This is a genomic window from Nocardia sp. PLKS1-43 (genome assembly GCF_059510335.1).
The window spans coordinates 1-57,671 of record NZ_JCAJZQ010000001.1; the positions used below are offsets into that span (position 1 = coordinate 1).

48 protein-coding genes and 2 pseudogenes (1 of these 50 running past the window's edge) are annotated in these 57,671 nt (G+C 62.7%); 24 read left to right on the top strand and 26 right to left on the bottom strand.

Annotation, left to right across the window (positions count from 1 at the left end; genetic code table 11):
- The first annotated feature begins 60 nt into the window (after nt 1-60).
- A protein-coding gene (locus AC5WS7_RS00005) for an IS5 family transposase (RefSeq protein WP_495952225.1) occupies nt 61-860 on the top strand; the annotation gives its coding sequence in 2 pieces (ribosomal slippage) (nt 61-391 and nt 391-860; 801 coding nt in all).
- A gap of 5 nt (nt 861-865) precedes the next feature.
- On the opposite strand, the gene AC5WS7_RS00010 is transcribed toward AC5WS7_RS00005, so the two are convergent.
- The 4 genes from AC5WS7_RS00010 to AC5WS7_RS00025 form a co-directional block, all read right to left on the bottom strand.
- Nucleotides 866-2,491, bottom strand: a complete 1,626-nt coding sequence (locus AC5WS7_RS00010; protein WP_495952226.1) for a benzoate-CoA ligase family protein — start codon at nt 2,489-2,491, stop codon at nt 866-868.
- Between the two features lie 75 nt (nt 2,492-2,566).
- Nucleotides 2,567-2,980 carry an ester cyclase gene (locus AC5WS7_RS00015; protein WP_495952227.1) on the bottom strand — a complete coding sequence of 138 codons (414 nt, stop codon included), beginning with the start codon at nt 2,978-2,980 and terminating at the stop codon, nt 2,567-2,569.
- Between the two features lie 30 nt (nt 2,981-3,010).
- A complete protein-coding gene (locus AC5WS7_RS00020; protein WP_495952228.1) occupies nt 3,011-3,358 on the bottom strand; it encodes an EthD family reductase in 348 nt (115 codons plus the stop codon).
- 147 nt (nt 3,359-3,505) lie between these two features.
- The gene (locus tag AC5WS7_RS00025) at nt 3,506-6,037 is read right to left on the bottom strand and encodes a flavin-containing monooxygenase (protein ID WP_495952229.1); all 2,532 of its coding nucleotides are present in this window, start codon (nt 6,035-6,037) and stop codon (nt 3,506-3,508) included.
- Nucleotides 6,038-6,087: 50 nt separating this feature from the next.
- Here AC5WS7_RS00025 and AC5WS7_RS00030 point away from each other — a divergent pair, with 50 nt between their 5' ends.
- Nucleotides 6,088-7,401 carry a PucR family transcriptional regulator gene (locus AC5WS7_RS00030; RefSeq protein WP_495952230.1) on the top strand — a complete coding sequence of 438 codons (1,314 nt, stop codon included), beginning with the start codon at nt 6,088-6,090 and terminating at the stop codon, nt 7,399-7,401.
- Between the two features lie 855 nt (nt 7,402-8,256).
- Here the strand turns inward: AC5WS7_RS00030 and AC5WS7_RS00035 are convergent.
- Complete coding sequence (locus AC5WS7_RS00035; RefSeq protein ID WP_495953691.1) at nt 8,257-9,120, bottom strand: PaaX family transcriptional regulator; 864 nt, start codon at nt 9,118-9,120, stop codon at nt 8,257-8,259.
- Nucleotides 9,121-9,334: 214 nt separating this feature from the next.
- On the opposite strand from AC5WS7_RS00035, the gene AC5WS7_RS00040 reads away from it, so the two are divergent.
- The 10 genes from AC5WS7_RS00040 (at nt 9,335) to fdxA (ending at nt 19,892) form a co-directional block, all read left to right on the top strand.
- The gene (locus tag AC5WS7_RS00040; RefSeq protein WP_495952231.1) at nt 9,335-10,195 is read left to right on the top strand and encodes an amidohydrolase family protein; all 861 of its coding nucleotides are present in this window, start codon (nt 9,335-9,337) and stop codon (nt 10,193-10,195) included.
- A 7-nt stretch (nt 10,196-10,202) separates the two neighbouring features.
- The gene (locus AC5WS7_RS00045) at nt 10,203-11,060 is read left to right on the top strand and encodes a 3-hydroxyacyl-CoA dehydrogenase family protein (RefSeq protein WP_495953692.1); all 858 of its coding nucleotides are present in this window, start codon (nt 10,203-10,205) and stop codon (nt 11,058-11,060) included.
- A complete protein-coding gene (locus AC5WS7_RS00050) occupies nt 11,057-11,821 on the top strand; it encodes an enoyl-CoA hydratase/isomerase family protein (RefSeq protein WP_495952232.1) in 765 nt (254 codons plus the stop codon). Before AC5WS7_RS00045 ends, AC5WS7_RS00050 begins: the two co-directional genes overlap by 4 nt.
- On the top strand, nt 11,818-13,380 hold the full coding sequence (gene paaZ, locus AC5WS7_RS00055; RefSeq protein WP_495952233.1) for a phenylacetic acid degradation bifunctional protein PaaZ: 1,563 nt from the start codon (nt 11,818-11,820) through the stop codon (nt 13,378-13,380). Before AC5WS7_RS00050 ends, paaZ begins: the two co-directional genes overlap by 4 nt.
- Nucleotides 13,377-14,105: an SDR family NAD(P)-dependent oxidoreductase gene (locus tag AC5WS7_RS00060; RefSeq protein WP_495952234.1), complete on the top strand. Its 729-nt coding sequence runs from the start codon at nt 13,377-13,379 to the stop codon at nt 14,103-14,105. The genes paaZ and AC5WS7_RS00060 overlap by 4 nt, the downstream gene beginning before the upstream one ends.
- Nucleotides 14,106-14,208: 103 nt before the next feature.
- Nucleotides 14,209-15,690, top strand: coding sequence for a benzoyl-CoA 2,3-epoxidase subunit BoxB (boxB, locus tag AC5WS7_RS00065; protein ID WP_495952235.1), 1,482 nt, complete (start codon nt 14,209-14,211; stop codon nt 15,688-15,690).
- Nucleotides 15,691-15,696: 6 nt separating this feature from the next.
- On the top strand, nt 15,697-16,632 hold the full coding sequence (locus AC5WS7_RS00070; RefSeq protein ID WP_495952236.1) for an LLM class flavin-dependent oxidoreductase: 936 nt from the start codon (nt 15,697-15,699) through the stop codon (nt 16,630-16,632).
- Between the two features lie 81 nt (nt 16,633-16,713).
- On the top strand, nt 16,714-18,417 hold the full coding sequence (boxC, locus tag AC5WS7_RS00075) for a 2,3-epoxybenzoyl-CoA dihydrolase (RefSeq protein WP_495952237.1): 1,704 nt from the start codon (nt 16,714-16,716) through the stop codon (nt 18,415-18,417).
- Between the two features lie 102 nt (nt 18,418-18,519).
- On the top strand, nt 18,520-19,527 hold the full coding sequence (locus tag AC5WS7_RS00080; RefSeq protein WP_495952238.1) for an NAD(P)/FAD-dependent oxidoreductase: 1,008 nt from the start codon (nt 18,520-18,522) through the stop codon (nt 19,525-19,527).
- A gap of 35 nt (nt 19,528-19,562) precedes the next feature.
- On the top strand, nt 19,563-19,892 hold the full coding sequence (gene fdxA, locus AC5WS7_RS00085; protein WP_495952239.1) for a ferredoxin: 330 nt from the start codon (nt 19,563-19,565) through the stop codon (nt 19,890-19,892).
- 191 nt (nt 19,893-20,083) lie between these two features.
- Here the strand turns inward: fdxA and AC5WS7_RS00090 are convergent.
- The 3 genes and pseudogenes from AC5WS7_RS00090 to AC5WS7_RS00100 form a co-directional block, all read right to left on the bottom strand.
- A pseudogene (locus tag AC5WS7_RS00090) lies at nt 20,084-20,212 on the bottom strand (riboflavin kinase); the annotation flags it as partial.
- A gap of 297 nt (nt 20,213-20,509) precedes the next feature.
- Nucleotides 20,510-21,622: an LLM class flavin-dependent oxidoreductase gene (locus AC5WS7_RS00095; RefSeq protein ID WP_495952240.1), complete on the bottom strand. Its 1,113-nt coding sequence runs from the start codon at nt 21,620-21,622 to the stop codon at nt 20,510-20,512.
- A 65-nt stretch (nt 21,623-21,687) separates the two neighbouring features.
- A complete protein-coding gene (locus tag AC5WS7_RS00100; RefSeq protein ID WP_495952241.1) occupies nt 21,688-22,242 on the bottom strand; it encodes a nuclear transport factor 2 family protein in 555 nt (184 codons plus the stop codon).
- Nucleotides 22,243-22,481: 239 nt separating this feature from the next.
- Between AC5WS7_RS00100 and AC5WS7_RS00105 the strand changes: the two genes are divergently transcribed.
- Nucleotides 22,482-25,100 (top strand): LuxR C-terminal-related transcriptional regulator, encoded by a 2,619-nt coding sequence (locus AC5WS7_RS00105; RefSeq protein ID WP_495952242.1) that lies wholly within the window; start codon nt 22,482-22,484, stop codon nt 25,098-25,100.
- A 111-nt stretch (nt 25,101-25,211) separates the two neighbouring features.
- Here AC5WS7_RS00105 and AC5WS7_RS00110 read toward each other — a convergent pair whose 3' ends face one another.
- From AC5WS7_RS00110 to AC5WS7_RS00130, 5 genes are all read right to left on the bottom strand, one after another.
- On the bottom strand, nt 25,212-25,427 hold the full coding sequence (locus tag AC5WS7_RS00110; RefSeq protein WP_495953693.1) for an SDR family oxidoreductase: 216 nt from the start codon (nt 25,425-25,427) through the stop codon (nt 25,212-25,214).
- 6 nt (nt 25,428-25,433) lie between these two features.
- Nucleotides 25,434-26,596 (bottom strand): IS3 family transposase gene (locus tag AC5WS7_RS00115; RefSeq protein WP_495952243.1). Its coding sequence is split into 2 segments (ribosomal slippage): nt 25,434-26,309 and nt 26,312-26,596, totalling 1,161 coding nucleotides; the frame shifts between segments, so codons are not numbered across the junction.
- Between the two features lie 48 nt (nt 26,597-26,644).
- Entirely contained in the window at nt 26,645-27,223 is a 579-nt protein-coding gene (locus AC5WS7_RS00120; RefSeq protein ID WP_495952244.1) for an SDR family NAD(P)-dependent oxidoreductase, read from the bottom strand.
- Between the two features lie 77 nt (nt 27,224-27,300).
- Nucleotides 27,301-28,455 (bottom strand): LLM class flavin-dependent oxidoreductase, encoded by a 1,155-nt coding sequence (locus tag AC5WS7_RS00125; protein WP_495952245.1) that lies wholly within the window; start codon nt 28,453-28,455, stop codon nt 27,301-27,303.
- Nucleotides 28,456-28,530: 75 nt separating this feature from the next.
- A complete protein-coding gene (locus AC5WS7_RS00130; protein ID WP_495952246.1) occupies nt 28,531-29,028 on the bottom strand; it encodes a flavin reductase family protein in 498 nt (165 codons plus the stop codon).
- Nucleotides 29,029-29,538: 510 nt separating this feature from the next.
- Here AC5WS7_RS00130 and AC5WS7_RS00135 point away from each other — a divergent pair.
- Nucleotides 29,539-30,338 (top strand): IS5 family transposase gene (locus AC5WS7_RS00135; RefSeq protein WP_495952247.1). Its coding sequence is split into 2 segments (ribosomal slippage): nt 29,539-29,869 and nt 29,869-30,338, totalling 801 coding nucleotides; the frame shifts between segments, so codons are not numbered across the junction.
- Here the strand turns inward: AC5WS7_RS00135 and AC5WS7_RS00140 are convergent.
- Both AC5WS7_RS00140 and AC5WS7_RS00145 read right to left on the bottom strand, forming a co-directional pair.
- Nucleotides 30,335-31,027, bottom strand: coding sequence for a TetR/AcrR family transcriptional regulator (locus AC5WS7_RS00140; RefSeq protein ID WP_495952248.1), 693 nt, complete (start codon nt 31,025-31,027; stop codon nt 30,335-30,337). The genes AC5WS7_RS00135 and AC5WS7_RS00140 overlap by 4 nt on opposite strands.
- 104 nt (nt 31,028-31,131) lie before the next feature.
- Nucleotides 31,132-32,217 carry a zinc-binding dehydrogenase gene (locus tag AC5WS7_RS00145; protein WP_495952249.1) on the bottom strand — a complete coding sequence of 362 codons (1,086 nt, stop codon included), beginning with the start codon at nt 32,215-32,217 and terminating at the stop codon, nt 31,132-31,134.
- Between the two features lie 177 nt (nt 32,218-32,394).
- Between AC5WS7_RS00145 and AC5WS7_RS00150 the strand changes: the two genes are divergently transcribed.
- Nucleotides 32,395-32,700, top strand: coding sequence for a hypothetical protein (locus tag AC5WS7_RS00150; protein ID WP_495952250.1), 306 nt, complete (start codon nt 32,395-32,397; stop codon nt 32,698-32,700).
- Nucleotides 32,701-32,761: 61 nt separating this feature from the next.
- Complete coding sequence (locus AC5WS7_RS00155) at nt 32,762-33,928, top strand: LLM class flavin-dependent oxidoreductase (RefSeq protein WP_495952251.1); 1,167 nt, start codon at nt 32,762-32,764, stop codon at nt 33,926-33,928.
- A gap of 197 nt (nt 33,929-34,125) precedes the next feature.
- On the opposite strand, the gene AC5WS7_RS00160 is transcribed toward AC5WS7_RS00155, so the two are convergent.
- Together AC5WS7_RS00160 and AC5WS7_RS00165 are read right to left on the bottom strand one after the other, a co-directional pair.
- Entirely contained in the window at nt 34,126-34,800 is a 675-nt protein-coding gene (locus AC5WS7_RS00160; RefSeq protein WP_495952252.1) for a carboxymuconolactone decarboxylase family protein, read from the bottom strand.
- On the bottom strand, nt 34,797-36,356 hold the full coding sequence (locus tag AC5WS7_RS00165) for a class I adenylate-forming enzyme family protein (RefSeq protein WP_495952253.1): 1,560 nt from the start codon (nt 36,354-36,356) through the stop codon (nt 34,797-34,799). The genes AC5WS7_RS00160 and AC5WS7_RS00165 overlap by 4 nt, the downstream gene beginning before the upstream one ends.
- Here AC5WS7_RS00165 and AC5WS7_RS00170 point away from each other — a divergent pair.
- A complete protein-coding gene (locus AC5WS7_RS00170) occupies nt 36,348-36,503 on the top strand; it encodes a hypothetical protein (RefSeq protein ID WP_495952254.1) in 156 nt (51 codons plus the stop codon). The two genes, AC5WS7_RS00165 and AC5WS7_RS00170, sit on opposite strands and share 9 nt — an antisense overlap.
- A gap of 174 nt (nt 36,504-36,677) precedes the next feature.
- Here the strand turns inward: AC5WS7_RS00170 and AC5WS7_RS00175 are convergent, their stop codons facing one another.
- From AC5WS7_RS00175 to AC5WS7_RS00190, 4 genes are all read right to left on the bottom strand, one after another.
- The gene (locus tag AC5WS7_RS00175; protein ID WP_495952255.1) at nt 36,678-37,454 is read right to left on the bottom strand and encodes an enoyl-CoA hydratase-related protein; all 777 of its coding nucleotides are present in this window, start codon (nt 37,452-37,454) and stop codon (nt 36,678-36,680) included.
- Nucleotides 37,451-38,305 carry an enoyl-CoA hydratase-related protein gene (locus AC5WS7_RS00180; RefSeq protein ID WP_495952256.1) on the bottom strand — a complete coding sequence of 285 codons (855 nt, stop codon included), beginning with the start codon at nt 38,303-38,305 and terminating at the stop codon, nt 37,451-37,453. Before AC5WS7_RS00180 ends, AC5WS7_RS00175 begins: the two co-directional genes overlap by 4 nt.
- Before the next feature lie 5 nt (nt 38,306-38,310).
- Complete coding sequence (locus tag AC5WS7_RS00185; protein ID WP_495952257.1) at nt 38,311-38,793, bottom strand: nuclear transport factor 2 family protein; 483 nt, start codon at nt 38,791-38,793, stop codon at nt 38,311-38,313.
- A 169-nt stretch (nt 38,794-38,962) separates the two neighbouring features.
- Nucleotides 38,963-39,472 carry a nuclear transport factor 2 family protein gene (locus AC5WS7_RS00190; RefSeq protein WP_495952258.1) on the bottom strand — a complete coding sequence of 170 codons (510 nt, stop codon included), beginning with the start codon at nt 39,470-39,472 and terminating at the stop codon, nt 38,963-38,965.
- Between the two features lie 374 nt (nt 39,473-39,846).
- Here AC5WS7_RS00190 and AC5WS7_RS00195 point away from each other — a divergent pair, with 374 nt between their 5' ends.
- The gene (locus tag AC5WS7_RS00195; protein ID WP_495952259.1) at nt 39,847-40,671 is read left to right on the top strand and encodes a mycofactocin-coupled SDR family oxidoreductase; all 825 of its coding nucleotides are present in this window, start codon (nt 39,847-39,849) and stop codon (nt 40,669-40,671) included.
- A gap of 61 nt (nt 40,672-40,732) precedes the next feature.
- The gene (locus AC5WS7_RS00200; protein WP_495952260.1) at nt 40,733-43,915 is read left to right on the top strand and encodes a carboxyl transferase domain-containing protein; all 3,183 of its coding nucleotides are present in this window, start codon (nt 40,733-40,735) and stop codon (nt 43,913-43,915) included.
- 68 nt (nt 43,916-43,983) lie between these two features.
- Here AC5WS7_RS00200 and AC5WS7_RS00205 read toward each other — a convergent pair whose 3' ends face one another.
- Entirely contained in the window at nt 43,984-45,819 is a 1,836-nt protein-coding gene (locus AC5WS7_RS00205) for a flavin-containing monooxygenase (protein ID WP_495952261.1), read from the bottom strand.
- Between the two features lie 436 nt (nt 45,820-46,255).
- On the opposite strand from AC5WS7_RS00205, the gene AC5WS7_RS00210 reads away from it, so the two are divergent.
- The 3 genes and pseudogenes from AC5WS7_RS00210 (at nt 46,256) to AC5WS7_RS00220 (ending at nt 52,078) form a co-directional block, all read left to right on the top strand.
- A complete protein-coding gene (locus tag AC5WS7_RS00210; protein ID WP_222972466.1) occupies nt 46,256-47,032 on the top strand; it encodes an SDR family NAD(P)-dependent oxidoreductase in 777 nt (258 codons plus the stop codon).
- A gap of 121 nt (nt 47,033-47,153) precedes the next feature.
- The gene (locus AC5WS7_RS00215) at nt 47,154-48,650 is read left to right on the top strand and encodes a 3,4-dihydroxy-2-butanone-4-phosphate synthase (protein ID WP_495952262.1); all 1,497 of its coding nucleotides are present in this window, start codon (nt 47,154-47,156) and stop codon (nt 48,648-48,650) included.
- Between the two features lie 137 nt (nt 48,651-48,787).
- Nucleotides 48,788-52,078, top strand: a pseudogene (locus AC5WS7_RS00220) (protein kinase domain-containing protein).
- Nucleotides 52,079-52,083: 5 nt separating this feature from the next.
- Here AC5WS7_RS00220 and AC5WS7_RS00225 read toward each other — a convergent pair.
- Nucleotides 52,084-52,908 (bottom strand): SGNH/GDSL hydrolase family protein, encoded by an 825-nt coding sequence (locus tag AC5WS7_RS00225; RefSeq protein WP_495952263.1) that lies wholly within the window; start codon nt 52,906-52,908, stop codon nt 52,084-52,086.
- A 149-nt stretch (nt 52,909-53,057) separates the two neighbouring features.
- Nucleotides 53,058-53,702, bottom strand: a complete 645-nt coding sequence (locus tag AC5WS7_RS00230) for a TetR/AcrR family transcriptional regulator (protein WP_495952264.1) — start codon at nt 53,700-53,702, stop codon at nt 53,058-53,060.
- A gap of 258 nt (nt 53,703-53,960) precedes the next feature.
- On the opposite strand from AC5WS7_RS00230, the gene AC5WS7_RS00235 reads away from it, so the two are divergent.
- Nucleotides 53,961-54,362: a transposase gene (locus tag AC5WS7_RS00235; protein WP_495952265.1), complete on the top strand. Its 402-nt coding sequence runs from the start codon at nt 53,961-53,963 to the stop codon at nt 54,360-54,362.
- Here AC5WS7_RS00235 and AC5WS7_RS00240 read toward each other — a convergent pair.
- Nucleotides 54,259-55,446 carry a phosphotransferase gene (locus AC5WS7_RS00240; RefSeq protein WP_495952266.1) on the bottom strand — a complete coding sequence of 396 codons (1,188 nt, stop codon included), beginning with the start codon at nt 55,444-55,446 and terminating at the stop codon, nt 54,259-54,261. The genes AC5WS7_RS00235 and AC5WS7_RS00240 overlap by 104 nt on opposite strands.
- A gap of 291 nt (nt 55,447-55,737) precedes the next feature.
- On the bottom strand, nt 55,738-56,718 hold the full coding sequence (locus AC5WS7_RS00245; RefSeq protein WP_495953694.1) for an AraC family transcriptional regulator ligand-binding domain-containing protein: 981 nt from the start codon (nt 56,716-56,718) through the stop codon (nt 55,738-55,740).
- A 396-nt stretch (nt 56,719-57,114) separates the two neighbouring features.
- Between AC5WS7_RS00245 and AC5WS7_RS00250 the strand changes: the two genes are divergently transcribed.
- Nucleotides 57,115-57,671, top strand: partial view of a cytochrome P450 family protein gene (locus tag AC5WS7_RS00250; protein ID WP_495952267.1) — the beginning only. The gene runs 631 nt beyond the window's last position; the window shows 557 of its 1,188 coding nt (coding positions 1-557); it begins with the start codon at nt 57,115-57,117; the stop codon falls past the right edge of the window.

Below are 57,671 nucleotides of genomic sequence, written 5' to 3' on the forward strand. Positions count from 1 at the left end.
AGCTCCTAACGGGTTCAGTGGGGTGGCGGTGAGATACACTGTCGTGCAGGATATTTCGTCGTGGCAGCGCCCTGGGTTGTGGATGATGAGTTGTGGGCGGTTATCGAACCGCTACTACCGGTGAAACCGGCTGGAACGCCGGGCCCGACTCAGCACGACCCGCGGCTGGTGTTCCAGGGGATCTTGTTCGTGTTGTTCACCGGGATCGGGTGGGAGGACTTGCCCCAGGAACTCGGGTTCGGGTCTGGGATGACGTGTTGGCGCAGGTTGCGGGACTGGCAAGCCGCCGGAGTGTTCGAGGCGATGCACCAAGCGGTTCTGGACTGCAGCAACGCCGCCGGGTTGATCGACTTCGACCGGGTCATGATCGACGGCTCGCATGTGCGGGCCGAAAGGGGGGCGCCGCGACCGGACCGAGCCCGGTCGACCGTGCCAAAACCGGGTCCAAACACCACTTGCTGACCTGCGGCAGCGGGTTCCCGCTCGTTGTCGAGCTCTCCGCGGCCAACGTCAATGACCACCTGATGGTTGCGCCCGTGCTCGATCGGGTTCGTCCCCTGCGTGGACGGCCAGGGCCACCGCGCCGCCGGATCAAGAATCTGATCGGCGACAAGGGCTACGACTACCCCAGCGTGTACACCGAGCTGCGGCAACGGGGGATCACCGGCTACATCCCGCGCCGCGGAACTCGGGACAAGGTCACCGCCGGCCGCTGGATCGTGGAGCAGACCTTCGCCCTGCTCCACCAGTACCGGCGCCTGGCCATCCGATGGGAACGCCGCATCGACATCCACTACGGATTCCTGAATCTCGGTGCCGCACTGATCTGTTGGCGACGACTCAGCAACCGAACCCGATAGGGGCTCTAAACAACGTTGCCTGACGCGGCACTATTAGGCGCTGATTTCGGCGAGGTCAATGCATGAGCAACCTGCTCACGGAGCACATTTCGTCTGATCTTTCCGGTAGGTGTCTTCGGTAGTTCCTCCATTCGCAGAACGGCTCGAGGGCGTTTAAATGCCGCGAGGCCGTTTCGGCACCATGTTATTAGTGAGTCGGGGTCGATTTGACTGTCGAGCTTGGTAACGATGCACGCGACGGGCTTGTCGAGCCCGGACTCGTCCGGCGCACCCACAACCGCAGCCTCCACCACCTCTGGATGTTCCAGCAGACGCTCCTCAACCTCTGCCGGTGAGACCCAGATACCGCCTGCTTTGAGCATGTCGCCGGAACGGCCGAGACAGCTGTAGGTCCCGTCGTGGTTACGCACGTATGCATCGCCTGTGGACAGCCACTCGCCTTGGAATACTTGCCGCGTCGTGTCGGCACGACACCAGTACCCAGAAGCGAGGGAGGATCCCTTGATGTAGAGGGTTCCCGGTTCCCCGGCGGTTTCGATCAATTCCCCGGCATCGGTGCGCAACTGGATCTCGTATCCAGGTACGGGCACACCCGAGGAACCCGGCCGTACGTGTTCAGAACGATTGGACAGGAAGATGTGAAGAGCCTCGGTTGAGCCGATACCGTCGAGCACCTCGACCTCAAACCTGTCTCGGAACCGCTCGAACAGTACAGGCGGCAGTCCCTCCCCGGCGGAAATTCCCTGTCGCACACTTATGAAAGTGTCCTTCGGCAGGCTGCTGGCCAAAAGTGAGGCGTAGAAGGTCGGGACTCCGAAGAACAATGTGGGCATATGAGCCTGAACCCGCTCTTCAATAGCGTCGGGAGTTGGGCGGTCCCGCATTAGGATTGAGGTAGCTCCGACCGAGAATGGCAGGAAACATGAGTTACCTATACCATAGGCGAAGAACAGTTTGGCGACCGACAGGCACCGGTCTTCTGACGAAATCCCCAGTACTCCTTGCCCATAATTCGTGCCGATGTCTCTAATACTGCCATGACGGTGCATCGCCGCCTTCGGCATGCCTGTTGTTCCGGACGTGTACAGCCACAATGCCGGCGAATCGGGCCATGTGGCATAGCACTTCGATACTGGATTCGACGTGTTTAGGTAACTCCATTTCCGCACGGTTACCCCGGCCGGCGGCAACACATCGACATGTTTGTCGAACACGAGATCCGTAACTTCCTCCGCGTCGGCGGCTGCCCCGACCACAGCCGCTGCGAACTCGAAGGATGCACACAGAAGGCGAGCGCGAGAATCAACGAGGAGCTTGCCGAGTTCGGGTCCAGTAAGCATGGTAGAGACCGGGACCGGGACCGCGCCCATGTACATCGCTGCGAGAATCCCCGTTAGGAGTTCGACATCGTCTGCCATGCAGAATATGACACGTTCCTCCGGTCGAACCCCGAGGCGGAGCAGTCCGCCCGCAACTCGATGCACCTCGTCGGCGAGGTCGAGGTATGTCAAGGACCGTTCGGAAGCAACGACCGCTGTCAGATTGCCGCGCCCTTCCCTGACATGCCGATCTACTAAATAGTCGGTAGCGTTGAAAAGCTCGATCGGCGCAACCGCTGTGGCGGGATACACGATATTATTCCTCTTCTTACGAGTATTTACATAGTCGAAGGTATGATGTTGACATCAGGCAACGGATTACCCCTTCTAGACGTTGCTAATTTGCTGAATGAGAGCGTAGAAATCCGCAATAGACCAGCGCTCTACGATTTTTCCGGTGGCGTCGAAACGGTTTATATCCATCACTTCAAATTCGACGTTCCGGTAGCTCGGTTCAATGTCTAGAAACCGTCCGATGTGCTTTCCGTAAACTGTCATGTGTCGAACGGCCTTGTCGCCTTCAACGATCTCGTTCTCGTGAGACACGTGTATGTCTGCAAACGCTGATCGGAAGTAGGAAATAAAGTCCTTGACTCCCTGGGGGCCGGGACCGAGCGCTGGCCCGGACACGTGGTGCACAACATTGGGTGCCACCAAAGTATCGACGACGTCGAGCTCTCCGAGTACCATCGCTTTGTCGACGAACAACCGGTTGAGTTCCTTGAGGTTCTTAGATGTCATATTTTTCTTCCTCTTCACTCGTTACTGTTCTCAACTCGACTGATGCGATGCGTCATACTGCGGATTTGAACTTTGCAATATTGGTGTTATTGCAGTGAAGTTCGCGACGTCTGCCGCAAGAGTTGGGCCGGCAGCAGTCATGCCTGTCGTCATGGAATCGGCGTCGCTGAATTCCAGCCGTGTTATTGTCGTGTAGAGAGCAGCGAAATCCGGCGTAGCACCGTGAATGCCGCGGTCTATCGTCACGTTGAGCAGGCCGTACTTGCTGAAGAGTTGGCGGGCGAGTGGAATGTGATGGTGGAGGTAGTAATGCCAGTCGAAACCTGCTCCCTCATTGTGTGGGTACAGGATTGTCATTACGGCTTGCGAATTACTCACGAAAATCTCCGGGTGATCCGTGCGCGTCAACGTAGGTCGACGAAGAGTGGAGGAATAAGGCGATGGTGCGAGAGTCCTGCGTTCGGGGCACTCGAGCGCGAGGGAGGGTGTCGCGAGAACGACGCCCTCCGTACCCTACGAATCGATCTAATCTCGTTGGAATGTCGAAGCGAGGTAGGTTTGGATCAAGTCGAACATACTTTGAACGCTAGGTATTACGGCACTCATCGTGAACGATCCATGCATTAGACCCCGAAAGCATTGGTACTCAACTGGAACTCCGGCCGAAGCGAGGGCCTTGGCATATTGTTCGCCTTCGTCGCGGAGGATGTCGAGCTCACATGTGATCACCAGAGCTGGCGCAATGTTCTCGAGCATCTTGACGCGAAGTGGGGCGTTCACCTCAGAAACTTCGGCACCGTCAAGGTAGCTTTCCCAGAACCTGTCGCTGGCTGCGGAGGTCAAGAAGGGGCCGTGAGCGAACTCGGAGCGGGATGCGGTGGGAACCTCAGGGTCGGTTGTGGGATAGATGAGAACTTGTGCAGCGACAGGAATTCCCTCATCGCGTGCGCGAAGTGCGGCGAGAGTGACGAGGTTACCTCCGGCGCTCTCGCCCATCACCGCGATGCGCGTGGGATCGCCGCCGTAGCCTGCGATATGCTCATACGTCCACCGCAGCGCCGCAAATGTGTCATTGGGAGCGGCTGGGAACGGATGTTCTGGGGCCAATCGGTAGTCGACGGAAACGACGATAGCGCTATTCTCTGCGGCAAGCCGGCGACATGTTGGGTCGACGCTGTCAAGCGACCCCGAGATGAAGCCACCACCGTGACAGAAGAGCACTACTGGAAGATCGCCCTCGGCAGAGGGGACGTATACACGGACTCGTGGAGCATTGATGTTTTCCACTCGCATGTCGGGCCCCGGAAGCTGCATATGTGCACCGGCCTCGTTGCCGGTACGAATCTCCTCAAGCGTGGCGATTTCCATCGGCGGGACCCCACCGTTGAGCATCCCGGCAATGGCCATTGCGGCACCGGTATCGAGTCTGACCAGTGGCGAAAGTGCTGATTCTGCGCCATCGACCGACAATCCGGCATATCCGTTCTTCTGGACCTCGTTCATCACAGCTCGGTAGAAGGGGGAGCCGGCAACGAGGAGATAGGCGCTTTTTGGTTTGCCTGCGATGTTGCCGCCCATGTACCAGGATTTCTCAGCCTTCGCCATCAAGGTCATCGCGTACGCATCATTGACGAGCTTGGTCCACGCAGTCTGTGCCTCCGGCGTCGCATCAATTGCGCGGGAGCCGCGAGCCTGCATCGTCTGGATGATGTCGGCGACGTAGTCAACCTGATCCTCGATAATCAAGGGAGTGTTGGTCTGAGAGACCACGCTCAGCGGGCCGCTCACGGTGAAAAAGTTCGGGTAACCTGCAACGTGAAGGCCGAGATAATTTTTCGGCCCGTCGGCCCACGTATCTTTGAGGGTCACGCCATACCGACCGGTGGTTGGGATCGCTAACGAGGGGCCGGTGAAGGCATCGAATCCGGTCGCCAGAATGATCATGTCGAAGTCGTACGACCCCTGGCTTGTCCGGATCCCCGTAGCTGTGATCTCTTCGATCGGTGCAGCGCTGACGTCGACAAGGTTCACATGAGGCAGATTGAACGCCTCGTAGTACGAAATCTCGAAGGGTGGTCGTTTGGTCCCGTAGGGGTGGTCGTAAGGGCACAGCATTTCCGCTGTAGCTGAGTCTTTGACTCGTTCACGGATCTTGTCGCGAATGAATGTGGAGACGGCGTCGTTCGCGTCTTGGTTTAGGACGAGGTCTGCAAAAGTCGAGGTCAGGAACCTGAAGCCTCCGTGCTGCCACTCCCTCTCGAAGATTCGGTTCCGTTCCTCCGCATCGACCATCAGTGCCGAAGGAGCTGGTCGATCGTAGGGCAAATCTCCGGGACGCACCCGTGATTCGCCTCGGATCTCGGTCCAGTTTTGCGCGTTCCAGCGCTGCTGTTCGGGCTCCAGCGGCGCATTGCCCAGTGGAACTGCATAGTTGGGCGTGCGCTGGAACACCGTGAGCTGACCGGTCTTGTCTGCGATCTCCTGAATGACCTGGATTCCGGTGGAGCCGGTCCCTACCACCGCAACGCGCTTTCCGGCGAAGTCGACCGGGTGATCAGGCCAGCTGCTCGTCCAATAGAGCTCGCCCTTGAAGCTGTCGATTCCCGTGAACTCCGGGCGCTTCGGTAGGGACAAAACACCCACACCCGAGATCACAAATCGCGCAGTACACTCGACGCCATCGGCAGTGGCGACCGTCCAAAGTGCCGACGCCTCGTCCCAGCTCAAGGATGTCACCTTGGTGTTCAGCTGGAACGATCGCCGCAGGTCCAGCTTGTCCGCTACCCATTCGAGATATGCGAGGATTTCCGGCTGACGCGCGTACTTCTCGCTCCAGAGCCATTCACGTTGGAGCTCGTCCGAGAACGAATAGCTGTAGTGAACGGATTCGACGTCACAACGAGCTCCCGGATACCGGTTCCACCACCAGGTCCCACCGAGACCGCCGGCAGCCTCAAATCCTTTCACCGACAGCCCGAGCTGATCGCGGAACTTGTGAATAGCGTACAGTCCGGAAAAGCCGCCACCTATGATCACTACGTCGTAATCAGATGCCATCCCAATACCTCCTTGAAGGGTGCTACCCGCAAAAGGCTAAGGTTGACGGCGTGATCGAAACCACGTTCAATCGGTCAAAGCTGCGGGATTCTTTTGACCGTTTGGCGAACATCAGTCACACTGTGAGAGTGTCCGAAGTTGGAACAAGTCTCGAGGCGAGGGGCATGGACGGCGTGTGCGACGTGGTTGCCCTGCTTCTGCCAAAGTCTCTTGCTCTGGCCGACGAGTTGGCGTCCTATGCCATCGAACGCATGCCCGAACTGGGTCGGCTCGGGCTGCAGGATCTGGTTGTCGCCAACTGTCGAGCGCACATGACATCGTTTCTCGACTACCTTGCGCGCGGCGTGCCGGTCGAGAACGTGGCTTTGTCGCAGGAGATCGTCATCAACGCGCAAGCGATGGCGCGCACCGGGCTGTCTCTCGATTCGCTTCTGCGCGGACACCGGGTGGTGGCTGCCCGTTTTGTCGAGTTGTGGGCCGACGCAGTTGCTGAGCGGCAGGAGGCCGACAGCGCTGCAGCTGTGGAGTTGGTCAAGCGGGGAACGACCTACTCCTTGGACTGGCTGGACGTGATCAGCAGACTGCTGTCGAATCTTTACACCAGCGAAATGGAGCGGCTCAGCCAAGAACGTTCTCATGTGCGATTGGAAGAGATCCGCCGTGTGTTGCGCGGTGAGGACATCACAGCCGAGGCAGCCAGTCGGCGTCTGGGCTACCGCATGACAGGCGGTCATTTGGGCATCGTTCTTCGAGATTGCTCGGAGTTGCCTGTCAGCGGCTCCGCCCTTGATTCCGCCTTGCGGCATGTGTGTAATGAGCTCGGCATTACGGAGCGGCTAGGCGTCCATGTGGACGGGCGTACCATGTGGTGTTGGTTACGCTGGCCCAGGTCGAAGGCTTTTTCGGCGCCGCGCCCTCCGGGGCCTGTGCTGATCGCTGCCGGTCGGCCGGCCGAGAACCAGAGCGGGTTTCGGAGCACTCATCAGCAAGCGCTTGATGCGTTACGGATCGCAGAACTGGCTGGCCGACCAGCGGGTTCAGTCACCTACTATGACGACGTGGATGTCGCGACAATCTGCACCGCTGATGTCGACCGCGCGCGTGCATTTGTCAATGCAGAGTTGCGAACACTTGCAGAGGACGACGAGACCAACATCCGCACCCGCGAGACCCTCGCCGCGTTCTTCACCTCGAACAGCAACTATCGCGCGACTGCTGCTCACCTCGGCGTTCATCACAACACGATTCGCTATCGTCTCCAGCAGGCCGAACGCGCGCTTGGTCGCCCAGTTCACGAGCGACGGCTGGCCCTTGAACTCGCTCTGCATCTGAACGAGTTCATCGGTCCGACAGATCGGGAATAGCCAGCTGTCTTTCGCTCAGGTTCGATCTGGACTGCTTCCTCAGGTCAGGATGATTCTGACCGAATGGCGCAGCAATGCCCATCTTCGCCCACTGGGCCGCATCTGCCTATTGTGCCTCCGGTGGTTGGGTTCCGGTGGTGTCAGACGCTAGCTGTCCAACCCAGTCCCGGTTGGGACGAGATGATCTCAGCGTCAGGGTGTCGCCCAAAATGGGCCTCGACCTCGCTGTGCAGGGCTTTCACCTGCGCGCTGAGGGTGACCAGCACCGCGATCGTGGCCCAGGTTTCCACCGTGTATGCGGCGGTGATCACTGGGGCCCGGTCCAGCTGCTCACCACGCAGGACCGTCCAGATCGCCGCGGCTCTCGCGGCGGCCGGCCCGTTTCAGGGCGGCTTTGATCTGGTTGATCGACAGGCGAGCCGCTGTTTGCGGGTCGGGTGCCGTGCCGAGCAGTTTCAGCGCGTCGGGAGCATCGAGGTCCTTGAGCGCCTCGACCGCGGCCCGGAAGTACTCCCGCTGAGCGTGTTTGAGCCGTTGAGTATGACGGGTGCGTTCTCAGATCATCGTCTTGTGCATACGGGCGACGCCCCTCACTGCTTGCGCGTCGCCGCTGTCACCGGCGACGACTCCCCGTTCGTCGTTGTCGGACAACCGGTTCCGGCAGCGCGGGAGAATATCGGCGACCTGATGAATCAGTACTCCACTCGGCCGACGACGTCCTATCAGCGATCTTGCGGGGCACCATCTCAGATCAGGACTCGAAGTCCAGGCGTCATTCGTGCTCACCCGCCGGTCACTACTGCTAGTGCGTCTGCCTGATCCGTCGATCACCTGGACCCGCTACAACTTATTAGGCTACGTCGATGTTCGGGACTGTAGCTGGGACCAGTAGCTTTGGGCTGGTCCATGCCACCTCTCGTGAAAGCGGTGGAAAAGTTCCGCCGCCTGCGGGCCCGGCCAATCGTGATCCAGCAACTCGCGCGGAAGTGCGGGATCTACGAACGGGAATCGCCGCCATGCCTGCACCAGTCGCATCTGCGCGACGAATGCATCGTCGGGTGTCTGCACGGTCATTTTGGCGAAAGTGTGCATGAATTCTGCGTATCGCTGTTCGACGTCGTCGAGCTCCCATGCGTCGGCGATCAACCGGTCGGGATCGCCGATCGATGTGAGCCGTCCAGTCCAAGCGAAGGCCCGATCAGTGAGAGCCAATTCATCGACGACCGCAGAGACCTCGGTGACCTTGGCGACATCGGGCACGATCCAGATTCCGGAGCTGGGCGACCCCATGCCGAGCCATGTCAATCTGGTACGCAGCTTGTGTCGAAGTTGGCGTTGCGTTTCCGGTATCGCGACCCACAGCACGAGCCAGTTGCCGTCCCAGGTCGGAGCGTCTCGTAGAAAGGTGTAGATACGGTGCGTGCCCTCGGCGAGCAGCCGAGTCCCCGGCTGAGTGATGTGCCAGCAGACCCGGCGGCCGGACTTCTCGGACTGCAGTACCCCATCGGCTGCTGAGCGCGAGATCGCTTGGCGGGCAGACTTCTCCTCGATGCCGAGTGTGGCGAGTGCTGAGACCAGTGTGGCGGTCCAGACCGGCACGCCCCGTGGATGCACGAACTCGCCGAGCAGTGTCAGCAACAGACTTCGTGCGCTCGCCGACCCCACTTCACGGCGGCGCGTCCCCGCGGTCAGGACGTCCTCCTCGTCGAAGCGTGGCATCGCCGTCACTTGCTTCACCCTTTCGGTCCGATCGTCATGCCGCAGTCTGTCTGCCACGCCATCGATTCAAGTTACTCGATCGAAAACGAGTTCTCAGTGGGTGAGGTGCGGACACTGTCGGACGCGGACCGAATGTAATGCTACATGTAGTTGATGAATCGCAACAGATATGTAGAGTGTCTGGAGTGGAAGATGTCGACGAAGGACGATTCACGTGATCAACGATCGGATGGTCATCGATGCACATGTGCACGCCCCTGTGCTGAGCAGCTTGCGGGCTGCTTGGCTGACGTGGGCTGATGAGTTCTCGCGTGATCACGCGTGGCGGAACGCCTATCGCAGCGACAGGCCGGATGCCGAGGCGCTGGATGCGTTGCTGGATGGGGAGGGTGTGGATCATGCCCTGCTGTTTTGCGAATACAGCCCGCGAGCCACCGGTATCCAGGCGATCGAGGACGTCGTTCCCCTCGTGCAGACGAAACCCGAGCGGTTCAGCCTCGTCGCAAACCTTAATCCGCACATCCACTTTCCGCTGTTGCGAGAGTTGCAACGACAGCTGGATCTTGGCGCCGTCGCCCTGAAACTGCACCCAGTGCATGGGCGCTTCGATCCGGGGGACAAGGAGTTGTATCCGGTGTACACACGGTGCAGCGATCTCGGTATCCCGGTGATCTTCCATTCGGGAACGTCCAGCTTCCCGGGATCGCAGACCAGCTGCGGCAATCCGGAGTTGCTACTGGACGCGATCGACTACTTCACGGACCTGCAGTTCGTCTTCGCTCACGGTGGACGCGGCTGGTGGTACGACGCCGCTGCCTTCCTGGCGCAGACCAAACCGAATGTGTGGCTGGACCTGGCGGGGCTGCCGCCGAAGAAATTGCCCGAGTACTACCGCCGATTCGATTTGGCTCGAATCGCGCGAAAGATGATTTTCGGCACCGACTGGCCAGGGGTACCGGGTGTGCGCCGCAACGTCGAGGCTCTGATGGACCTCGGGTTGCCCGAGGAAACTCTCACCGGGGTGCTCTCGGGTAATGCCCGCCGAGTCTTCCCCCATCTCCCTTCGAATCTCTGAGGATGTCATGAGTCGATCAGTATCGAACGTCGGTGTCATCGGCGGTGGCACCATGGGCGTCGGAATCGCCTATGTTTTCGCGCAATCCGGGTGCGAGGTCACCATCGCCGAGCCGGATGCGGCCCGCGCCGCGGCGGCACTGAAGACTATCGGTGCCCGTGCAGACCGACTTCGCGAAACGGGACGCTTGTCCGCAGACCGCGCCGCGCACGTCGGATCAGCCGTGCACACGGTCGAAAGTGTGGCGGAATTGCCGCTCGACCTCGACGCGATCGTGGAAGCCGTCCCCGAAGACCTCGGGTTGAAACATGCCGTGCTCGCCGCTGCAGAGGACCGGACGCCGGTGATGCTTGCCACCAACACGAGCGCCTTGAGCATCTCGGCGTTGGCGAAGCCGCTGCGCCGGCCGGAGAGCCTGGTCGGTCTGCATTTCTTCAACCCGGTCTGGTCGATGCCGCTGCTGGAGATCGTGCGTGGCCCGGCAACAGCCGAACCCATCGTCGAGGACGCGCTCGCCATCGGGGCACTGATCGAGAAGGAGACGATCGTCGTTCGCGACGTTCCCGGCTTCGCCACGAGCCGCCTCGGTGTAGCGCTGGGGCTGGAGGCCATCCGCATGCTCGAAGACGAGGTCGCTACCGCTGAAGATATCGACCGCGCAATGGTTTTGGGTTATCGCCACCCTATGGGCCCGTTGCGCCTCACCGACCTCGTCGGACTGGATGTAAGGCTGCACATCGCACGTCAACTCTCGCGGACGCTCGGGCCCCGGTACGACCCGCCGCGGCTGCTGGAGGAGAAGGTCCGAGCGGGGGAGCTCGGTAAGAAGGCCGGACGGGGATTTTTCGAGTGGAGCGACCGGTGAGCGCCGGAAGCAGTCTGCGTATCACCGAGACCGACGGCGTCGTCGAAATCACCCTCGATCGGCCCGCGGAGCGCAATGCGATCGACGCCGACATGGTTGGTGAGCTCCACGGTGTGTGCGCAGACCTGGAACGACGCCCGCGCCCGGCCATCATCACCGGTGGCGCCGACGGCATATTCGCCGGCGGCGCCGATATCGCACAATTGCGTGAGCGAGGCCGCGCCGACGCTCTGGCAGGTATCAACGTCACGCTGTTCAACCGAATCCGAGCCCTGCCCATGCCGACCATTGCCGCGGTAGACGGCTACGCGCTGGGTGGGGGCGCCGAACTCAGCTACGCCTGCGATTTACGGATTGTCACTTCCCGGACGGTCTTCGGGCAGCCTGAGCCGCAACTGGGAATCATCGCCGGCGCTGGTGCCACCTACCGGCTGGTTCGGCTGGTCGGTGAGAGTGTCGCCAAACAAGTACTGCTCGGCAGCGTGCGAATCACCGCGCAACGTGCCGTCGACCTCGGGCTCGCGATCGACGTTGTCGAACCCCCACAGCTGTTGGCCAGGGCTCGTGAACTCGCCGCGACCATGCTGCGCAGTTCGGCGATCGCGCTGCGGATGACGAAGCTGGCCGTCGACTGCGGACCCGATGCGCACCCGCAGATCGAGCTGGCGATCCAGGCGTTGCTCTTCGAAGACGACGAAAAGTACCAGCGGATGGACACATTTCTCCACCGGAAGAAGGCCACTGGAAGGACTGCACCATGACCGATATTCTGAACAGTTACGTCGGCGGTCGATGGGTAACTCCGGACGACGATGGTCGCCCGTTGTTCGATGCGGCCACCAACCAGGCGGTCGCACGCATTTCCGGTAAGGCGCTCGACTATGCGGTCGTGCTCGACCATGCTCGCAACGTCGGCGGGCCGGCGTTGCGGGAACTGACATTCCGGCAACGAGCGGCGGTCCTGAAGGCGTTGGGCAAATATCTGTCGGCGCGGATCCCGGACTTCACCGAGGTGTCGTTCCACACCGGCGCGACGCGGCGGGATGCCGCCGTCGACATCGACGGTGGCATCGGCGCGCTGTTCGTCTACGGCAGCAAGGGCGCCAAAGAGCTGCCCGACGCGACCATCCTGCGTGACGGGGAGTTCGAATCCCTGGGTAAGACAGGGACTTTCGGAGTTCAGCACATCGCAACGCCACTGCAGGGTGCCAATGTGCAGATCAACGCGTTCAACTTTCCCGTGTGGGGGATGCTCGAAAAGTTCGCGCCCTCGTTTCTTGCCGGCGTTCCCAGCGTCGTGAAACCGGCGAGCCAGACGGCCTACCTCACCGAGAAGGTCGTTCGCGACATCGTCTCGTCGGGGTTGCTTCCCGAGGGCGCGCTGCAATTGGTGTGCGCGCCGCCCGATGGTCTTCTCGACCTGCTGGGCGGACAGGATCTGCTGTCGGTCACCGGTTCTCACACGACGGCGACACAGTTGCGCCGTCATCCTGTCGTCGCCTCGAAAGCGGTCCGGTTCACCGCCGAGGCGGACTCGCTCAACAGCAGCGTTCTGGGCCCGGACGTCGGCCCGGACAGCCCGGAATTCGACCTCTTCGTTCGCGGCCTGGTCACCGAAATGACACAGAAGACCGGTCAGAAATGTACGGCGATCCGCCGGGCTTTCGTTCCGCGCGCTGTGGCGGATGACGTGGAAGCCGCAGTGGCAGAGCGGCTGTCGAGGGTGACGGTGGGCGATCCCCGTGACGACAGCGTTCGGATGGGACCGTTGGTCGGGCAAGGACAACGTGACGATGTTCGTGACGCGGCGAAGAAACTGGCTCGGGCCGGGCGGGTCACCTTCGGCAGTATCGAGACGGTGCCGGAGAATTTCTCTGCCACAGCGGATTTCGACAACGGTGCGTACATTTCGCCGCTGTTGTTGCGGTTCGAGGATCCCGCAACGAGCGAGCCGCACACGATCGAGGCCTTCGGGCCGGTGAGCTCACTGTTGCCGTACGACAGTCTGGACGAGGCGCTCGCGCTCGTGGCTCGGGGTGAAGGGAGCCTCGCGGCGTCGATCGTGACCGCGGACTCCGACATTGCGCGCAAGGCGGTGATCGCCGCAGCGCCGTGGCACGGACGGCTGCTCGTGCTGGACGCGGACAGCGCCGGCGAGAGCACCGGACACGGAGCGGCGGTTCCTCACGCCGTCCATGGTGGTCCCGGACGTGCCGGCGGCGGCGAGGAATTGGCGGGACTGCGTACCCTGACCCACTTCATGCAGCGTACGGCGGTTCAGGGCGGCCCCGCCTTCCTCAACTCGCTGGGCATCGCATGACCACCCGTCCATCGGCCGTGGTGCTCGGCGGCGGTGGCGGCATCGGTGCGTCGGTGGCTTCCGCCCTCGCCGGTTCCCATGCGGTGGTGGTCGGTTACCACCGAAACGCCGCACGCGCCCGGACGGTGGTAGACGGAATCGCCGGAGCGGGCGGAACGGCCGTGGCTTGTGGCGCCGACGTGACCACCAGCGCTGGCGTCGACGAAGCCCTGACCACCGCTGAAGATCTCGGGACGCTACGCACCGTGGTGCATTGTGTCGGCGCCTGGGACTACACGCGGGTAACCGACCTGACCGAAGCGGTCATCGACCGCGACTACACGATCAACCTCCGATCAGCCCTGCTGATCCTTGCCGCCGCCGCGAATCGGGTTGCCGACCGCGGACGTGTCGTGCTGCTCTCCAGTGCCGCGGCGTATCTGGCGCCTCCTCGTCAGGCGTCGTATGTCGCGATGAAAGCAGGCCTCGAAGGTGCTGCGCGAGTAGTGGCCAAGGAACTGGGCCGACGCTCGATCACCGTCAATATCGTGAGACCCGGGGCGACCGATACCGAAACTCTTCGATCCTCTACGGATCCTCGTGCGATCGAAGCGATGTCCAAGTCCAATGCGGCGCGTCGCCTCGGTACTCCGGAGGATATCGCGCGGGTTGTCGGATGGCTGACTTCGCAAGAGGCGCAATGGGTGACCGGTGCCACCGTTGATGCGACCGGTGGACTGTGGTGACGGATCGGCACCGGACACGCCAGTTAACGTTCTACATCTATGTAGACGAATCGTCATTTTCTTGTAGAATAAATTCAAGCCACTCAGAGCACAGGAGGCGACCATGACCGTTGAACAGGAGCGCACCGGCGCCGCGCCGAGGCCGACCGGTCCGCTCAGCACGATCGACTACAGCCAGCGCATTCCGAACAATGTCAACCTCTCCGAGGACCGTCGCCTGCAGCGGGCCCTCGAGAGCTGGCAGCCGAAGTTCCTGGACTGGTGGAAGACACTGGGCCCGGCGCTGCCGACCAAGGATGTGTATCTGCGCACAGCCGTCGCGGTCGGCCGCGATGGCTGGGCTCATTTCGACCATGTGCCGATGGAGGAGTACCGCTGGGGAATCTTCCTCGCCGAGCGCGATCCGGATCGGAAGATCGCTTTCGGTAAGCACAAGGGCCAGCCCGCGTGGCAGGAAGTGCCGGGTGAATACCGCGCGGAGTTGATGCGGCTCATCACCGTTCAGGGCGACACCGAACCCGCATCGGTGGAGCAGCAGCGAGTGCTGGGCAACTCCGCGCCGAGCCTCTACGATTTGCGCAACCTCTTCCAGGTCAACGTGGAAGAAGGCCGGCATCTGTGGGCGATGGTGTACCTGCTGCAGGCCTATTTCGGCCGCGAGGGACGCGAGGAAGCCGAGCAACTGCTCAAACGCAACTCCGGAGACCTGGACTCCCCGCGGATCCTCGGTGCGTTCAACGAGGAGACCACGGACTGGCTGCAGTTCTTCATGTTCACCTACTTCACCGACCGGGACGGCAAGTATCAGCTCGGCACCTTGAAGGAGTCCGCGTTCGATCCGCTGGCTCGCACCTGCGAGTTCATGTTGAAGGAGGAAGCGCACCACATGTTCGTCGGCACCACCGGTGTGCAACGAACGGTGGAGCGCACCGCCGAGTTGATGGTCGAGCACAAGACGGCGGATATCTTCCCGCACGGTGCCATCCCGCTGGCGGTCATCCAGAAGTACCTCAACTTCCAATTCTCGGTGTCGATGGATCTTTTCGGATCCGAGCAGTCCACCAACGCGGCCGCCTACTACACCGGTGGCCTGAAGGGCCGGTGGCAGGAAACCCGCCGTAAGGACGACCACGAACTCACCGATGCCGCCTACCTCGTGCGGACGGTACGCGATGGCGCGATCGTCGAAGACGAGGTGCCGGCGCTGACCGCGCTCAATCTCGACCTTCGTGACGAGTACGTCGCCGACTGCGAGAACGGGGTGCGCCGCTGGAACCAGGCGCTCGAAGACGCGGGTCTCACCGAGCGTCTCGTCCTGCCGCACGAGGGATTCAACCGGCAGGTCGGTACCTACGCCGGGCATTTCATCTCGCCTACCGGCGAGGTCCTGACGGAATCGGAGTGGAAGGAAAATGTCGGGAGCTGGCTGCCGACCGCCGAGGATCGGTCGCGAGTCGCCGAGCTGATGGTGCCCCAATACCAGCCAGGTGAGTTCGCCAGCTGGATCGCGCCGCCCAAGTCCGGAATCAACGATATGCCGGTGGAATTCGATTACGTCCACCTGCGCGACGAAGCTCTCGCGTAGCGTTCCATGAAGGTTTTCGTCACGCTGGGCCCGGACCAGCAATCGGTGGCCGTCGAAGCCGCGGCCGCCGAGGCTGTCGGGTTCGACGGCGTCAGTACGGGGGAGCACCTGTTCTTCCACGGCGGGATGCCGAACGCGTTCGTGCTTCTCGCCGCGGCGGCCGGAGCGACCACCCGAGTGAGGCTGCTGTCCTCTCTGACCGTACTGCCGCTGTATCCGGCCGCGCTCGCCGCCAAACTCGCCACCAGCCTCGACCAGGTTTCCGGCGGGCGGTTCGACATGGGTGTGGGAGTCGGGGGCGAGTATCCGAAGGAATTCATCGCCGCGGGTGTTCCTGTGAACGAACGCGGGCGCCGCACTGATGAGGCGCTCGACGTTCTCACCCGGCTGTGGTCGGGAGAGGTCGCCGATATCCAGGGTGCTTACACCACGATCCCCGGACTGCGGATGCAGCCACCGCCGATTCAGCCCGGCGGACCGCCTATCTGGATCGGCGGGCGGCGCGAGGCCGCTATTCGCCGAGCCGGTAGATACGCCGACGTGTGGTTCCCCTACATGTACAGCCCGGAACAGTTCGCGGACTCGCTGGCTCGAGTCCGCGAAGCGGCCGAGCGGAGCGGCCGCGATCCCGCGGCAATTCGCGGAGCCATCCATTGCTGGGGCGGCGTCGACGAGGACCCGGCCCGCTCGAGAACCGAGGTGATCGACGCGGTGAGCGCGACATACCAGCAGGACTTCACCAGCCTCGCCGACCGTTACCTGCTGCACGGAACTCCGGAACAGGTGCGGTCCAGGATCGCTGACTATCGAGATGCCGGAGCCAGTGACATCGTCTTCTGCCCGGTCGGTGAGGGGGCGCGTCGCCGCCGCATCGTCGAGTTGTTCGCCGCCGAGGTCCTCCCGTCCTTCCGTGGGTTCGAATACTCTACAAACCTTTTGTGATTCGTGATTATTTATTAGCATGATGGACATGCGAGCGGAGACCTTGTCAGGGTCCGCCGAGACTTCGAGAGGTATCTAACAATGACTGTGACCGACATGCCTGGCGCAGGAGCCGCGAGTGACGTCCCGGTCGTCGATTTCGAGACCGACCCAACCCGCTACCGTCACTGGAGGCTCGATTTCGACGGTTCGGTCGCGACGCTCACGCTCGCAGTCGACCCGCAGGGCGGGCTGGTAGCCGGCTACGAATTGAAACTGAACTCTTACGACCTGGGCGTCGACATCGAGCTCTACGACGCCGTGCAGCGGCTCCGATTCGAGCACCCGGAGGTCAAGGCCGTCATTATCACCGGCGGCCTGGATCGGATGTTCTGCGCGGGCGCCAACATTCGAATGCTGGCGCAGTCCGCGCACGCATGGAAGGTGAACTTCTGCAAGTTCACCAATGAAACGCGCAACGGCATCGAGGACGCGTCCGAGCATTCCGGGCAGACGTACATCGCCGCGGTCAACGGCACCTCGGCCGGTGGTGGGTACGAGCTCGCCGCCGCGTGCGACCAGATCGTGCTCATCGACGACGGTTCCTCGGCGGTTTCGCTGCCTGAGGTACCGCTGCTCGGCGTACTTCCCGGAACGGGTGGCCTCACCCGTGTCGTCGACAAGCGCAAGGTTCGCAAGGACCGTGCGGATGTGTTCGCCACCAAATCCGAGGGCGTGCGAGGAGCCACCGCCGTCGAATGGGGACTGGTCGACGAGACGGTGCAGCGCGCTCGATTCGACGAGCGTGTGCGGGCTCGTGCGGACGCGGTCGCAGCCACCTCGCGTCGGCCGGACGACGCGCAGGGCATCCGCCTGACTCCGCTTCATCGCACCGACGAGGGTGACAGCATCGGGTATCGGCATGTCCATGCCAAGCTGCTGCGGGACGAGCGTCGGGTCGAGATCACTGTCCAAGGCCCCACGTCAGCGCCTCCGAAAGACGTCGAGGCCGTTATCGCGCAGGGAGCGGACTACTGGCCGCTCGCCCTCACCCGTCAGCTCGACGACCTCATTCTGCGGCTGCGCACCAACGAGCCGGATCTGGGCACCTGGGTATTCCGGGTGGTCGGAGATCCCGAACTCGTCCGCGCCTACGACAAGCAGTTGCAGGACGAAAGCGACAACTGGTTCGTCAACGAGGTCCGGCTCTACTACAAGCGCACACTCAAGCGGCTCGACGTCACGAGCCGGAGCCTGTTCGCCGTCATCGAGCCTGGCAGCGCTTTCGTCGGCCTGCTTCTCGAGCTGGCCCTGGCAGGCGACCGCCAGTACATGCTGGACGGTGTCTTCCAGGACGTCGATCCCGATGCGAATCCGGCAGCGATCGAACTCACCGAGTCGAATTTCGGTGCCTATCCAATGGGAAACGGGCTCAGCCGGCTGGAATCTCGTTTCTACGGTCACCCGGAGCAACTGGAGGACGTGCGGGCGCACCTCGGAGAGTCGTTGATTGCCGCCGACGCCGACCGGCTCGGCTTGATCACCACCGCTCTCGACGATATCGACTTCGCTGAGGAACTGCGGATTGCGCTCGAGGAACGTGCATCGCTGTCGCCTGACTCGCTGACCGGTATGGAAGCCAACCACCGGTTCGTCGGCCCGGAAAGTCTCGAAACGAAGATCTTCGGGCGGCTGACCGCCTGGCAGAACTGGATCTTCATCCGCCCCAATGCCGCCGGGCCGGATGGCGCTCTGCGTCGATACGGCAGCGGGCAACGGGCGAGTTTCGACATGAAGCGAGTCTGACCGACTCGACTTGGGGAGACCGCCGCCGCGCACCTTCATCGACCCGTTCCACGGCGGCGGCGCACCCGCCTTCCCTGTATCAAACGAATCGGAGCATCCATCATGACCACGTACTCCGTGGACCTACTCATCGTCGGCGCAGGACCCGTCGGCCTGTACGGCGCGTACTACGCGGGAGTGCGCGGGCTGAAGACGGCCGTGATCGACTCGTTGTCGCAACTCGGCGGTCAGATCACCGCCATGTATCCGGAGAAGCAGATCTACGACGTGGCCGGCTACGCGGCGGTCAAGGGACGCGACTTGGTCTCCGAGCTCGTCGAACAAGCGGCCACCGCGGATCCGCTGTACATCCTCGGCCAGGAAGCGCAACAACTCCGGACCGACGACGCGGGGCGGCACCATGTTCGCACCAGCGACGGAGACGAAATCGACTGCGGCGCCATCGTGATCACCGCGGGAATCGGAACTTTCACGCCGCGGAAGTTGCCTGCCGGAGAAGAGTTCCTGGGCAACGGCCTCGAATATTTCGTACCAGATCCGGCTCCATACACGGACACCGATGTCGTGGTCGTGGGTGGGGGGGACTCCGCGCTCGACTGGGCGTTGATGCTCGAGAAGGTGGCCAAGTCGGTCACAATCATCCACCGCCGCAAGGTCTTTCGCGCTCATGCGGCCACGGTGTCGCAGGTCGAGCAATCTGCTGTCGCACTGGTCACCGATGCGGAAGTGAACGCATTGGTCGGCAACGGCGATATCACTCATGCCGAGGTCGCTGTCAAAGGCAGTGACGAACTCCTCCGACTTCCGTGCCAGCGCGTTGTTGCCGCGCTGGGCTTCATGGCCAACCTCGGTCCCTTGCGGGAGTGGGGGCTGGAACTGCACGACAACCGTCACATCGTGGTCGATTCGGCGATGCGCACCGGGGTGCCGGGCGTGTACGCGGCGGGCGACGTCGTCGACTACGACGGCAAAGTTCGACTGATCGCCGTCGGATTCGGTGAAGTGGCGACTGCGGTGAACAACGCCGCTGTCCACATCGACCCCCACCAGCAGCTATTCCCGGGCCACTCGACCGACCAGCTGCCGACACCGGTGGCCGCGTCGGCCTGAGGACACGAATTTTCACGCACGCGAAGGAGAAAGCAATGCCCTATGTGATTGCAGGGCCGTGTATTGACGTGATGGACAAGTCTTGCATCGAGGAATGTCCTGTCGACTGTATCTACGAAGGTGAGCGGAAGCTCTACATCAATCCGAAGGAGTGCATCGACTGCGGTGCCTGTGAGCCCGTCTGTCCTGTCGAGGCAATCAGCCAGGACCGGCGAGTCGACGCAGACAACGCGGTGTTCGTCGATGACAACCGCCGATTCTTCACCGAGCGGCTGCCTGGTCATGACGAACCATTGGGTGCCCCGGGGGGAGCACAAAAGATCGGCCCTGTCGGCGCCGATACGTCGATGGTCTCGCAGCGGTGACATGTTTCAAGGCGTCTCAACCAGTTATCCTGTGAGTCGCTGCGCGGCAATTCGGAGTCGATAGCTGCAGCTCACAGGCCCATGATCCCGGCTGGCGAACTCCATACTCTACGTTGTTAACCCTCGGGCAACCGGTCTCCTCGAGATGCGACTTGTCAATCCGGCTGATTGCGAAGCCCGGTCAGTACGCATCAAGTGATCGACTGTCGTCGGCCAGCGTCGGGTACGCGCAAGCAGGGATGTAGCTCCGCCTGGGGATCGAGTTCCAAGCTGGCTGTCGGGAAACTCAGTTCGCGACCTCGTCGGTCGCCACGAACGACACGGCCTCGTACGACTCGAACATCGGGCTGTTCTGTGGCGTCCGCCGGGGCATTCCCGGCGGGTCTCGTTAGGACAGCAGACGACTATGCCGAATGGGCCTGCCAGGATCGGGCATAACGGAATTCTCCTCATTGGTGGTCGTGTCGGCAATCTGCGACAGGGACGCAGAGCTGCGGACGGCATCGAAGCTATCTCCATGTGCTGGGCCCGGACCACGTGGTCCGGGCCCAGCACATGGAGGAGGGCGCGCGCGAAGAGACGGTTATGAATTCGGCTCCACGCACCGACTGCCAGAATTAGGAAGCAGTGCTTTTGGTCGGCAGGGCGATTCGGGGCGCGACTTCCTTGACGAACATCTCGAGCGATTGGAACCAGGGCGCCGGGTCGTCGTAGTAGTCGTGGGATTCGATCTGCAATGTGCCCCAGCCGCCTGTGGCCTCGAACAGTCGGTTGATCTTCTCGACGACGGTATCCGGCGAGCCCACCACGAATACGTTGTCGACCACCCACTCGAGATCGACGTCGGCCGGGTCGGCTCCGACGTCTTTGATGAATCCGTCCATCATTCCGAATCGCCACCAGATGGGAATGAGGTAGCGCTCGAAGCAATAACCGATCGGCCCCTCCATGACCAATCGCTTCGCCTCCTTGTCTGTGTCGGCGACAAAGACCGTCTGCGAAACGTGGTAGCGGGAACGGTCGGGTGTGTGGCCGTTCTTGATCGCGGCTTCGGAGTAGGTTTCCCAGTGTGTCTTGAGAGCGTCGAGGCCCGAGTAGATCGACACCGGCCGAAATCCGCGTTCGCCGGCGAACCGCATCGACGGCGAGTTGAAGCTGAAGCCGGTTACCGCGATTTCCGGCTTGCCGCCCCACGGAGTGTAATCGGCCAGCATGTGCTGGTGATCGCCATCTGTTGCCGCCTCCTCCTCGGGGTAGCCGGCGTTCCAGAACCTTCCCTCGTAGAAGAAGGGCTCGCGCTTCCAGATCTTCTCCATGATCTCGAGGGATTCGCGCACCATCTCATTGAGGAACTTGGTGTCGGAACCGTTCTTGATGCCGTGGATGTAGGAAGCCAGTGGGTATGCTCCCGCGCCGATGCCCAGGAAGTATCGACCTTCGAGGATATTCGACAACCAGCCGATCATGACAGCCAGTTTAGCGGGATGCTGGTGGGGCAGCAGGTGCGCCATCGGGGCGAAATTGATTCGCTCCGTTTCCCTGGCGGCTGCGGCGATGATCAGCTCGGGATTGGGAATGTTTTCCCACCGCTGCGAAGCGTGTTCGGACAGCATGATCGAGGTGAAGCCTGCCTGATCGGCGGCGATCGAACTCTGCACGCACCAGTCGAAGGTCTGTCGCGCCGTCCGTTCCGGTCGCATGTACGGATGAACGATCAATCCGGTGTCCATTACTTGCACTCACCTTTCCTATTTTCTATACACTCGATCGAGTATTTGTAGTATTGTCTGTGGCGTCACGAGACGAAGGTCTCGTAAGCGTGATGGGTGTCCATATACTCCTTGACGTGAAGTATCTTTCCGTCGCGGATTTGAAAGAGAAAGTGATATTGATTGCTGTAGATTCGGCCATTGGTGAGCTCGGCGAACGAATCCGCTTCAACCGCGACCTTATCTCCCTGCGCTATGGCGGCTGTGGGTGTGATCTTCAGTGCCCTCTGCTTGTAGGCGTCCTTGACGCCCCGAATCAGTTCACCAAAAGCGTTCTTGTCGTAGTTTCCCGACAAGCCCTCGATTCCACCGGCGACCCAGTAGACTGCTTGGTCTGATAGGAGTTCGAGAAGGGTGTCGACATCTCCGGCCGAGAATGCTTCGGCAAACCGGTTGGTGATTTCGATGTTCTGTTCAGGCGTGGTCACGGTTACCTCGATCGGGTGTGACGAGATGTTTTTCCTGGAATCTGGGAGGTTGAACGTCGGTGGTGGGTTGGGCGACGCTCGCAACCACCTTTTCCGCCCCCGGGTGTATGCGATGTGATCCGCTACATTTCCGTCGCTCGCTGTGGTACCCATCACTGTGCTCCGGTCGATGTCGGTGAGAAACCGTGGTCGCGCGTGATTCGCCACGTGGTCTTTTCCGGACAACGACACGTAGCGCCACTACCTGGGAATATCGGTATTCTTTTGCCCGAGGGCGACCCGACCGGGTAGGGACTGGCAGAACTTGACCCCCTTGTGTGCAAACAGCACCATGGAGCTGGTGAGCGGGGCCACACCTTCGGGTGCGATGGCGTCGCTCCGGAGAGGACCGAGTGAATACTGACGAGTGGCGCGAGGTGCATGATCTGCATCACCAAGGTATGTCGATCAAGGCGATCGCAGCCCATCTCGGGATGTCGCGAAATACGGTTCGTCGCGCGCTGACTTTCGCGCAACCACCACAGGACAATCGTCCCCGGCGTGGTTCCTCAGCCGATGAATTGGCCCCCGCAGTGGCGTCTCTACTCGACGAGGATCCGGAGATCAGCATCGCGGAGATCCACCGCAGGGTCGGTTGGAGGCGATCGCGAAACACCCTTGCGAAACTTGTGCATCGTCTGCGCGAGGATCTGTCATCCTCGCCGGAGTCGTTCGAAGGCAAACCATTTGCCACGCCCCAAATCCCTACCTTCGCGACCAGTTTCATCGGGAGAGACCGCGAGCTGACCGCTCTGCGGACATTGCTGGGCGAAAAGCGGCTCATCACCATCAGCGGGCCGGGCGGTATCGGCAAGACCCGGCTGGCCGTACAGGCGGCGTTCGAGTTTCGGCGGGCTTTTCCCGACGGGGTCCGATTCGTCGAGCTCGCCTCGTTGCATTCACCGACCCTGATGCCCCAAACTGTGGTCGACGGCCTGGGGATCGCGTCGCGCGATCGGCCGGAGCAATCCCTCGATGACGTCGTCATCGAGTTCTTACGGCACAAGCAGATCTTGATCGTGCTCGACAACTGTGAACACATGATCGATGCTTGCGCACGGTTGGTCTCGAAGATATTGCGGTATACGACTCGGGCGACGATCGTCGTGACCAGTCGGGAGACCTTGTCGATACCGGAGGAGCATGTCTTCGCCGTGCCCTCCCTGCCTACGATCAGGGAGGAAAGTGCGGGGGCGGTCGGTGCTGCCATGGAGCTGTTCGAAAATCGGGCGGCCGCAGTCCTTTCCGGTTTCGCCATCACTGAAAGCAATAACGAGGTGGTTCGCCGGATATGCACGCAGCTGGACGGCATCCCACTGGCCATCGAGCTTGCCTGCGCCCGATTGACAGTACTGTCCGTGCAGGACCTGGCCGATCGGCTCGATCATCGGCTGGATATTCTCACCGTCGGCAATCGTGGGGGACCGACCCGCCATCAAAGCTTGCAGGCTACAGTCGACTGGAGCTATGAACTGTGCACCCCGAATCAGCAAGAGCTGTGGGCGCGACTGTCCGTTTTCGCCGGAGTATTCGACCTGTCGATGGCGGAGCAGGTTTGCGGCGACGATGACGTTGTACCTGGGCAAATCCTCGATGCGATCGCCGGGTTGGTTAGTAAATCAGTGCTGCGGCGTGAGGAGAGCCTCGGGCGGGTGCAGTTCCGCATGTTGGAGACGATCCGTGAATACGGCGCCGGCAAACTGACTCGCGCCGATGCCGAAAAGATGCGGACCCGCCACCTCCACTGGTGCTGTGATCTGGTTCGGTCGGCCACTGAGGCATGGACCGGTCATGAGCAGCAAGGCGCTGCGGATTCGCTGCGCGGCAATCGTGCCAACCTCCGCCTCGCGCTACAAACGGCACTGTCCAATCCGACGCCGCCGACGATCGAGGCCGCTGCCGAAATCGCGTCGACCTGGTTTCTGTGGTCGTCCGCGTTCTCGGTGCGAGAGCATCGGTTGTGGCTGACGCGGATCGCGGAAATCGAACGTGCACCGAGCGTCAGGCGGTCCCGGGTGCTGGCCACGCTCGGTATCGTGCTGACGATGCAGGGCGACCGCGCCGCGGCCAACGAGGCCCTCGATGAGGCGTTGTTGCTCGCCGGTCCGCGCCATGACGAGGCAACCGTTGCATTCGCTACCCAGTCGAAGGGGCTGTGCACCTACCTGGGCGGCGAATTCGAGTCGGCCCAGAGCTTGTTGCTCGACGCGTTGCATCGCTACGAGCATCTTCCGGGGCGAACCGACCTGCTGTGGACGCTGCACATTGAAATGGGCATGTTCTACAGCTCGACACTGGATACGGCACGCGCAATCGAGCATTTCGACTTCGTGAGGCACCAGGCCGAACAGTCCCGCGAGCGCTGGATGCTGTCCTACGCCATCTACGGGTCCGGACTCGTTGCTCTGGTCAATGAGCAGTACACAGACGCATTGCGGTACGCACTCGAAAGTTTAACTCTGAAAAGGGCTTTCGATGACGTGGTCGGGACAACCCTGGTGACCGACCTGCTGGGTTGGGCCGAGGCGGCCGCCGGTTCTGCCGAACGGTCCGCGGTATTGATCGGTGCCGCCTCCGAGCTGTGGAGCTCGTTCGGGATGCAACTTTACGGATCGGCACACTGGGTGCAGCTACGCGCCCGGTTCGAATCCAGCGCACTAGCGGCGATCGGGGACAGACGTTATTTCGACTGTCAGCGCCGCGGTGCGGCTATGTCGCTTCCCGACCTGGTCGAGTACGCACTCGATGAGCTCAAGCAGAACGTCGTCGAGGGCGAGTCGAAGTCAGTGGTGACTTCGACTCTGACACAACGGGAGTCGGAGGTTGCCCGATTGGTGGCGCAGGGGTTGTCGAACAAGGAGATCGCGGCCCGCTTGGTGATTTCACACCGGACCGTCGAGGGACATGTCGAACGCGTCTTGCGCAAGCTCGGCCTGATCCGTCGTCATCAGATTGCGACCGCCATCGGATAGTCGGCTCGATATCGATGTTTTACGTTGCCGTTGATCGTGGGCTCGAGCCGCCGATGGCCACGGACCTGTGCGGTCCATGGCCATCGGGGGCTCGCACGATAGGTGCGGCGACTACTGTGCGATCATGCCGGCGTCGACGACGTGTTCGGCGCCGGTGATGTACGAGGACTCGTCCGAAGCGAGGAACAGCGCCAGGTTTGTCACCTCGCCCGGGTCCGCGATCCGTCCGAGCGGAATCTGCGCCAGCGCGTCGCCGCCCTCTTCGTTGGTTGCTTCCACCATCATCGGGGTTTGGATGAAAGGGACTGCTGCAGGATGAGGTGACAGTTTCGGTCACGCGGCCTGACTGGCCGGTGGGGTCATGATTGTCTCGTATTCGATCGGGGTCAAGCGGCCGAGGCCGATCTGTCTGCGGCGCCGGTGGTAGGTCCGCTCGATCCAGGTGACGATCGCGATCCGCAATTCTTCCCGGGTAGGCCAGGAGCGGCGGTCCAGAACATTCTTCTGCAGGAGCGCGAAGAAACTCTCCATAGCGGCGTTGTCACCGGCCGAGGCGACGCGGCCCATTGAGCCGACCATGGCGTGTCTTGCCAAGGCGTGCACGAACTTTCGGCTACGAAATTGCGATCCGCGGTCGCTGTGCAGAATGCATCCGGCCACGCTTCCGCGCCGGGCCACGGCGTTGTTGATGGCGCGAACGGCGAGGCGTGATTTCATCCGCGAGTCGATGGAATACCCGACGATCCGATTCGAGTACACGTCCTTGATCGCACAGAGGTAGAGTTTGCCTTCGGCTGTGTGATGTTCGGTAATGTCGGTGAGCCACAAGACATTTGGAGCATCAGCGGAGAACACGCGACGGACCAGGTCGTCGTGGACCGGCGGGCCGGGTTTCTTCGTCCGGCCGCGTTGCTTGCCGAATACGCTCCACCAGCCGGCCTGTGAACAGATTCGCCACGCGGTACGCTCGGCCATCGGCTCTCCGGCGGCGCGGGCCTCGTCGACCAGGAACCGGTAGCCGAATTCGGGGTCGTCGCGGTGCGCGTTGAACAACGCGTTGGCCCGATACGCCTGTGCGAGTTCGGTATCGGTGACCGGGGTGGCGAGCCACCGGTAATAGGGTTGGCGTGCCAGCCCCAGCACCCGGCACGTCACCGCGACGGGGATTCCGTCAGCGGCCAGCTCGCGGACGAGCGGGTAGATCATTTTCCCGGCAGGTTGGCCTGCGACAGATACGCCGCGGCCCGTTTGAGGACCTCGTTCTCCTGCTCGAGCAACTTGACCCGGCGCCGCAACGCCCGCACCTCGGCCGACTCATTCGTAGTCATCCCGGGTTTCACCCCGTCGTCGACGTCGGCGTTGCGCATCCACTTCGACACCGTCATCGGGTGCACCCCGAAATCGGCCGCGATCTCCTCGATCGTCACCCCAGCGTCACGATTGCGGGCGACCCGCACGACATCGTCACGGAACTCACGGGGATAGGGCTTGGGCACGATGGCATCCTTCCGGCTCACCCTCCGGCAAGCCAAATCAGGTGTCACCTACCCGTGCGGCAGTCCCAAACCCGGATGGATGGAATTGACCCGAATATTATGTTTGCCGTATTCGACGGCCGTCGCTTTGGTCATACCACGAACTGCGAATTTACTTGCGACATAAGCCAAGCTGGGGAAGCCGTAGTTTGCGACAATTCCAGCGATGGACGAAATATTGACGATGGACCCCTGCCCCGCACGGAGCATCGAGGGAAGGACGGCCTTCATTCCGAAGAACTGAGCATGTTGGTTGATCGCGCAAACCGACAGGTAGTCTTCTTCGCTCAGATCTGCGGTGGTGTTGATGGGGCCCAGCACGCCCGCATTGTTCACCAGAATGTTGACGGGCCCGAACGTCTTCTCTACTTCGTCTACGACCGAGGTCCATTCGGGGAATTTGGTGACGTCATGCCGAATGAACACAGCATTCTTGCCGATATCCTTCGCCAGGGCTGCGCCCGACTCCTGGTTGAGGTCGGTCAGTGCTACCTGCGCACCTTCCTCGGCGAATCGCCGGGCATGCGAAGCCCCCATTCCCCTCGCTGCGCCCGATACGATGGCAACTTTGCCATTCAATCGTCCCATTTCGGGTTCCTTCCTGATTTCAATTTTCAAGGAGTCCGTTCGAACCAGGTGTCGCCGGGTCGTGCCTGCGACCGGGATCAGACCAGGGTTCCGTCCGGTGCTGTGGTGCTGAATCGTGGGGCGACCTCTTCGGCGAAACGGGCGAGCTCGTCGTTGTTTCGCTCGGGGTCCAGATGTCCTTGGCCGAACATGAGGAAGCACTCATTGAAACCGAGGCGGTCGTGTGCCTGCTCGATCTGGCGTGAAATATCGTCCGCAGTGCCGATGAGTACGTTCGGGAATTGCTGGCCATGGGGGATGAACCATTTGTCCCAGAACCAGCGGTGTTCGGCTTCCAAGGCGGCAGCCTGTTCCTTGTCGTCGGTCAGGATCAGGAACCCGCCCCACGCGCCGATCTCCTCGCGTGGCACGTCGCGACCGGCTTCGGCGGCGGTGCGCGCATACCGGTTCCACAAGGCCTCGCAGAAATCGAGGTCGGTAGCGAATACGACCTGCTTGCCGCCCTCTCGCGCCCACATATCCACGGTCCGCATGCTGTATGCGAAAGCGCCATAGAGCTTCGGATGCGGACTCTGGAAAGGCCGGGGTGCGATTCCGATCTCTCGCACTATTCCGTCCTCATCCATTCCTTTGCCGAACTCGGCATACCCTGGATGTCCAGCGGAACCGCCGTTGGGTGGGAACTCCCAATGCTTACCCTTGTGGCTGAATATTTCGTTGTTCCATGCCTTTTTTACGATCTGAACGGATTCTTCGAAAATCTCACGGTTGATCGCGTCTTGCTCATTCTTGGCTTTTGCATGCAGGACGTTGGTAGCGCCGACCCCTCGTACGGCGGCGTATGAGTCCACCCAGCGAGCGTGGTACCCCCGGGTGAAACCGACTATCAGTCGGCCGCCCAGCATGTGATCGAGGGTTGCGATTTCTTCGGCGACCCGGACCGGATTATGAGTCGGCAGAACATAGCCGAGGATCCCCGCGCTCATGCGTTTGGCATGCGCACCGACGAACAACCCCCACATCCCCGGGTGGTTGGTGATCTCGAAACCTTCGATCTGGAGGTGGTGCTCAGGCGAGCAATAACTGGCGTAGCCGAGCTCGTCGGCAAGCTGAACGTACCCCTTCACCTCCTCCAGGTATCGTTGATAGAGGTCTGCTCGTTGGCCCGCCATGCCTGCTTCGAGTTCTCGACGCCGACCGATGACGCCCGTCTGCATCAAATGGAACTTCACGTATGGACACTCCTTTTCTATAGGCTGGCCAACAGACATACAGATGACCGTCAAGGATTGCGGCGGATGCTCGAATCAAGCTTTTGCCAGTTGACGGAAACGGCTTCCGTGGAATATGAGGGGCTCTCGGTCGTCAGCGACATGTAGGGCATGAACGGCCAGTAGCACAATCGTGTGGTCGCCCGCCTCCACCTCTCGATGCACAGCGCATTCCAACGCTGCCGCTGCTTCGTTGACGAAAACTGCGCCACTCGCGGTGGCGCTCCATTCAACAGCGGCGAATCGGTCGCCTGTTTTTTGCGAGAGCGCTCGGCAGGCTTCGTTGTGATGCTCTGCCAGGACGCTGACTCCGAGCCTGCTCAGCCCGCGAAGCAGGGGCCAGGTGGTCGAGCTGTTCTGGATGCACACCGACACCAGGCCCGGATGGATCGACACCGAGGTGAATGAACTCGCGGCCATGCCGACGGGTTCGGCGCCATCGAGGGCGCAGACTGCGGTGACGCCGCTGGGAAAACAGCCGTACGCCTGGCGCAGCCGTTTCTGATCCCCGACGTTGGGTTCGAGATCGACCATGGACGTCTCTTCTCTGAGTTGGAGCAGGTCCGGTCCGGGGCGGAGGTAGGGGCCCTCCGATGTCCGCGACGTCCCTACAAGCTATCTACACTAATGTTGATAGTCAACACTGATGTAGATGACTGACCGGGTCAGTAGCCATGGGCAGGATGTATGCTTCGAGGTATCGGCGGTTCTTCCTTCGGGCAACCGCAACGTCACTGTTGACGCAACCCTGGCGCGAGGCCCGGCGCGCCGACGCCAGGAGTTGTGGCCAGGGTGTCGGCGGAGCCCATCGGCGGAATTGGTTCAGTGTCTACGTTTATGTTGATGATCAACGCTAGTGTAGATGGCTTGGAGTGGGCGCGCGGTGTCGGAAGTTACCGGCAGCGTCCCTACGAACCCGCTCTGAACTCGGAGAAGAGGCGTCCATGGTCGATCTCGAACCCGGTCTCGGGATCAGCCGGGAAGAAGGCGACAGCGACGCCCCGTGCTCGAATATGCTTCGGGCGCAGGGCGGTATGTTTCGTCGTGGCAGCGCCTTGGATCGTGGATGACGAGTTGTGGGCGGTAATCGAACCGCTACTACCGGTGAAACCGGCCGGAACACCGGGACCGGCGCAGATGGACTCCCGCCTGGTGCTGCAAGGGATCTTGTTCGTGCTGATCACCGGTATCGGATGGGAAGACCTGCCTCAGGAATTGGGATTCGGGTCCGGAATGACCTGTTGGCGCAGGTTACGGGATTGGCAGGCCGCCGGGGCATTCGAGAAGATCCACCAGGCCGTGCTCACCCGCGCCCATGCCGCCAGACTGATCGACTTCGACCGGGTCATGGTCGACGGCTCGCATGTGCGGGCGAAAAAAGGGGCGCCGCAACAGGTCCGAGCCCGGTCGACCGCGCCAAGACCGGTTCCAAGCACCACATACTGACCTGCGCGAACGGATTCCCACTCGCGGTGGCGCTGTCGGCGGCCAATGTCAACGACCATCTGCTGCTGCCCACCCTGCTCGACCGGGTCCGACCCCTGCGCGGGCGCGCGGGCCGAGCCCGGCACCGGATCACGGCCCTGATCGCGGACAAGGGATACGACTATCCCAGTGTGTATTCCGAACTGCGGCAACGACGTATTACCGGCTACATCGCGCGCCGCGGCACCCGCGCCAAGGTCACCGCCGGCCGCTGGATCGTCGAACAATCCTTCGCCCTGCTACACCAGTACCGTCGGCTGGCCATCCGATGGGAACGACGCACCGACATCCACCATGGATTCCTCGACCTCGCTGCCGCCCTGATCTGCTGGCGACGACTCAGCAATCGAACCCGTTAGGAGCTCCAGGGCTGATGATTCATTGCACCGGTGAAGAACAGTGCACTGAAGGCGTCAGCGGTCTGTTTGGCATCCACTCGTCGCGGTCCTGGCTTCAGCCACCGGTGTGTCCAGTTGATCATGCCGAACAGGCCTTTGGCCATGAGTGCTGTCGGCACGTCGTCGCGGAACAAGCCGTCAGCGACGCCTTGGTCCAGTATGTCGGAGACGGCCTTCTCGAACCGTTTGGTCTTGCGCAGCATATCCTTGGCCCATGGTGTGGACTGGAACTCCAGCTTCGCCATGTCTTCCTGGATGTAGAGGTAGACATATGGGTAATTGTTTTCGTAGGAGAGCAATTGGAGTTCGATCAGACGACGCAACTTTTCCGCGGCGTCGACGTCGAGTGCCAGTACCTGATCGGCTGCTTCGAGATTCTCATCGAGAACGCCGCTGACCACCTCGTGAAACAGCGCTTGGAAGACTTCCTTCTTACTTGCGAAGTAGTAGTAGATCGTCGCTCGGTCGGTACCGAATCGTTCCGCGATGTCGTTCAGTGTGGCGGCGTCGTAGCCCTTCTCCTGAAAGACATCGGCCGCCGCTTGCAGCAACTCGCGGCGCTTCGCCTGATAGCCGGGGCTGCTCTCATTGCGCGCGGTTCGCCGGCGCTGATTCATGCCACTGTTGGTGGTCGGTCGAGTTCTGGGCATCTATGGGATGCTACGCGTACCCGGGCGAGATCTCCATCAACGTTGATGTTAATCAACGATGACATCGACACGGCATGACGTGCCGGACAGCAGATCCGGTCAGGTCACAGGGCTGGGTCGATCACTGCTTTGACGACCGTTCCCAAACGTATGGCGTCCAGGGCGGCGCTCGCGTCTTCCAGGGCGAAGCGGTGGGTGACGAGGGCTGACAAGGGCACGGTGTCCTGGCAGCGTGCCACCAGTTGCACAGTGCCGTAATAATGTTTGGGCTTGGGAAATGTGGCTCCGACGATCTGGGCGTTCTTGGTGGTGAGTAGTCGCGGCTGAATGGCGCTCTCGCCCATGGCGCCCCACAAACCGAGGACGATGTAGCGGCCGTGCTGACCGATCAGATTCACGCCCTCCGGAAAAGCGTCCAGCACGCCGGCCGCCTCGACGACGAGGTCGGGGCCGCTGGGACCGGTGAGACCGTAGATATCGTTGAAACGTTGCTCCGAAGAGGACCCGGTCAGCGAAATCGTGGCTGTGGCACCCAGGCTTCTCGCGATCGCCAGTCGTGTATCGCTCGCATCGATCACGATGATCTCTGCCGCACCGCACAGCGATGCGACCAGCACCGCCGACAAACCCACTGGGCCCGCGCCTTGGACCACCACGGTTTGATTGCACTGGATCCCGCCGGCCTGTTCGAATCCGCGCAATGCCGTCGGCAATGCGCATCCGAGTGCGGCGAGGGCCTCCGGTTCCACATGGTCCGGTACCCGATAAAACGCCATACCCGGGGGTAACCACGCGTAGTCCGCGTAGCTGCCCCAGTTGGGTTTGTCGGCCCGCTCGAAGAATTGAGAATTCTCGCAGGGCGTATTGTCGAGGATGGTGCAGGAATAGCATCTGTGGCACAGGGCAATAGGCGCCCAGTAGACCAGGTCTCCTACTTCCACCGGTGCGCCTGCGTAGTCGGTTGTTATATCTGCGCCCAGTTTCTCGATCCTGCCGACGCCTTCGTGTCCGAGGATGATCGGGAACGGCATATCGCCGGCATCTCCACTGACAATATGGGAATCGCTTCCGCACACCCCGCCGACGACGATTCGGATGAGCGCTCCCGTCGGCGCCGGATCGTAAATATCGACATCCCACGTCTCGACACTATTGGGAGCGGCGAGTACGACGGCGCGGGCGAGAGGCATGAGGTGGCCTACTTTCTCGAGATGGACAGCTTGTTCGCCAACCAGACGCCAGGCTGCTGTGTCAACGTATACGTGGACGAATGTCAACGCAAGAGTTGATTTTCGGCCCCGGGGATCGCTGTGGCAGGGCCGGAAGCTGTTGTCCGGCGTCGAGGCGCACGCTCGCCTCCGCCGCGCATGATCTATGTCTACGTTGATGTTGACAACCCGGTCGATGTTTGCGACGCTCGTCACACTGCAGATGCAGTCACCGCAGGAATCGAGGTCAGCGATGGATCATCGGACGCCGTTCGTTCGGCGAGCTCGTTCGACATCGGTGCGGGTGGCCGGTTGTCTCAACCGGCATGTCCTCGCAAAGGATGGCCGCCGCCCGGTCGAGGCTCGGCAGGGAACGATGTCGTGGTCGTCGTGCGATACCGTGACGTGATCAACGTCAACGTGGTAGTGGGCGGCGTCCGGGGCGCATCGTCCGGCTGGCTCTGAGGTTCAGCGGACGCGCTGAACGTTCGTGACAAAGTTGTCGAATCATGGGAGAGATCAAAAGATGGAATGCGGTATTTTTCACACCCCTTACATGCGTCCCGGACGCAGGGATAAGGACACGTTCGAGTACTCGCTGATGCTGGCTGCCGCCGCCGACAAGTTCGGTTACCGCGATTTCATGGTCGGTGAGCACGGAATGCAGGCGTGGGAGAACATTCCCAACCCGGAGCTGCTGATCGTTGCTGCCGCACAGATCACCGAACGCATGCGGTTCGCGCCGATGGCGCATATCGTGCCGCTGCACAACCCGTCCACGCTGGCGATTCAGGTCGGCTACACCTCGCAGTTGCTCGAAGACCGCTACTTCCTCGGAGTCGGCGCAGGATCGTGGGAGAACGAAGCGGTTCTGCGAGGACAGCCGGGCGATCTGTCGGAAGCTCACCCGCGGCTCATGGAGGGTTTGGAGGTGATGGACAAGGTGTGGCGTCAGGAGCCGTTCGACTTCGACGGCAAGTACTACAAGGCGGCACGTCTCGACGGCCAGATCGACCCCGGCAGCGTCGCCTCCCATGGAGAGTTCGAGGTGAAGGAAGGGGAGGAGTACCACCTGACCGCCGATCATTCGCCCTACGGTGGCGCCGACGGTCTCGAGATCGCCGTCACCGGCCTCAGCAAGAACTCCCCGTCGCACCGGCTGGCCGGTGAGCGTGGATGGACACCGATCTCTTTCTACGGAGGATCGGAATTGCTGAAGTCCCAGTGGGATACCTACTCGCAAGCGTGCAGGTCGGTCGGTGCCACCCCGCAAGGGGGGCAATTCAAGATCGCGCGGGACGTATTCGTCGCCAGGACCGACGAAGAGGCGAAGGAAAAGGCCAAGAACGGCGCGCTCGGCCATGCGTGGCAGAAGTATCTGATGCCGGTTTACCAGAAGTACCGAATCCTGCAGGGTTTCATCGACGATGCCGACCGCAAGGTCGACATCGCCGATGTCGATCTGGATTACTTGGCGGACCACGTCTGGCTGTGCGGTAGCCCGGAAACGGTCATCGCGAAGATCGAGAAGACGTTCGAACTCGCCGGGTTCCGGTACGGCCAGCTGGCGGTCAACACTCACGACGCCATGGACGATCCCGAGCCGTGGATCGAGTCGCTGCGCTTGTTCGCCGCTGAAGTCGTGCCGCATGTCGAGGTCGCGGGCACGCACGAGACGGTGCCCGTCAGCTGACGAGACTGTGCCCGGCAGCCGACCGGGTTGCACGGAAAGTTCTACCGTGTGACCCAACCGGAAGCCGGGCACAAGGGCGATGGATAAAATGTAAGAACTCGGGAAATCAGGTGCATCGATTTCCCGAGTTCTTTTATGTCTGCTGCCTCACCGTTCCGCGCTCGCCGCGCAGGCAATCGGTTCGGGAGCAGGAGTACTCAGCGGACTCCGCGGTGTGTCGGCGCAGCGGACGAGATGCTCAGAGTCTCGCGGATGGCAGTGGCACCGGCGCCCAGATCTATCGCATTCTTCAAATGCAGCGCGAAACCGGGCAGGTACCGATGGGTAGGGGTGGAGTCGACCGCGAGCGAGACGAGCTCCTTGGTCACCGCGCGCAGCACTCGTGTCTTCCAGGGCACCGCGCAATAGTCGAAAAACGCCGAGAACGTCGCCGGAGACATTCTGACCAGTGCGTCGAGAAAGCCCGGGAGTACCTGTTCCATCCGCTGCCAGTACGGATCGTTCCCCACATAGTGATCCCAGAGCCGCTGGCGGTGCTCGTCCAGTGGTTCGATATGCCCGTCCAGTCGCCGTCGGACCGTGTCCGACAGTTGCCTCGTGGATTCGAACAGGGTGTGGACGCCGAGTCCCGAGACGACGGTCAACGTCTCCTGGATCTGCTCGGCGGTGACGCCCAGATCCAGAGCCGTCTCGATGAACCGGCCGACGCCGTCCACATCCATCGACGTGACCGCCGACCGCACCGCGATGTGAATGAGCACGTTGGTCTCGGCATCGAGCGGTGGGCCGTCGGCCACATCGGAAAGCATGCTCTCGGCTATGTCACCCAGGTCGTCCAGGTCGATGCCCCGCGATTCAGCGGTGGCGCTCATCGCGTGGTGCTCAGCGGTTGTGCGGTCAGTCGTGCACGCAATTCGCGCTTGTTGATCTTGGTGGCCGACATCGGCCAGTTCCCCGGTTCGACGAAGAACACCGCGCGCGGGATCTTGTAGCGGCTGATCTTGCCCTCACAGAACGCGATCAACTCCTTCTCGGTGAGGGTTGCGCCCGCACGGGTCTCGACGAATGCCACCGGCACTTCGTCGAGGCGATCGTCGGGCCGGCCCACGATCGCTGCGGTCAGCACCGCCGGATGTTCGCACAGGAAGGACTCGACCTCGATTGCCGCCACGTTCTCGCCGCCGACTTTGAGCATGTCCTTGAGTCGTCCGTGGAAAACCAGGCAGCCGGAATCGGTGCGGCTGTACAGGTCGCCGGTTCGCAGCCAGCCGTCGCTGTCGAATGCTTCAGCCGTTTTGACCGGATCCTTGTAATACCCGTCGGTGACGCAATAACCGCGGATCAGAATTTCCCCTGGAACGCCCGCGGGCTGCTCGGTGCCGGTTTCCGGGTCCACGATGCGTATCTGCATGCCCGGCGCCGGTTTCCCTTGGGCGCCGCTGCGGTCCTCGAAGGTTTCGTCCGGCTCGCTGAGTGCATAGATTCCCGCCGTTTCGGTCATCCCGCAGGCCGCTACCAGCTCGGCGTCCGGAAACAGGCCCTGGACCTCGGTGATGAGAACGCGTGGACCGATCAGGAACAGATACCGCAGCGAATCCAGTCGTCCCGCATCGAAGTCGGGATGGGCGAGTATGGACTGCATCGGCGCAGGGAACCACGGCCAGCCGACGGTCGCGTGCTCGGCCGCCATCAGGTCGATCGCGCGCCCCGCATCGAAGTAGATATCGGTGAGGTACGTACCGCCCGCGCCTATCGCGCCGATCAGGGGAGCGAGGGCGGCGATGTGGAAGAGCGGGCCACCGGCCCAGCTGATGTGGCCTCGGTCGGCGACGAGGCGGCTCGCTGCGCGCTCGACGGGGCCGCGCGTCATTGCCTCGTGCGTCATCATGCACCCACGCGGATTGGCTGTGGTGCCCGAGGTGTACATGATCGCGGCGATATCACGGATCCGGATGCGGCGGCGCAGCCGGTGCACGACATCGTCCGAGATCGATTCCGCTGCGGTGTCGAACCGTGCGCGAGAGATGAACCCCGGTTTTCCGTCGCCACGCAGGAGTACGGCCCGGCGCAGACGTGGAGCCTCGGCAAGATCGAGCTCGCCCGAGCCTGCCTCGGCAAGTGTCGGCAGGGCCCGGCAGAGCACATCGGCGAAGTCGACGTAATCATCGGCGCCCGACACCGTCAGCAGGGCAGCGCAGTCGGCATTCTCGATGATGTACCCGAGTTCGTTTGCTTTGTGCCTGGCGTTGATCGGCACGACAACGCATCCGATCAGGGCGGCTCCGAAGAAGCCCTCGACGAATTCGATACCGTTCGGCGCCAGGAGAGCGACGTGGTCTCCTGGCTCCACTCCGCAAGCGATCAATCCGCGCGCCACCCGGAGTGAGCGTTCGAGCAGTTCGGCGTAGGTGTATCGCGCGTGCGGCAAGACAAGGACATCACGCTCGGGGTGCCGATGCGCACCCCGGATGAGCAGATCTCCCAATGGCGCTACTTCGCACCAGTCGTGATCGTTGATCATGTGGTCCTCAAATGCTCGAATGCCGACAGTGATCCAGCCGCCGAAATGCCGTGACGGCATACCTGAGAACCGGTGCACCACGCGGGGAACACTGATTCGACGCTAAGCGACCCGCATCACACTGTCAACGTTGAAGTTGATTCGCGCCGGCGGTGAACGTACCGCTCAGCGCAGCTATGCGGGTTCGGCGCCTGAAATGCCGAACCAGCATCGAGCCTCCGCTGTGGCTCAGCGGCCACTCCATTGTGCGGCCCGCTTCTCGGCGAATGCGGCGCGTCCCTCGTGACGGTCCTGGCTGGACGCGTACGCCTCGATGGGTTCGTACCGAGTTGCCAGTGCAACCTCCAGTGGCCATCCGGCGCGTGACAGCACGGCATCCTTGGCGGCCTGCACTGCCAGTGGTGATGCCGAGGCGATCCGGTCTGCCCACGACGTCGCGGTCTCGAGCAGTTTCTCGTAGGGCACAACTTCGTTGACCAGCCCGTACCGCTCGGCCTGTGCGGCGTCGATGCGGTCCCCGGTGAGGATCAATGCCATGGCGATGTGGTGCGGAAGCTGCCGGATCGCGCGGTGCATGATGCCGGCCTCGCCGATGATGCCCACCTTCGTCTCCGGGATGCCGAACTGGGCGTTGTCCGCGGCGACGATGATGTCGGCGCACATGGCCAGCTCGAATCCGCCACCGATGGCGTAACCCTGCACCGCGGCCACCAGCGGCTTACGCAGTGTGAGCATGGGGCCTCCGACGCCGGTCAGCCCGCCGCCCAACGCCATTCGCCGACCGTCACCCTCGGCGCCGCCGCTGACGTTGGCTCCCGCGCAGAACGCTTTCTCGCCGGTCGCCCCGAGGACCGCGACCCAGATGTCCGGGTTGGTGTTGATCTCGGTCCAACTCTCGAACAGAGCCTGATCCATTTCGGGATCGATCGAGTTGAGGGCTTTGGGGCGGTCGAGCGTCACACGTGCGACGTGTCCGTCCGTTTCGAACAGTATGCCGCTACTCACGGTGCATCCTTTCGGGATTGTTCAGGGGTGGCGAGCGGTGTGCGATACGCCGCGACCGCCGCTTTCAGTCCGACTTCGGCGACGAATGCGCGGACCTCGGCCACGGATGGGGACAGATGCAGGAGTGCGTCCATCTCCGCGCCGCCCTGCGCCGCGGTTCGGACGCCCATGGCCTCCATCGACTTGTTGATCGAGAGTTTCTTGATTCTGAGGATGTCCGAGGGGGTGCGCGCCATCCGGGCCGCGAGGTCCTCGGTGACGGAGACCAGATCCTTCTCCGGTACCGCGTGATTGGCCCAGCCCCATTCGACCGCCGTCGTGCCATCGATCGCGTTGCCGGGAACGAAGGCCAGTTCCTTCGCGCGTTTGGGGCCGACCAGAGGCGCCCAGAGCGGAGCGATATATCCGCCACCGAGTGGGATCGCGGGCTCGCCGATCCGTGCGTCCTCGGCTACCAGAGTGATGTCGGCGAAGACGCACATCTGGGTGGCCCCCGCGATGCAGTAACCGTGTACCGCGGCGATCACCGGCTTCGGGTGGTCCCAGATGGCGAGGTAACGATTCACGTTGCGCGCCAACCGTTCCCGATCGGCGACTGGATCGGGAACGGAGACGACCTTGCCTACCTGTCCGATGTCGTAGCCGGCCGAAAAGCCTTTTCCCGCACCGCGAATCCCGACGATCGGGCCTCCGCCGGTCGCGAGCGCATCCAGGGCATCGCTGAATTCGTCCAGCAATTCATTCGAGAGCGCGTTGGCGCTGCCGGGGCGGTCGAGCACGATCCAGCTGATCGGGCCGTTGTGTTCTATTCGCAGATTCTGGTACCGGTTTTCGGTCGACGTGGCGGTCACCGTTGTCACGCTCGCCCGATCGGAATCTGCTTCTTGACATGGAAGTCGACCACGCCCGAGGCGCGCAGTTCGCGGCGCGCGAACCGCCAGCCGTGCTCGCCATCGCGAACGAAGTCGTCGTGGTACTGGCCGAAGAAGTACCCGTCGGCCTTACCTTCCTTGGTGTAGCGATGCCACGCGTACAGCACCGACCGGACCGATGCCGAAGTCATATCGTCGGAAAAGGTCACCACGACGTTGGATACGTGATGGCTGGTCGCGGCGAAGAACGTTCCGATTCCGTCGAGCGTTTCCCGGTACGCGTCCCGGCCGGTGGCGCCGAAGTCCGGCCCGTAGGCGACGTAGCAGTCCTCGGTGAACAGCCGCACGAGCTGATCGGGCAGGTTCATGTCCAGGAAGTACGCGTAATCGTAGAGAACGCGTTCGATCTTCCGCTGCTCGACGAGTTCGGCGAGTTCGCGGGTGGACACCTCGGAGGTGGTGGTCATTCGATCTCCTTCGGGATACGGATGAGAGTGCGTCGGCGGGTTCGTCCCGACCTGCTCGTACTCAACTACATCAACGTTGACGTAGATTTGTCGGCTCTGCCGCCGCCGGCCCGGGAAGCTGCCGATGCGGTGCGACAGTCGGGTGATCCGAGCGGCGATTCGGCGAAAGTCAGTCTTTCGCAGCGTAATCCGATGCCATGGCATCGGCGCCCGGCCAGCGGACGGGGAGTGGGGAGGTCAGCGAGGATGCCACTTCCTCCCACGGTCCGACGTGGATGGTGCGCATATTGCGGGAGGCGAAGCGCCACCGCCCGTCCAGTCGGACGTACTCGTCCTCGTAACGTACGGCCCCGAAGACTGTGGTACCCCCGGTCGCGATCTCGAGGTGAGCTCCCACCACCCCTGTGGCGTGATCCTCGTCGATGAAGTCGACCAGCACGTAATGGGGAGTGTGGATGGTGGTTCCGAAGGCCGTGCGGGCCTGCCGGATCATGTCCGCGATCCCGGATCCGCCGGTAGCGCCGGGGAATCCGCCGGCGGAGAAGACGCCATCGGCGGCAAACGCGTCCGCTATGGCGCCGAAATCATCGAAGTCGGACGCGAGGAAGTAGCGGACAGCGAGGTCGTAGATCTCGGCTCGATCCTCGAGCCGTCTCACTCTGGCTTCTATGTCGGACATCTGCACACTCCTTCGTGGGCCCGGCTCGGTGCGCACGCCTGCTCGCCGCGATACGCTCCTCAATCAACGTCGGTGTAGATTGTGTCTCCGATCATCGAGCCCTGCGTCCTGCTTGTCAACCTCTGGCGCCGCCTTGTGTGGGTCGACGTCCACGTGGAAGTGGATGGAGTCAACATCGGAGTTGACAGAAGGCGGCGGGCCGGGCAGGCTGCGAAACGCGATGTGAGTCACACACGCAAGTCCATGCGATGTCCGGCGGGCAGCTGGTCGAGGCAGCGCGTCCGGTCGGGCCGATCGCTGAGCTAACACGTGTCGTGCTTGGCGCGACGTCGTTCCGGCGTCGGACCGGCTTCAGTTCGGAAAGGCAGACGATTATGGGCGGCGCACTCGAAGGCAAGATCGCTTTCGTCACCGGGGCAGCTCGAGGACAGGGCCGTAGCCATGCGGTACGTCTCGCCGAGGACGGCGCGGACATCATCGCCGTGGACATCTGCCGGTCGATCGATTCGGTGCCCTACCCGCTGGGAACCGAGGACGATCTGGCCGAGACCGCCGCACTTGTGCGGAACCTCGGGCGTCGTATCGTCGCCCGGACGGCCGACGTTCGTGACAAGAAGGCACTGTCGGCGGCCTTCGAAGAGGGGGCCGTCGAGCTCGGCGGAGTGGACATCGTTGTCGCCAACGCCGGCATCGCTCCACAACAGGCACACGAGCCCGATCGCGACGCCGTATTCGCGGATGTGGTCGCGGTCAATCTCATCGGTGTCTTCAACACCGTCGAAGTCGCGCGCGAACGGATGATCGCCCAGGGCCGAGGCGGATCGATCGTCCTGACCGGTTCGACGGCTGCCATCAAGGCCGTCGGCGGGAGCTCGGGCGCCGGAATCGGATATACCGCGAGCAAACACGGTGTGGTGGGGTTGATGCGCCAGTACGCGGTGTTGCTCGCCGAGCACAATATTCGGGTGAACTCGGTTCACCCCACCGGCGTGAACACTCCGATGGTGGTCGGCAACACGGCACTCGCGCAGGCGCTGGCGGACCCGTCGAATATGGGTAACTCGATCAGCAACCTGCTGCCGATCGAGCTGCTCGAGCCCGAGGAGATCAGCAACGCGGTGGCATGGCTGGCGTCGGATCAATCCAGATATGTCACCGGTGTCATGTTGCCCGTCGATGCGGGGTTGACGATCAAATGATCGGAGGCCGCTGCCCCGAAAGCTCGAAGTTGCCGGTGGTCGCCGTCACCGAGGCCGCTGTATGACGGGGCTGCTCGTCGCGAACCGTGGCGAGATCGCACTCCGCATCATGCGCACGGCGGCCGCGCGCGGTATGTCCACGGTCGCGGTGTACAGCGAAGACGACCGCACCTCACCGCATGTGACCGACGCGCACCGATCGGTTGCGCTGCCGGGTAGTGGCCCGGAGGCGTATCTGGACGCGGCGGCTATCTGCGCTGCCGCAGTCTCGGCGCAGGCCACCATGGTTCATCCCGGATACGGGTTCCTGAGCGAAAGCGCTGAACTGGCCGAAGGGTGCGCTGCGCACGACCTGATATTCGTGGGACCGGATGGACCCACCCTGAGGCTGCTCGGAGACAAATCCGCCACCCGGGAGCTGGCCGCGAGTTGTTCGATCCCGGTCCTGCCTGCCACGACGGGGCCGACGTCGAAGGCCGCCGCTCGGGACTTCGCCCTGTCTTCGGGTCTCTCGTCGGTGATTGTGAAGGCGTCGGCCGGTGGTGGCGGGCGCGGCATCCGCATCGTCGAGGACCTTCGCAATCTCGATCACGCGATCGACAGATGCCGTTCGGAGGCCGCCCGTGGCTTCGGTGTCCCTGATGTCTACGTCGAGGCATATCTGCCCCGTGCCCGCCATATCGAAGTCCAAGTGGCCGGGGACGGGAGTCGATCGGCGGTACACCTTTTCGATCGTGAGTGCACCGGACAGCGCCGCCACCAGAAGATGGTCGAGACCGCGCCTGCTCGGAATTTGCGCGAGGACATCCGCGAGGCCCTCTACGGCGCCGCGCTGGCGCTCGCTGCCGCGGTCCGACTTCGGGGTCTGGCGACATTCGAATTTCTCGTGGACGCCGACAATCCGGAGCTGTGGTACTTCATCGAGGCCAATCCGCGATTGCAGGTCGAACACGGCATCACCGAACAGATCACCGGCCTGGATCTGGTCGGTCTGCAACTCGACCTGGCGCGCGAGCGGACTCTGACCGATCTGCGGCTCGCACCGCAAACCCGTGAGGTACCAAAGGGAATCGCGATCGAAGCCAGGATTACCGGAGGCCCTGGTCCGGGGAGCTCCGGCCGGGTGGGCGAGGTGAGGTTTCCCACCGATTCGTCGATTCGGATCGAGTCGCATCTGCGGCCCGGGATGCGGGTCGGCACCGGCTACGACCCGCTGCTCGCGAAACTCATCGCGCACCGTCCGGACGGCGATTTCGACGCGGCGGCGACGACGCTGAACCGCGCGCTCGGCGAGGTCGTGCTCGGCAACCTCGAAACCGATATCGAGACACTCGAATGGTTCGTCGGCAGCTCCGAATTTCGCCGCGGTGTGGCGACAACCCGGACAATCGACGACCATCTCGCCTCGGCTTCGACTATCCGCCAACCGGTCTCGGATGCCGAGCTGATACTCGTGCGAGCGCCGGCCGGCGGGACCGTTGTCGCGGTCTCGGCGAAACCAGGTTCGGTTGTCCATCACGGCGATGTACTGGTGACGCTGGAAGCGATGAAGATGGAGACCGATGTCCGTTCCCCGGTTGCGGGTGTCGTCGTCGAGGCCGTCGTCGAGGTCGGTCAACTCGTCCAGCCCGACATTGTGCTCGCCACCGTCGAGCCAGGCGCGGACCAGACGAGAAGAATCATCGACTCCGGCGAGATCGACCGCACCGCAATACGATCCGACCTCGCTGATATCACGGCTCGACATCGGCGGACCCTCGACGAGGAACGCACCGATGCCGTGGAACACCGGCATCGACTGGGCAAGCGCACCGCACGGGAAAATCTCAGCGACCTGTTCGACTCGGACAGTTTCCACGAGTACGGACCCCTTGTCGTCGCTGCACAGCGGCAGCGTCGCGCACTGTCCGATCTGGAGCGAACCACTCCGGCCGATGGTCTCGTCGCGGGATTCGGCACCGTCGACGGTCGCACCACCGCCGCATTGGCATACGACTACACGGTGTTGGCCGGAACCCAGGGTTTGCAGAGTCACAAGAAGGCCGAGCGGATATTCGAACTCGCCGGCCGACGAGGATCCCCGGTCGTCGTATTCGCCGAGGGAGGTGGTGGCCGTCCCGGGGACACCGACGACATGTCGCGCGCGACGCGCATGGATCTCGGAACGTTCGTGGCTCTCGGACGACTCAACGGCGTGGTGCCGACCATCGGGATCGCCTCGGGGCGCTGCTTCGCCGGCAACGCCGCGCTGCTGGGTGCATGCGATCTCGTCGTGGCGACTCGTGACTCCCGGATCGGCCTCGGCGGCCCCGCGATGATCGAAGGCGGCGGACTCGGTTCGTTCGCCGCCGACGACATCGGCCCACCGTCCGTTCAGGGGCCCAACGGAGTGATCGACATCCTCGTCGAGGACGAGGCCGAGGCCGTCGCGGTGGTACGCCGCTACCTGAGCTTTTTCCGCGATCCGAGCCCGATGTGGACCGAATCCGATCAACGAGTGCTGCGCCACATCGTGCCCGAACGAAGCAATCGGGCGTTCGATATCAGAACAGTCATCGCCACACTCGCAGACCAGGATTCGGTTCTCGAACTCCGCCCCCTCTTCGGGCCGGGTGTGGTCACCGCCCTGGTGCGCATCGAGGGCCGGTCCGTCGCGATCGTCGCCAATGACGGGAGCCACCTCGGCGGCACGATCGGCAGCGCCGAGGCCGACAAGATGGCGCGCTTCCTGCAGCTGTGCGATGCCTACGAGGTGCCGGTCGTGTCCCTGTGTGACACCCCGGGCTTTCTGGTCGGTCCGGATGCCGAGCGCACCGCCACCGTTCGTCATGTGAGCCGGTTGTTCGTGATCGCGCCGACGCTGACTGTGCCGTTCTGTACGGTCATCGTGCGCAAGGCATTCGGGCTCGGTGGTCAAGCCATGGCCGGGGGTAGCTTCCGCGTGCCCGACGCCATCGTGGCGTGGCCGACCGGCGAACTGGGTGCGATGGGTCCCGAGGGAGCCGTCAGGCTCGGTTTCCGTCGGGAATTGGATGCGATCGAGGATCCCGATGAGCGTGACTGCGTCTACCGAATGCATCTCGAGCAGTATCGAAAGCAGGGCAGCGCGGTCAATGCCGCGTCGGTGTTCGAGATCGATGACGTCATCGACCCGGCATCGACGAGATCATGGATCACGAGTGTTTTCAGCGCATCTCGGGTCGAACGCGCCTCCACCGTCCGCCGCCGGATCGATACTTGGTAATCGCCGACACCTTCACGACGGGCAGTGCCCCGGCACCGAATCGGCTCCGGGGCACTGGTATTCACGGCTCACCGCATCGTGTAGTTCTCCAAGTCCGGACGGCGCGTCATCTGCCAGTACTCGACGTTGAGGAAGGGCATCACGAACACCACCCGACCGTGTGAGTTGCGGTAGTACGTCGACATTCCGCGGTGGGTCCACACAGTTCGCGCATGGGTGGAGTCGACCAGGTCGTTGTATTCGCGATTGGCTTCCGGCTTTGCATCGATGGCCTTGATGTCATTGCGGAACATCTCGGTGAGAAGCCCGCGGATGTAACGCATCTGGACTTCCATGAAGAACATGAAGCTGCCGCTACCGGGAAACGAGTTGGGTCCGCCGAGCATGAAGAAGTTCGGGAACTCGGGTACGGATACTCCCAGGTACGCCTTCGGATCGTCGTCGTTCCATGCCTCTCGCAAGGTGAGACCGCCGATGCCCCGCACCTCCATCGAGCTGACGAACCGGGCGGCGTCGAACCCGGTGGCCCAGACGATCACCTCGGCATCGGTCGCGACCCCTGTGTCGTCGACGAGGCCGTCGGCACGGATGGATGCGACGGACCTGTCGATCAGGTCGACGTTGTCCTTTCGCAGTGTCGCGTACCAGCCGTTGTCCAGCAGAATTCGCTTGCCGAACGGCGGGTAGTCGGGAATGACCTTGTCCAGCAGATCAGTTCGATCGCCGACCTGCGCGGTGATATAGCGGGTGAAGTACTCGCGGTGCCCATCGTTGCGCGCGTTCACCGAGCGCTCCGGGTGGGCCCACTCCGGGTCGATGCGCAGCGATTCGATGACCTTGTCCCCGAACTGCCAGAACAAGCGGATCCAGTACCAGCTGTGGTAGATCGGGCACCCCTGCATCAGCCGCCGCAACTCCGGCGGGATCTGCAGCCGGAACTTCTCGAACGGGGCCACCCATTGCGGGGAACGTTGAAAGATCGATAGGTGCGCAACCCGGTCCGCGATCGCGGGAGCGATTTGCATCGCGCTGGCGCCGGTGCCCACGATCGCCACTCGCTTACCATCCAGCTCGAGGTCTTCCGGCCACTCGGCCGAATGGAAGCTCACGCCCTGAAACGTTTCCATACCAGGCACATTGGGCTTCTTGGGCCGGTTCAAGACGCCTACGGCGCTGATCACCACATCAGCCTGCAACGTGGACGGCGACCCATCCGGATTGTGCACCTCCACGGACCACCGCGCCGACTTCTCGTCGTATGTCGCCGAGCGAACCTCGGTTCCGTACCGGATGCGCTGATCGGCGGCGAGATCCTTCATGATCCGTGCGAAGTACCGCTGGAGCTCGTCGCGCAGCGCGAAGTGGGTGGTCCAGTCGTTCTTCGCGAACGAGAACGAGTACAGGTGGCTGGGGGTATCGACGCCCGCGCCCGGGTACGTGTTCTGCCACCAGTTTCCGCCGGCCTGCGATTGCTTCTCCAAGATGACGTAGTCGACTCCCATATCTTCCAGCTGCTCGGCCGCGGCAATACCGGCAATCCCGGTGCCGATCACGATGACCGAGAAACCTTCGGGCGCCTCGACCGGTTCGAGAGCGAGCGCCGGAGCGTGTGGCGCGGCGCGTCTGGCCAACTCGAGTGACAGCATCGGACCGTACTCGGGGCCGACTTCCTCGCCCATGCACACACTCATCATCCGCACGGTCAGCTCCGGTGAGGGGGACTCGATGGCAGGGCGGGTACCGTTCTGCAGATCGAGGATCGCGCGCACTGCAGCGTCGCGAATCTCCTGCTGAACGTCGTCATCGAGTCCACCCGAGTCGTGGTCGCCGAGCCCCTTACCCCTGGTGGGCGTGTACGGGGCGCGCAGCCACTTTTCGTCCCCCGTCGTTTGGAACACGACCATCAGAAGTGTAGGAACGTTCGCTCTGGCGACCGCAGCTCGGATCTCGTCCTCCGTCAGCCGGTCCGAAGGGACCTCGGCTCCGGCTACGGCTGTCGAGTCACGCTGCACTGTCTTCATTCGAGCACCTTTCGCATCGATGTCGCGATCGCAGACAACCGCTTTGCGCTGTAATCACCCGGTCCGTCAACGTGTGTGTTGATAGACGTGGCGTCATCGTGACAGGGCTCTGGCGAGATTGTCAACGTCGAAGTTGATTGACGTGCAATATCTACGTTGACGTTGACAAACCGGTCCGCGCTGGGCAACATGCACGTTGATGCTGCGTGTTGTGTGTCACGTGAATTGTGCTCGCGGCTGTGTGCTCGGCAGGTAGGTGTCCGGAGTGTGGACGTGATGCGACAGCACCCGTATGGACATTCGAATCGAAAGGGAGACAATGCAACTCGAAGGCAAACGGATCTTGGTCACGGGTGGAGCGCAAGGTATCGGCGCCGCGATCGTCAAGGCGTACGTCGCGGAGGGGGCTCGGGTTCACTCCTATGACCTGAACGAGGAGGGCGGGCGGCGGGTCGCGGATCAGGCCAACAGTGCCGGTCCTGGAACGGCGGCCTTCTCCCGGCTCGACATCGCCGACGGCGAGGCAACCGAGGCTCTTTTTCGTAGTGCGGCAGAGGAATTGGGGGGCATCGATGTCCTGGTCAATATAGCCGGGCTGCAACGATCGGCAATGGCCGACGAGATCACCGACGAGCTCTTCGACGCCGTCTACCGAGCGAATGTGCTCGGCACGATCCACACGAACCAGTCGGCATTTCGGATCATGAAGAGCGCCGGTACCGGCGCAATCATCAACTTCGGTTCGATGTCGGGTTTCACCGGCGAGCTCGCCAACTCGACCTACGGATCCTCGAAGGGAGCGGTCCACACCTGGACCCGGACCGTCGCGCGAGAATGGGGGCCCTCGGGCATCCGCGTCAATGCCGTTCTGCCGTATGTGAACACGCCGATGTTCGATAAATACACCAACTCGCTCGGGCCCGACGAACTCGCTGCATATCAAAAGCAGCTGCGGCAAGATATCCCGCTCGGGGGCACCTTCGGCAATGCGGACCGGGATTTGGCGCCGGTTCTGGTCTTCCTTGCCAGCGACGCATCGCACTTCATCACGGGCCAGCTGTTGCCCGTCGACGGCGGATTCGCTGCGGTTCGGTAGCTCGCAGCCCATTCGGTGGCGGGAGGTCTCGTCGCTACAGCTTATCAATGTAAACGTTGACGTTGACAACAGGGTTTGCTTTTGCGAAGCTCATCACGTCGAGGCCAAGGAGTGTGTAGTCATGAACAGCCCGATCATGCGAGTCGACAATGCTTTGGCAGACCTCGGCGCGGGGCGGCCGGTAGTTCTGGTCGGCTCGGCTCCTGAATCCGACAGTTACCTCCTGCTGGCAGCCGAGAAGACCACCGTCGCCACGATGAGTTTCCTGATCCGGTACGGGTCCGGCCTCGTCTGCGCTGCCCTGCCGGGCGACGAATGTGATCGGCTGGGGCTGGTGGCCATGGTGGGAGCCGATTCCGGCTGCACGGCAACCGAATACACCGTCAGCGTCGATGCGATCGATGGCATCACTACGGGAATCTCGGCAGCCGACCGGGCCCGGACGATGCGCGAGCTTGCCTCACCTGCGAGCGAGCCGTCCGCTTTCAGTCGGCCGGGACACGTCGTACCGACCAGGGCGCGCGCGATGGGGGTTTTCGGAATTCAGGGGCCGAGCGAGGCCGCCGTCGACTTGGCGCGGTGCGCCGGACTAAGGCCCGCAGGCGCTTTCGCGGCGCTGGTCTCACCGGTCGACTCCACCCGGATAGCGACGACCATCGAAAGTGTGGCCTTTGCGAGTGAACACGCTTTGAACTGGGTCTCGGTCCACGACGTCGTCGTGTATAGGCGCAGTGTCGAATCGCATGTGCGAGTGGCGGAGCCAGTGCTTCGTGATGGGCCCTACGGTTCGCACCAGACGATCACCGCTCATAGCGACGTCACCGGAATCGGCTATGTCGTCTTTCGATTCGGGGCGCCAGGACCGCAGGCCGCCCTGGTTTCACTCGAACAAGGACCCAATCCGGCGTTATATGCCTCGGGAGTCGATCCGCGCCTCGACGCCGCGTTCCGACATGCCGCCGAGAGTGGGAACAGTGTGGTCATCGTCCGATGCGCCGAGCGCGGGAACGATGATGACGATGTCGCTGCCGACGTGGCCGAGATTCTGCGGATGTCGAACGTTTCGACGCTGTCCCCGGTCGGTCCTGTTACACAACTTGCTGCAACACTGCGGCATTTCGGGATCACAGTCGCTGCCGATGCGGTGAATCCCAGCAGCGAGCCGCCCGCGCATGGTGCGCTGCAGGTCGTCGGAGATGTGGTTCGGGGTGACCAGCGAGGTCGCGAAATGGGATTTCCTACAGCCAACCTCGAACTGGACGAGGAACTTTCGGGCTCGGTCGGCAAAGCAGTGGTCGATGGTGTGTGGGCAGGACGAGCGGCATTGCCGGATGGTCGGACAGTCGTGGCCGCCATATCGGTGGGCCGTCGCTCGACGTTCTACGGCCGATCGGGAATTCGGCTGCTCGAGGCGCACCTGCTCGACTTCGAGGGGGATTTGTACGGTCTGACGCTGACCGTCCACTTGGATCAATGGATCAGACCGCAAACGGCCTTCTCGTCGAAAGAGGAACTTGTCGCGGCTGTTGCTGAGGACATTGCGAAAACGCGCATCCTCGCGAAGGGAAGTCGGGTCCGGCGGTCTGCTCACGCAAGCGAACCACACTGCGGTCCCTGATCGGCGCGAACGCTTCGACCCAGCGCCTTCTCAGGGACCTCAGTTGTCGACGCCCGTTGGGATAGGCTGTTCGTTAGCGAAGAGTTAACGCATATTGCCCGTTGTCGGGGGATGTGCTGGCGAATGGTCTGCAGCTGATGGCCGAGGATGATCTGTTTCGGACACAGCGTGGCGTGTCGGAGCCGGTCACGGAGGAGTTGAGCGCGGCCGGGTTCTGCGATGCCGAGGAGATCGGGCGAGGCGGTTTCGGTGTGGTCTATCGGTGCACGCAGGCGGAGCTGGACCGTACGGTGGCCGTGAAGATTCTGACCGCCGAGTTGGACGCTGACAATCTCGAACGGTTTTTCCGCGAGCAGCGGGCGATGGGCCGGCTGACGGGGCACCCGAACATCGTCACGGTACTGGAGACGGGGACCACCGCGAGTGGACGGCCGTATCTGGTGATGCCGTATCACCCGTTGGACTCCCTGGACGCGCGGATCCGCCGGTAGGGTTCGCTGCCCACGGAGACGGTGTTGTGGATCGGGGTGAAGATCGCCGGGGCGCTGGAGACCGCACATCGCCTGGGCATCGTGCATCGCGACGTGAAACCGGGCAACATCCTGCTCACCGACTATGGCGAGCCCGCCCTGAGCGACTTCGGTATCGCACGCATCCCCGGCGGATTCCAAACCTCCGCGGGCACCCTGACCGGGTCACCGGCATTCACCGCCCCCGAGGTCCTCGAGGGGGGTGCCCCGAGCCCGGCGGCGGATGTGTACGGGCTGGGCGCCACTCTGTTCTGCGCGCTGACCGGGCACGCGGCATTCGAACGGCGCAGCGGGGAGACCGTGGTGACGCAGTTTCTGCGGATCACCACTCAGCCGACACCGGACCTGCGCGAGCACGACATCGCCGAGGATGTGTCCGTGGTGATAGCGACGGCGATGAATCGCGATCCCAGTCAGCGGCCGTCGGCGGCGGCGCTGGGGGAGACGATCCGGCAGGCGCAGCGCCGCCACGGGTACGGGGTCGATGACATGGCGGTGCACGCCGAACCGGCTGCGGCGCAGCGAGATCCGAAACCGCCTTCCCAGGAGTGGCGTCCGCCGGCGGCGCCGGTGATGGTTCGAGGTGGCGGTTTGCCGCTGGAGTTGACCAGTTTCGTCGGCCGCCGCACCGAAGTCGCCGAGGTGAAGAATCTGCTGGCCTCGACCCGGCTGGTTACCCTGACCGGTATCGGCGGGGTCGGCAAGACGCGGCTGGCGCTGCGGGCCGCGGCCGCCGTGCGAGGTGAGTTTGCCGATGGGGTGTGGCTGGTCGAGCTGGCTGAGGTGTCCGACCCGTCGCTGCTGGTCGAGGCGGTCGCGGCCGACCTGGGGTTGCGTGATGATTCGGCGCGGCCGTTGCGGGAGGTACTGGTCGAGTTCTTGTCTGCGCGGAACTCGCTGCTGGTGTTGGACAACTGCGAGCAACTGGTGGCCGCGGTGGCGGAACTGGTCGAGACCTGGCTGCGAGCCGCACCGAACCTGCGGATCGTGGTGACCAGTGGTGAACCGCTGGATATCGCCGGGGAAGCGGTGCTGCGGGTGGCGCCGTTGACGGTGCCGGATCCGGATCGCAGGCTGTCGTTGCGGGGACGTCCCCGCTTCGACGCGGTGACATTGTTCGCTGACCGTGCGACCGGGGTGGTGCCGGGTTTCGAGCTGACCGCGGACAACACGGTCACTGTGGCCCGGATCTGTGCCCGGCTGGATGGATTGCCGCTGGCGATCGAGTTGGCGGCCGCCCGGATCCGCATGATGTCACCCGAGCAGATTCTGCAGCGGCTCGACGACAGATTTGCGCTACTGACCCGCGCCAGCCGCACTGCGCCGACACGGCAGCAGACGCTGCGCTGGTGTGTCGACTGGAGTTACGAGCTGTGTACCCCGCTCGAGCAACAACTGTGGGCCAGGTTGTCGGTGTTCGCCGGAGGCTTCGAACTCGATGCCGCCGAACAGGTATGCGGCGCCGATTGGGGGCCCGAGGATCCGCTCGATGTGCTGTCCTCGCTGGTGGACAAGTCGATCCTGATCCGCGACGAGTCTCAGGGCAGTGTGCGGTTCCGGATGCTCGAGACGGTCCGCGACTACGGACGTCGGAAGCTGCGAGCTTCCGGCGAGAACCAGCAGTTGCAGCGTCGCCACCGCGACTGGTATCAGCGGCTGGCGCTGGACGCGGAGGCCGAGTGGATCAGCGACCGCCAGCCTTACTGGATCGCTCGGCTCGAACGCGAGCAACCCAACCTGCGCGACGCGCTCGAATACAGCCTGGCCGAGGATACCGAGGAGGCGACCGAAGCCGGACTGCAAACCGCCGCCGCACTATTCATGTTGTGGGATTTTCGGGGCCTGAACAGTGAGGGTCGGCGGTGGATCGACCGCGTCGTCAACCACCACCCTGACCGACAATCCATACCCGACCGTGTCAAAGCGCTCCAGGTAGGCTGCGTCATGGCGGCGACGCAGGGCGACTTGCGGGCGGCGTCCGCCCTCGTGGACGAGGCACGCGTGCTCGGCGAGTTGGCTCCCACCCCGATGACTCAGGCACTGATCGCCTACGCTCACGGCGTCCTGGCATTCTTTGGCGGTGAACCCGTTCGCACGTCCCCGTCCCTCGAACGTGCAGTCGAGGTATTCAGTTCGGATCAGCGGAGATACACCTATGTGTCTGCTTTGAATGTGCTCGGTTTGCTGCACGTACAGGCCGGTGACACAAAACGGGCGATCGAGTGTCAACAGCAGGTACTTTCCATCACCGAAGCGTGCGGCGAATCGCTGTTCCGGTCGGCGGCGTTGTGGGGCATGGGTCTTGCTGTCTGGCAGCAAGGTGAGGTGTCCCGGGCAATGACACTGTTCGAGGATGCTTTGCGAGTCAACCTGCAAATTCGAAGCCCGCTGATAGCCGCGTTGAGTCTCGAGCCATTGGCCTGGACAGTCGGTGCCGATGGTGATGCCGAGCGCGCGGCCGTACTACTGGGAGCCGCGCAAAAACTATCGGCGTTCGTGGGTAACGTCGGGAGCCCCTTCCCAAGCCCGCAAAATCACGACGAATGTGTCCGGCGGACGCGATCTGCCCTCGGGGCACGCGGGTTCGATTCAGCCCTCCGCCGCGGTCAGGCTATGGGTATGGACGAAGCCGTAGCTCACGCACTCGGCGGGCAACCCACCGACGGAACACTCACCGCGGGTCCGCAGGCGGCTCTGACCAAGCGCGAGCGGCAGGTCGCCGATCTCATCGCCCAAGGTCTCACCAACAGGCAGATCGCCACCAAACTGGTGATCTCCGCCCGCACCGCCGAGGGCCACGTGGAGCACATCCTCACCAAACTTGGATTCACCTCCCGCGCGCAGGTCGCGGCCTGGATAGTAGAAAACACCGGACGACAGAATCGTCGACCGTCCTAGACTAGTCAGTCGTGGAGGACGGCGTCGGTGACCAGTCCAGCGATGTAACGACGGCCGGCGATGGTGGGGTGGTAGGCGAGGGCCTCGTCGCCGGGGCCGATCCCGGTGATCGAGACGTAGCGTTGTCCGTCGGGTGCGCAGACGGAGTGGCCGCCGTCTTGCCATTTGTTGACTATGGTGAATCCGGCGCGTTCGGCGGCTTTGGCGACTTCGTCGTTGAGGCGATGTTCGATGTGGTTGCCGAAGTCGAGGACGTCTTGGCCCATGGTCAGGTCGACGATGCATCCGGCGGAGTGGTCGGGCAGCAGTCGCAGGTAGCCGACGACAACAACTTTCGCGTTGGGGGCCTTGGCGCGGACCGCCGCGTAGGCGTTGTCGAGGTTGGCTCCGAGCCGGTCGAGTTTGACTTCGGCCTCCTGTCGCACCTGTGGTGTGCAGTTGATGCCGGTGCTGAAGCAGTTCTGTAGTAGCCCCATATAGAAGTCGTCGTTGTTGCCGCCGGTGGAGATGGAGACGTAGCGGGTGGCCGCCGAGAGCCCGGCGGCGCTCTTCTCGACCAGGTCGGCGGGGGTGCCGCCGCAGGCCAGGTCGGTGAACCCGACTCGGGGCCGGTGCGCGGCGACCAGGTGTCCGACGTCGTCGCTGGCTTGCGCGCAGTCGGAGTTGAGGGAGGTGGTCAGGTAGGAGCTGACCGAGATGAACGAATCACCGAGGGAGACGTATTCGCTGCCGGCGGTGGGTGCCGGTTCGGCGGTGGCGAGCCCGCCTGTGGTGAGGCCGAAGGCCACAGCGGCGGTCGTGAGACCGCGGGTGATCGCGAGAGGCATCATGGACAGCTCCTGAAAAATGTTGACGTGCTGCGCCATTGGCGGCGGGGCAGCCGGTGGAAGCCCGGACCCTTCGAGGGCGCGCGGGCACCCGGCCGCGCATGCACGGCGGGGCCGGTGGCTTGGATGTGCGGGTTCGACCCCCGCGATGCTCAGTCGTTCTGGGTGGGCTGCTGTGGTGTGCGCGGGCGGTGTTCTCGGGCAAGGACGGATTGGATACGGCTGAGCCGGTCGGCGAACTGCTGCGGGTCCAGCGGGTCGGAGCCGTCGATGATCCATTCGGTGAACGACATCGTCGTGCCCGCGGTGAAGTAACCGGCGATCTCTGCGGTGAGGCGTTCGTCGAGACCGAACAGCTGCCGGGCAGCTGCCTGACTGAACGGGGCGAACAACTCGCCGACTCGGCGGTGTACCGCGTAGGCGCATGAGCCGGTCAGCAACGCGCGGTAAAAGCGCCGGTGCGCGGCAAAGTGGCGTGCTGCCTCGGCGACCGTCGCGATGGACTGCTCAGGGGAGGGACCGAGCGTGGTGCGGGCCAACTCGGCGAGCATCGGGGCCAACTCACGGGTCATCAGATCCACCGCAGCCGCGACCAGCAAGCCATCACGGTCGCCGAAGTGCTGGTAGAGCACGCGACGGCTGACATCGGCGGCGTCGGCGAGCTCGGTGACCGAAAACTCCGTGGTGGCGCGCTCGGTCGCCACCGATACTGCCGCCGCCAGCAGCGCTGTCCGGGTGCGGCGCACCCGAGGATCGAGATCGGCAACAGTGTCGGCGTTGCGCAGTGCGTCACTCACACCACTGATAATGCACAACCGTTATCTAAATGACAAGTGTTACTTTTTCTGCCCCGGCCGGACTGGTGAATGCGCGCAAATCGGCACTATCGCTTACTGCAGTGAGATAGTCAGGATCGCTCGCGTAGTCGGGGAGACGGCTGGCGCGTGTGTGACACGCGGTGACTTTGTCGGCATGTCGGACGATTGCGACTGTGGCAGCGCTACGGTGATCAGTGGCTTGTGTCGATCCCGTCTGCACCGAAGTCGTTGCAGTAGTTGCTGGATGCGTTCCGGCCATGTTTCGCCGCCTCCACCTTCGTCACATTCGTCGCCCTGACTGTGGGGGCGATCGCTGCGTCGTCGCGGCGGACGGTGTGTGGCATCCTTACCGCCGCTCGGCTCGGCGGGCATCACAGTCGTGCGTTCCGGTTCTTCGCCACCGCTCGCTGGAGTCTGGACGAGGTTGGACTGACCATGCTGAGGTTGGTGGTCGGCTGGCTCACCCCACCGGCGCCTATCGCCGCGGTGACCCGCAATGCCCCTGGATGCTCCGGACGTCACCCGGCTGCGGACGTCATCGACCGTCGAGCGCGTCGAGCGCGTCCAAGTCCATCATCGCCGTGGATGTTCTGTGCACGATCTCATGACATACCTCGTCCGGGTGGAATTTCGGCATGATCATGCTGCGTCCGATCGTGATCATCCATGCGAAGTATGGATAGATGGTTTGTTGCCGGTATGCTCGCCATGCGTCGTCGACCGGCAGCCTCGGCCCGCCCGACGCGTGCAGGCGATCCACGTAGAATTCTATGAGTTCGCGCTCCCACGCCCGGCGATCGTCCACCCGCAGGCCGGAAGTGATTGTGTAGGACACATCGAAAGCCCAGCTACCTCGCAGTACCAATTGCCAATCGGTGAATCCCATCTTGCCGTCGGCGGTCATATAGGCGTTTCCGATATGTGAGTCACCGTGCAGGAGGGTCTGCGGGCCTTCCTGCGCGATCATCAGGGATCGCTCACACGCCGCGTAGAGTTCATGGTGTACTGGGGGTAGCGTGTCGGGTACTACCGCGGGCGCGCGCCGCAGCCCGACTGTCGCTCGTTTCTGCATACCCAGGAGCTGGTCGAAATTTCGGAAGTGTTGGCTCGGTGTTTTCAGCCAATCGCGTGTTTTCAGCTCGGGAGAATCCCAATAGCGGCCGTGCCAAACAGCCATGTTCGCGAGTAGTTCTTGCATCTGCTCCCGTGTGACGGGCTCGATCGGAGTGCAGAATCGCGCGTTCTTGGTAATGCTGATGTCCTCGAGCAGTGTGAGCGACCGGCCGGTACGCTCATCGGCTGCACCGAAATATCCGTGTGGCGCCTCGATGTCCAGCTGGGGACGAAGGTGCTGGAAGAAACCGGGCTCTCCTGGTAGCGCGTGCGCCAGATATTGCGTCAAACGTTGAGTGAATGTCAAGGTCGTTTTCGCGAATAGATGTTCCGGCAACCCCGCCCGTCGCCCCGCTTCATTATACTTGACCGTAGCCCGCCATCGGCTCGTAGTGCCGGCACCGGCAGGGACGATCTCGAATGATTCAACTCTCGCCTCGGGATGCCCGGCTGTCAGCACTGCTGCAAGCCACTGAGCGCCGACCTCGCTCTCCTGCATCGGGATTTCGGCTTCACCTCGGCGGACTTTCTCCATCAGGACGTGAGCGCCGAGTTTCAGTACCCCGGGCAGTGTTCCGTTCACTGAGCTTCCTGTCGATGCTTCACCCACACCGTCACCTTCCCCTGCTCGGACTCGTCGCATAGTCACCCGGCGGACGCCTAGGCGAATGCCAAGTATGCGGTTTCGGATTCGGCCGTGCCACTACTTGTTCGGGACCAAGCGGACATGCTCGTGTCGTGTTTTGGCGAATTGCAGAGGCTGCGATGTGCGAATATGTCGGACTCGCGACCAGCGGAGAACCCGTGCGACTTGGCATGGTGTGCAACGCAATTGGCGCGAATAGCGTACAGCGATGTCATGTCCCGGGTCTGTTCCCGAATCACCGTCGCGACGCCGTGCTCACTCCCGTCCGGCCCAGCGTTGCCGGGCTCGCCGCAGCGACCCGGCGTTGGAGTAGCCCACGCGCCGCGCCAGAGATGCCACGGTGTCGTTGGGGCGCGTATGAAAATGGCTTTCTACCAATGCATTACGCGCACGATCGAGTTCGCGGGTCCATGTGGTGTTCTCGTCTGCCAAACGGCGCTGGAGGCTGCGCTTGCTCGTTGCCATATAGCGCGCCGCGTGATCGATGGTCACGCGGCCATCCTCCCCGAGCAGTGCGATCAGCACGTGGTGCAGTCGGCCCGACCAGGTGACGTCGAGGCGACGCAACGGGGGCAGAGCGGTGGCGTACTTCTGCAGAATCGCGGCGAGTGCGGGATCGGCCTGCTGCAAAGGCAGTGCTAGATCGGCTGTGCGGAAGGTGATCTGGTCCGTCGGCGCTCCGAAATCGACACGACGGGTGCCGATTGCTTCAACGAAGCTCCCGTGCCGGCGGGGGGCGCGCTGCCGAAAACGGATTCGGACCGGGCGTATCTCCTGCCCGGTTGCCCTTCGCGCCCTGGACACGATCGCCGCGAGCGAGAACTGGGTGACCAGCTCGCTGCCGCGTCCGTGACCGTTCAGCAATCGGACGTCCGCGGTCGCCTCATCCTCCCGCTCACCCGAAACGGTGAACCCGATGTTGGTGGTGATGAGGCCCGCATACTGTTCGGAGAGCGCCAGACCTTCGCCGAGGGTCGGCGCCGTGGTGAACAGATAGTCGTGTAACCCGAAGGGGCCCACTGTATTTGCCCGTCCGATGGACAATGCCACGTGCGGATCGCGTAGTTCGTGCTCGACCAGCTCCCACAGACGCAGTTGGATACCGCTGGGCACCATGGTGTCGTCGCTGTCCAGTGCCCACTCCGGCAGGTCGACCGCACGGACCAGTCGCCGCCGCGTCGACCTGGTGACTCCAGCGTTGTTCAGTATGAAATTCGAAAACGAAACGTTATCCACCGGATCCAATTGCGAATACCTATCAGGTGAAACGGACATGCTCGGATTTTCCGAAGACCATTGCCGCCCAACGATACTCGACTAGCGCCGGGGCAACGTCGGTGACCGCAGCTCAGCGATCGAGTCCCGTGCCTACCTCGCGCGCGCCGAGTTTGGCACGGTTCGGTCGTTTACTGGCGCGATCGGCGCTATCGGTTCGGCAGTGCCTGATGACAGGATCGACTCCTGGACTGCCCATGTCCATCGCAGTCGGTGTTCGACGCCCAAACCTGTGGATTTCCGCGATACAAGCAGTGAGGACAACGGTTGACCTACCGAAATTCCGTGCACCCTCCGGCAGACGGCCGGTCCGATCCGATCGCGCATGGCTCCCCGGTCCGCACCGATGAGGCCCGAGTGCCCTTGTATTCTCCGGAGTTCGCCTCGGATCCGCACAGCGCCTATCGGCAGATGCGGAAGCAGTGGGGTTCCCTGGTGCCGGTGGACTTGTCACCCGGCGTCCCCGCGACGCTGGTGGTGGGATATGACACGGCGCTGCGGATCCTCAACGATCCCGAGCACTTTCCGGCAGATCCGCGAACCTGGCAGAAAAACATACCGACCGATTGCCCCGTTCGACCGATCATGGAGTGGCGGCCGACCGCGAGCAGAAACGCGGGAGCGGATTTCTGGCGCTACCGCCGAGCGATTACCGCGAGCATCGGCAAAGTAGATCTGTACGCCCTGCATGCGACGCTGGAGAAGATCGCCATCCCGCTGATCAACTCCTTCTGCAAGGACGGGACCGCCGATCTGATCCAGCAGTACGCGCTTCCGCTGACTTTCGAAGCGGTCAATGCCCTGCTCGGTTGCCCGGCCGAGATCGGACAGCAGGTTGCTATTGGCATGGCCGCACTCGTCGAGGGCATCGACGCGGATAAGGGCAACAAGATGATCAGCGAAGCGATGCTGAA

Bases quoted from the DNA above. Each gene is read 5' to 3' on its own strand.
- AC5WS7_RS00015 (WP_495952227.1), bottom strand. From the start codon at position 2,980: ATGACATCTAAGAACCTCAAGGAACTCAACCGGTTGTTCGTCGACAAA.
- AC5WS7_RS00025 (WP_495952229.1), bottom strand. From the start codon at position 6,037: ATGGCATCTGATTACGACGTAGTGATCATAGGTGGCGGCTTTTCCGGA.
- AC5WS7_RS00035 (WP_495953691.1), bottom strand. From the start codon at position 9,120: ATGCCACGCTTCGACGAGGAGGACGTCCTGACCGCGGGGACGCGCCGC.
- AC5WS7_RS00045 (WP_495953692.1), top strand. From the start codon at position 10,203: ATGAGTCGATCAGTATCGAACGTCGGTGTCATCGGCGGTGGCACCATG.
- paaZ (WP_495952233.1), top strand. From the start codon at position 11,818: ATGACCGATATTCTGAACAGTTACGTCGGCGGTCGATGGGTAACTCCG.
- AC5WS7_RS00060 (WP_495952234.1), top strand. From the start codon at position 13,377: ATGACCACCCGTCCATCGGCCGTGGTGCTCGGCGGCGGTGGCGGCATC.
- boxB (WP_495952235.1), top strand. From the start codon at position 14,209: ATGACCGTTGAACAGGAGCGCACCGGCGCCGCGCCGAGGCCGACCGGT.
- AC5WS7_RS00070 (WP_495952236.1), top strand. From the start codon at position 15,697: ATGAAGGTTTTCGTCACGCTGGGCCCGGACCAGCAATCGGTGGCCGTC.
- boxC (WP_495952237.1), top strand. From the start codon at position 16,714: ATGACTGTGACCGACATGCCTGGCGCAGGAGCCGCGAGTGACGTCCCG.
- AC5WS7_RS00080 (WP_495952238.1), top strand. From the start codon at position 18,520: ATGACCACGTACTCCGTGGACCTACTCATCGTCGGCGCAGGACCCGTC.
- fdxA (WP_495952239.1), top strand. From the start codon at position 19,563: ATGCCCTATGTGATTGCAGGGCCGTGTATTGACGTGATGGACAAGTCT.
- AC5WS7_RS00095 (WP_495952240.1), bottom strand. From the start codon at position 21,622: ATGGACACCGGATTGATCGTTCATCCGTACATGCGACCGGAACGGACG.
- AC5WS7_RS00100 (WP_495952241.1), bottom strand. From the start codon at position 22,242: ATGGGTACCACAGCGAGCGACGGAAATGTAGCGGATCACATCGCATAC.
- AC5WS7_RS00120 (WP_495952244.1), bottom strand. From the start codon at position 27,223: ATGGGACGATTGAATGGCAAAGTTGCCATCGTATCGGGCGCAGCGAGG.
- AC5WS7_RS00130 (WP_495952246.1), bottom strand. From the start codon at position 29,028: ATGGTCGATCTCGAACCCAACGTCGGGGATCAGAAACGGCTGCGCCAG.
- AC5WS7_RS00140 (WP_495952248.1), bottom strand. From the start codon at position 31,027: ATGCCCAGAACTCGACCGACCACCAACAGTGGCATGAATCAGCGCCGG.
- AC5WS7_RS00145 (WP_495952249.1), bottom strand. From the start codon at position 32,217: ATGCCTCTCGCCCGCGCCGTCGTACTCGCCGCTCCCAATAGTGTCGAG.
- AC5WS7_RS00150 (WP_495952250.1), top strand. From the start codon at position 32,395: ATGATCTATGTCTACGTTGATGTTGACAACCCGGTCGATGTTTGCGAC.
- AC5WS7_RS00155 (WP_495952251.1), top strand. From the start codon at position 32,762: ATGGAATGCGGTATTTTTCACACCCCTTACATGCGTCCCGGACGCAGG.
- AC5WS7_RS00160 (WP_495952252.1), bottom strand. From the start codon at position 34,800: ATGAGCGCCACCGCTGAATCGCGGGGCATCGACCTGGACGACCTGGGT.
- AC5WS7_RS00185 (WP_495952257.1), bottom strand. From the start codon at position 38,793: ATGACCACCACCTCCGAGGTGTCCACCCGCGAACTCGCCGAACTCGTC.
- AC5WS7_RS00190 (WP_495952258.1), bottom strand. From the start codon at position 39,472: ATGTCCGACATAGAAGCCAGAGTGAGACGGCTCGAGGATCGAGCCGAG.
- AC5WS7_RS00195 (WP_495952259.1), top strand. From the start codon at position 39,847: ATGGGCGGCGCACTCGAAGGCAAGATCGCTTTCGTCACCGGGGCAGCT.
- AC5WS7_RS00200 (WP_495952260.1), top strand. From the start codon at position 40,733: ATGACGGGGCTGCTCGTCGCGAACCGTGGCGAGATCGCACTCCGCATC.
- AC5WS7_RS00205 (WP_495952261.1), bottom strand. From the start codon at position 45,819: ATGGTCGTGTTCCAAACGACGGGGGACGAAAAGTGGCTGCGCGCCCCG.
- AC5WS7_RS00210 (WP_222972466.1), top strand. From the start codon at position 46,256: ATGCAACTCGAAGGCAAACGGATCTTGGTCACGGGTGGAGCGCAAGGT.
- AC5WS7_RS00215 (WP_495952262.1), top strand. From the start codon at position 47,154: ATGAACAGCCCGATCATGCGAGTCGACAATGCTTTGGCAGACCTCGGC.
- AC5WS7_RS00225 (WP_495952263.1), bottom strand. From the start codon at position 52,908: ATGATGCCTCTCGCGATCACCCGCGGTCTCACGACCGCCGCTGTGGCC.